General features: G+C 70.4%; 49 protein-coding genes and 1 tRNA gene (2 of these 50 cut by a window edge). 15 read left to right on the forward strand and 35 right to left on the reverse strand.

What is annotated here, in order from left to right:
• Positions 1 to 20, forward strand: the final stretch of a protein-coding gene (locus J8G10_RS12510; protein WP_251445190.1) for a collagen binding domain-containing protein. 1,342 nt of this gene lie to the left of the window's left edge; the window shows 20 of its 1,362 coding nt (coding positions 1,343–1,362); its start codon lies off the left edge, out of view; its stop codon occupies positions 18 to 20.
• A gap of 41 nt (positions 21 to 61) precedes the next feature.
• Here the strand turns inward: J8G10_RS12510 and mfd are convergent, their stop codons facing one another.
• Entirely contained in the window at positions 62 to 3,646 is a 3,585-nt protein-coding gene (gene mfd / locus J8G10_RS12515; RefSeq protein WP_251445193.1) for a transcription-repair coupling factor, read from the reverse strand.
• Positions 3,647 to 3,732: 86 nt separating this feature from the next.
• Here mfd and J8G10_RS12520 point away from each other — a divergent pair, with 86 nt between their 5' ends.
• Positions 3,733 to 4,317 carry a hypothetical protein gene (locus J8G10_RS12520; RefSeq protein ID WP_251445196.1) on the forward strand — a complete coding sequence of 195 codons (585 nt, stop codon included), beginning with the start codon at positions 3,733 to 3,735 and terminating at the stop codon, positions 4,315 to 4,317.
• A gap of 47 nt (positions 4,318 to 4,364) precedes the next feature.
• On the opposite strand, the gene pth is transcribed toward J8G10_RS12520, so the two are convergent.
• Positions 4,365 to 4,946, reverse strand: coding sequence for an aminoacyl-tRNA hydrolase (pth, locus tag J8G10_RS12525; protein WP_251445199.1), 582 nt, complete (start codon positions 4,944 to 4,946; stop codon positions 4,365 to 4,367).
• 78 nt (positions 4,947 to 5,024) lie between these two features.
• The gene (locus J8G10_RS12530; RefSeq protein ID WP_251445202.1) at positions 5,025 to 5,636 is read right to left on the reverse strand and encodes a 50S ribosomal protein L25/general stress protein Ctc; all 612 of its coding nucleotides are present in this window, start codon (positions 5,634 to 5,636) and stop codon (positions 5,025 to 5,027) included.
• Positions 5,637 to 5,826: 190 nt separating this feature from the next.
• Between J8G10_RS12530 and J8G10_RS19420 the strand changes: the two genes are divergently transcribed.
• Positions 5,827 to 5,952, forward strand: coding sequence for a hypothetical protein (locus tag J8G10_RS19420; protein WP_285814267.1), 126 nt, complete (start codon positions 5,827 to 5,829; stop codon positions 5,950 to 5,952).
• A gap of 80 nt (positions 5,953 to 6,032) precedes the next feature.
• On the opposite strand, the gene J8G10_RS12535 is transcribed toward J8G10_RS19420, so the two are convergent.
• The 7 genes from J8G10_RS12535 to uxaC all read right to left on the reverse strand — a co-directional run bounded on the left by J8G10_RS12535 (position 6,033) and on the right by uxaC (position 14,033).
• Positions 6,033 to 6,740, reverse strand: coding sequence for an ABC transporter ATP-binding protein (locus J8G10_RS12535; protein WP_366932779.1), 708 nt, complete (start codon positions 6,738 to 6,740; stop codon positions 6,033 to 6,035).
• Entirely contained in the window at positions 6,733 to 7,581 is an 849-nt protein-coding gene (locus tag J8G10_RS12540) for an ABC transporter ATP-binding protein (protein ID WP_251445208.1), read from the reverse strand. The genes J8G10_RS12535 and J8G10_RS12540 overlap by 8 nt, the downstream gene beginning before the upstream one ends.
• On the reverse strand, positions 7,578 to 8,777 hold the full coding sequence (locus J8G10_RS12545) for a branched-chain amino acid ABC transporter permease (RefSeq protein ID WP_251445211.1): 1,200 nt from the start codon (positions 8,775 to 8,777) through the stop codon (positions 7,578 to 7,580). The genes J8G10_RS12540 and J8G10_RS12545 overlap by 4 nt, the downstream gene beginning before the upstream one ends.
• The gene (locus J8G10_RS12550) at positions 8,774 to 9,790 is read right to left on the reverse strand and encodes a branched-chain amino acid ABC transporter permease (protein ID WP_251445214.1); all 1,017 of its coding nucleotides are present in this window, start codon (positions 9,788 to 9,790) and stop codon (positions 8,774 to 8,776) included. The genes J8G10_RS12545 and J8G10_RS12550 overlap by 4 nt, the downstream gene beginning before the upstream one ends.
• 97 nt (positions 9,791 to 9,887) lie before the next feature.
• A complete protein-coding gene (locus J8G10_RS12555) occupies positions 9,888 to 11,120 on the reverse strand; it encodes a branched-chain amino acid ABC transporter substrate-binding protein (protein ID WP_251445218.1) in 1,233 nt (410 codons plus the stop codon).
• Positions 11,121 to 11,335: 215 nt separating this feature from the next.
• Positions 11,336 to 12,574, reverse strand: coding sequence for a D-mannonate dehydratase ManD (gene manD / locus J8G10_RS12560; RefSeq protein ID WP_251445221.1), 1,239 nt, complete (start codon positions 12,572 to 12,574; stop codon positions 11,336 to 11,338).
• Between the two features lie 73 nt (positions 12,575 to 12,647).
• Complete coding sequence (gene uxaC, locus J8G10_RS12565; RefSeq protein ID WP_251445224.1) at positions 12,648 to 14,033, reverse strand: glucuronate isomerase; 1,386 nt, start codon at positions 14,031 to 14,033, stop codon at positions 12,648 to 12,650.
• A 204-nt stretch (positions 14,034 to 14,237) separates the two neighbouring features.
• On the opposite strand from uxaC, the gene gndA reads away from it, so the two are divergent.
• Positions 14,238 to 15,698 (forward strand): NADP-dependent phosphogluconate dehydrogenase, encoded by a 1,461-nt coding sequence (gene gndA, locus J8G10_RS12570; protein ID WP_308220699.1) that lies wholly within the window; start codon positions 14,238 to 14,240, stop codon positions 15,696 to 15,698.
• Between the two features lie 90 nt (positions 15,699 to 15,788).
• Here the strand turns inward: gndA and J8G10_RS12575 are convergent, their stop codons facing one another.
• Positions 15,789 to 16,433 carry a bifunctional 4-hydroxy-2-oxoglutarate aldolase/2-dehydro-3-deoxy-phosphogluconate aldolase gene (locus tag J8G10_RS12575; protein WP_251445227.1) on the reverse strand — a complete coding sequence of 215 codons (645 nt, stop codon included), beginning with the start codon at positions 16,431 to 16,433 and terminating at the stop codon, positions 15,789 to 15,791.
• On the reverse strand, positions 16,430 to 17,350 hold the full coding sequence (locus J8G10_RS12580; RefSeq protein WP_251445230.1) for an SMP-30/gluconolactonase/LRE family protein: 921 nt from the start codon (positions 17,348 to 17,350) through the stop codon (positions 16,430 to 16,432). The genes J8G10_RS12575 and J8G10_RS12580 overlap by 4 nt, the downstream gene beginning before the upstream one ends.
• Before the next feature lie 109 nt (positions 17,351 to 17,459).
• Between J8G10_RS12580 and J8G10_RS12585 the strand changes: the two genes are divergently transcribed.
• Together J8G10_RS12585 and J8G10_RS12590 are read left to right on the forward strand one after the other, a co-directional pair.
• Positions 17,460 to 18,377 carry a dihydrodipicolinate synthase family protein gene (locus J8G10_RS12585; RefSeq protein ID WP_251445233.1) on the forward strand — a complete coding sequence of 306 codons (918 nt, stop codon included), beginning with the start codon at positions 17,460 to 17,462 and terminating at the stop codon, positions 18,375 to 18,377.
• Complete coding sequence (locus tag J8G10_RS12590; RefSeq protein WP_251445236.1) at positions 18,374 to 19,090, forward strand: SDR family oxidoreductase; 717 nt, start codon at positions 18,374 to 18,376, stop codon at positions 19,088 to 19,090. Before J8G10_RS12585 ends, J8G10_RS12590 begins: the two co-directional genes overlap by 4 nt.
• A gap of 66 nt (positions 19,091 to 19,156) precedes the next feature.
• Here the strand turns inward: J8G10_RS12590 and J8G10_RS12595 are convergent, their stop codons facing one another.
• From J8G10_RS12595 to J8G10_RS12605, 3 genes are read right to left on the reverse strand one after another with little or no spacing between them, the layout of a single operon-like run.
• Complete coding sequence (locus J8G10_RS12595) at positions 19,157 to 20,464, reverse strand: ABC transporter substrate-binding protein (protein ID WP_251445239.1); 1,308 nt, start codon at positions 20,462 to 20,464, stop codon at positions 19,157 to 19,159.
• Positions 20,465 to 20,519: 55 nt separating this feature from the next.
• A complete protein-coding gene (locus tag J8G10_RS12600) occupies positions 20,520 to 21,380 on the reverse strand; it encodes a carbohydrate ABC transporter permease (RefSeq protein ID WP_251445242.1) in 861 nt (286 codons plus the stop codon).
• Positions 21,377 to 22,312 (reverse strand): carbohydrate ABC transporter permease, encoded by a 936-nt coding sequence (locus tag J8G10_RS12605; protein ID WP_251445245.1) that lies wholly within the window; start codon positions 22,310 to 22,312, stop codon positions 21,377 to 21,379. The genes J8G10_RS12600 and J8G10_RS12605 overlap by 4 nt, the downstream gene beginning before the upstream one ends.
• Positions 22,313 to 22,526: 214 nt before the next feature.
• On the opposite strand from J8G10_RS12605, the gene J8G10_RS12610 reads away from it, so the two are divergent.
• Both J8G10_RS12610 and J8G10_RS12615 read left to right on the forward strand, forming a co-directional pair.
• Entirely contained in the window at positions 22,527 to 23,330 is an 804-nt protein-coding gene (locus tag J8G10_RS12610; RefSeq protein WP_045270438.1) for an IclR family transcriptional regulator, read from the forward strand.
• A gap of 92 nt (positions 23,331 to 23,422) precedes the next feature.
• The gene (locus J8G10_RS12615; RefSeq protein WP_251445249.1) at positions 23,423 to 24,583 is read left to right on the forward strand and encodes a mandelate racemase/muconate lactonizing enzyme family protein; all 1,161 of its coding nucleotides are present in this window, start codon (positions 23,423 to 23,425) and stop codon (positions 24,581 to 24,583) included.
• Positions 24,584 to 24,631: 48 nt separating this feature from the next.
• Here the strand turns inward: J8G10_RS12615 and J8G10_RS12620 are convergent, their stop codons facing one another.
• Complete coding sequence (locus J8G10_RS12620; RefSeq protein ID WP_251445252.1) at positions 24,632 to 28,582, reverse strand: hypothetical protein; 3,951 nt, start codon at positions 28,580 to 28,582, stop codon at positions 24,632 to 24,634.
• Positions 28,583 to 28,740: 158 nt separating this feature from the next.
• Here J8G10_RS12620 and J8G10_RS12625 point away from each other — a divergent pair, with 158 nt between their 5' ends.
• On the forward strand, positions 28,741 to 29,733 hold the full coding sequence (locus J8G10_RS12625; protein WP_251445255.1) for an acetylxylan esterase: 993 nt from the start codon (positions 28,741 to 28,743) through the stop codon (positions 29,731 to 29,733).
• 83 nt (positions 29,734 to 29,816) lie between these two features.
• Here the strand turns inward: J8G10_RS12625 and J8G10_RS12630 are convergent, their stop codons facing one another.
• The 3 genes from J8G10_RS12630 to J8G10_RS12640 all read right to left on the reverse strand — a co-directional run bounded on the left by J8G10_RS12630 (position 29,817) and on the right by J8G10_RS12640 (position 33,086).
• Positions 29,817 to 30,512 carry an ABC transporter ATP-binding protein gene (locus J8G10_RS12630; RefSeq protein WP_251445258.1) on the reverse strand — a complete coding sequence of 232 codons (696 nt, stop codon included), beginning with the start codon at positions 30,510 to 30,512 and terminating at the stop codon, positions 29,817 to 29,819.
• Positions 30,513 to 30,544: 32 nt separating this feature from the next.
• Entirely contained in the window at positions 30,545 to 32,053 is a 1,509-nt protein-coding gene (locus J8G10_RS12635) for an ABC transporter permease (protein WP_251445261.1), read from the reverse strand.
• A 97-nt stretch (positions 32,054 to 32,150) separates the two neighbouring features.
• Entirely contained in the window at positions 32,151 to 33,086 is a 936-nt protein-coding gene (locus J8G10_RS12640) for a sugar kinase (RefSeq protein WP_251445264.1), read from the reverse strand.
• Positions 33,087 to 33,290: 204 nt separating this feature from the next.
• Here J8G10_RS12640 and J8G10_RS12645 point away from each other — a divergent pair, with 204 nt between their 5' ends.
• On the forward strand, positions 33,291 to 34,025 hold the full coding sequence (locus J8G10_RS12645) for a response regulator transcription factor (RefSeq protein WP_251445266.1): 735 nt from the start codon (positions 33,291 to 33,293) through the stop codon (positions 34,023 to 34,025).
• Between the two features lie 30 nt (positions 34,026 to 34,055).
• Positions 34,056 to 35,702 carry a cell wall metabolism sensor histidine kinase WalK gene (locus J8G10_RS12650; protein WP_251445269.1) on the forward strand — a complete coding sequence of 549 codons (1,647 nt, stop codon included), beginning with the start codon at positions 34,056 to 34,058 and terminating at the stop codon, positions 35,700 to 35,702.
• 34 nt (positions 35,703 to 35,736) lie between these two features.
• Here J8G10_RS12650 and J8G10_RS12655 read toward each other — a convergent pair whose 3' ends face one another.
• The 6 genes from J8G10_RS12655 to J8G10_RS12680 form a co-directional block, all read right to left on the reverse strand.
• Entirely contained in the window at positions 35,737 to 37,263 is a 1,527-nt protein-coding gene (locus tag J8G10_RS12655) for an FAD-dependent oxidoreductase (protein ID WP_251445273.1), read from the reverse strand.
• Positions 37,260 to 38,126 (reverse strand): FAD:protein FMN transferase, encoded by an 867-nt coding sequence (locus tag J8G10_RS12660; protein WP_251445276.1) that lies wholly within the window; start codon positions 38,124 to 38,126, stop codon positions 37,260 to 37,262. The genes J8G10_RS12655 and J8G10_RS12660 overlap by 4 nt, the downstream gene beginning before the upstream one ends.
• A gap of 67 nt (positions 38,127 to 38,193) precedes the next feature.
• On the reverse strand, positions 38,194 to 38,661 hold the full coding sequence (locus tag J8G10_RS12665; protein ID WP_251445281.1) for an FMN-binding protein: 468 nt from the start codon (positions 38,659 to 38,661) through the stop codon (positions 38,194 to 38,196).
• A 112-nt stretch (positions 38,662 to 38,773) separates the two neighbouring features.
• Positions 38,774 to 39,811, reverse strand: a complete 1,038-nt coding sequence (locus tag J8G10_RS12670) for a ribose-phosphate diphosphokinase (protein WP_251445284.1) — start codon at positions 39,809 to 39,811, stop codon at positions 38,774 to 38,776.
• 9 nt (positions 39,812 to 39,820) lie between these two features.
• Complete coding sequence (gene glmU, locus J8G10_RS12675) at positions 39,821 to 41,248, reverse strand: bifunctional UDP-N-acetylglucosamine diphosphorylase/glucosamine-1-phosphate N-acetyltransferase GlmU (protein ID WP_251445287.1); 1,428 nt, start codon at positions 41,246 to 41,248, stop codon at positions 39,821 to 39,823.
• A 1-nt stretch (position 41,249) separates the two neighbouring features.
• Positions 41,250 to 41,321 (reverse strand) — tRNA-Gln (locus J8G10_RS12680).
• A gap of 113 nt (positions 41,322 to 41,434) precedes the next feature.
• Between J8G10_RS12680 and J8G10_RS12685 the strand changes: the two genes are divergently transcribed.
• Complete coding sequence (locus tag J8G10_RS12685) at positions 41,435 to 41,938, forward strand: GNAT family N-acetyltransferase (RefSeq protein WP_251445290.1); 504 nt, start codon at positions 41,435 to 41,437, stop codon at positions 41,936 to 41,938.
• Between the two features lie 7 nt (positions 41,939 to 41,945).
• Positions 41,946 to 42,455 (forward strand): MarR family winged helix-turn-helix transcriptional regulator, encoded by a 510-nt coding sequence (locus tag J8G10_RS12690; protein ID WP_251445293.1) that lies wholly within the window; start codon positions 41,946 to 41,948, stop codon positions 42,453 to 42,455.
• Positions 42,456 to 42,470: 15 nt separating this feature from the next.
• Here the strand turns inward: J8G10_RS12690 and J8G10_RS12695 are convergent, their stop codons facing one another.
• Both J8G10_RS12695 and J8G10_RS12700 read right to left on the reverse strand, forming a co-directional pair.
• On the reverse strand, positions 42,471 to 43,418 hold the full coding sequence (locus tag J8G10_RS12695; protein WP_251445296.1) for a zinc-binding dehydrogenase: 948 nt from the start codon (positions 43,416 to 43,418) through the stop codon (positions 42,471 to 42,473).
• Positions 43,419 to 43,431: 13 nt separating this feature from the next.
• Complete coding sequence (locus tag J8G10_RS12700; RefSeq protein ID WP_251445299.1) at positions 43,432 to 44,385, reverse strand: aldo/keto reductase; 954 nt, start codon at positions 44,383 to 44,385, stop codon at positions 43,432 to 43,434.
• A 178-nt stretch (positions 44,386 to 44,563) separates the two neighbouring features.
• Between J8G10_RS12700 and J8G10_RS12705 the strand changes: the two genes are divergently transcribed.
• Positions 44,564 to 45,514, forward strand: a complete 951-nt coding sequence (locus J8G10_RS12705) for a pseudouridine synthase (RefSeq protein ID WP_251445302.1) — start codon at positions 44,564 to 44,566, stop codon at positions 45,512 to 45,514.
• Positions 45,515 to 45,748: 234 nt separating this feature from the next.
• On the opposite strand, the gene J8G10_RS12710 is transcribed toward J8G10_RS12705, so the two are convergent.
• The 8 genes from J8G10_RS12710 to J8G10_RS12745 form a co-directional block, all read right to left on the reverse strand.
• Positions 45,749 to 46,408 (reverse strand): methionine ABC transporter permease, encoded by a 660-nt coding sequence (locus tag J8G10_RS12710; RefSeq protein ID WP_251445305.1) that lies wholly within the window; start codon positions 46,406 to 46,408, stop codon positions 45,749 to 45,751.
• Complete coding sequence (locus J8G10_RS12715) at positions 46,408 to 47,475, reverse strand: methionine ABC transporter ATP-binding protein (RefSeq protein ID WP_251445308.1); 1,068 nt, start codon at positions 47,473 to 47,475, stop codon at positions 46,408 to 46,410. The genes J8G10_RS12710 and J8G10_RS12715 overlap by 1 nt, the downstream gene beginning before the upstream one ends.
• Positions 47,476 to 47,551: 76 nt before the next feature.
• Positions 47,552 to 48,463, reverse strand: coding sequence for a MetQ/NlpA family ABC transporter substrate-binding protein (locus tag J8G10_RS12720; protein ID WP_251445312.1), 912 nt, complete (start codon positions 48,461 to 48,463; stop codon positions 47,552 to 47,554).
• Positions 48,464 to 48,545: 82 nt separating this feature from the next.
• Positions 48,546 to 49,220, reverse strand: a complete 675-nt coding sequence (locus tag J8G10_RS12725) for a DedA family protein (protein ID WP_251445315.1) — start codon at positions 49,218 to 49,220, stop codon at positions 48,546 to 48,548.
• A gap of 119 nt (positions 49,221 to 49,339) precedes the next feature.
• Complete coding sequence (locus J8G10_RS12730) at positions 49,340 to 51,154, reverse strand: Na+/H+ antiporter (protein ID WP_251445318.1); 1,815 nt, start codon at positions 51,152 to 51,154, stop codon at positions 49,340 to 49,342.
• Positions 51,155 to 51,306: 152 nt separating this feature from the next.
• Entirely contained in the window at positions 51,307 to 52,599 is a 1,293-nt protein-coding gene (locus J8G10_RS12735) for an MFS transporter (RefSeq protein ID WP_251445321.1), read from the reverse strand.
• A gap of 64 nt (positions 52,600 to 52,663) precedes the next feature.
• Positions 52,664 to 53,956, reverse strand: a complete 1,293-nt coding sequence (locus J8G10_RS12740; RefSeq protein ID WP_251445323.1) for an MFS transporter — start codon at positions 53,954 to 53,956, stop codon at positions 52,664 to 52,666.
• A 271-nt stretch (positions 53,957 to 54,227) separates the two neighbouring features.
• Positions 54,228 to 55,466: a CdaR family transcriptional regulator gene (locus tag J8G10_RS12745; protein WP_251445326.1), complete on the reverse strand. Its 1,239-nt coding sequence runs from the start codon at positions 55,464 to 55,466 to the stop codon at positions 54,228 to 54,230.
• A 175-nt stretch (positions 55,467 to 55,641) separates the two neighbouring features.
• Here J8G10_RS12745 and J8G10_RS12750 point away from each other — a divergent pair, with 175 nt between their 5' ends.
• On the forward strand, positions 55,642 to 56,945 hold the 5' portion of the coding sequence (locus J8G10_RS12750) for an NAD(P)/FAD-dependent oxidoreductase (RefSeq protein ID WP_251445329.1). 229 nt of this gene lie beyond the right edge of the window; only the first 1,304 of its 1,533 coding nucleotides appear in the window; the start codon lies at positions 55,642 to 55,644; its stop codon lies off the right edge, out of view.

A 56,945-nucleotide genomic window follows, 5' to 3' on the forward strand; every position in this document is an offset into this window, starting at 1 on the left:
CCGAGCGCACGCTGAACTGAGCACGGCACGGGGGTTCGGAGGACTCCGAACCCCCGTGCTGCTAGCGCGCGGTGGCCGATGCGGCGGGCGTCTCCGACTCCGCGGGGGCCGGCTCCGGGAACAGAGCGGTGAGCAGCTGCCCCGTCCACTCGACCGGATCTGCCCGGTCCGCACCGGGCATCGGCACGACGAGGGCCTCTCCCCCGCCGACCAGCTTGGCCTGCGGATAGAGACGCTGCAGGCGCACCTTCATCGAGTCCTCGAAACGGGCGGGCGCGACCCGGAGGTTCGACCCCATCGCCACCACGTCGGTGAGGCCGGCCCGCGCGGCACGACGCCGCAGCCGGGCGATCGCGACGAGACCCTCGACCTCGGCGGGCGGCGTGCCGTAGCGGTCGGTCAGCTCCTCGATCACGTGATCGATCGCGTCCTCGGCCGCGGTCGCGGTCGCCGCGCTCGACAGCTTCTGGTACGCCTCCAGGCGCAGCCGCTCGCTGTCGATGTAGGCGTCGGGGATCCGCGCGTCCACGGGAAGCTCGAGCCGCAGCTCGGCGCCGGTCTCGGTCTCCTCACCGCGGAACGTCGCCACCGCCTCGCCGATCATGCGCAGATAGAGGTCGAAGCCGACGCCCGCGATGTGCCCGGCCTGCTCCGCACCGAGGAGGTTGCCCGCCCCGCGCAGCTCCAGGTCCTTGAGCGCGACCTGCATGCCGGATCCGAGGTCGTTGTTCACCGCGATCGTCTGCAGCCGGTCGGCGGCGGTCTCGCTCAGCGGCTTCATGTCGTCGTACAGGAAGTACGCGTAGGCGCGCTCCCGCCCGCGGCCGACACGTCCGCGCAGCTGGTGCAGCTGGCTGAGGCCGTAGCGGTCGGCCCGGTCGATGATGATCGTGTTGGCGTTCGAGATGTCGAGGCCCGTCTCGATGATCGTGGTCGAGACGAGCACGTCGAACTTGCGCTCCCAGAAGTCGTCGACCACCTGCTCCAGCTGGTGCTCGCCCATCTGACCGTGCGCGACGGCGATGCGCGCCTCGGGCACGAGCTCGGCGAGCTCGCTCGCGACCCGCTGGATCGACTGCACGCGGTTGTGCACGTAGAAGACCTGACCCTCGCGGAGGATCTCGCGACGGATCGCCGCGGAGACCTGCTTGTCGCTCTTCGGCCCCACGAAGGAGAGGATCGGGTGCCGGTCCTCGGGCGGCGTCTGCAGCGTGGACATCTCGCGGATTCCCGTCACCGCCATCTCGAGCGTGCGCGGGATCGGCGTCGCGCTCATGGCGAGGATGTCGACGTTCGTCTTCATCTTCTTGAGTGCGTCCTTGTGCTCGACGCCGAACCGCTGCTCCTCGTCGATGATCATGAGGCCGAGATCCTTGAACATCACCTGATCGGTGAGGATCCGGTGGGTTCCGATCACCATGTCGACGGATCCCTCCAGCAGGCCGTCGAGCGTGAGGCGCGCCTCCTTGTCGGTCTGGAACCGCGACAGCGGGCGCACCTTGACCGGGAAGCCCGCGAAGCGCTCCGAGAAGGTCTCGAGGTGCTGCTTGACGAGCAGCGTGGTCGGCACGAGCATCGCGACCTGCTTGCCGTCCTGGATCGCCTTGAACGCGGCCCGCACCGCGACCTCGGTCTTGCCGAATCCCACGTCGCCGCTCAGCAGCCGGTCCATCGGGATGGGCCGCTCCATGTCGGCCTTGATCTCGTCGATGGTCTGCAGCTGATCGGGTGTCTCGGCGAAGGGGAACGCCTCCTCGAGCTCGCGCTGCCATGGGGTGTCCTTCGCGAACGCGTAGCCCTTCGCGGCCATCCGCGCCGAGTACAGCTTCACGAGCTCAACGGCGATGTCGCGCACCGCCTTGCGCGCCTTGCCCTTCGCCGCGGCCCAGTCGCTCCCGCCCATCTTCGAGAGCGTCGGAGCCTCGCCGCCGACGTACTTCGAGAGCAGGTCGAGCTGGTCGGTCGGCACGTACAGCTTGTCGCCCGGATAGCCGCGCTTGGACGGCGCGTACTCCAGCACGAGATAGTCGCGCGTGGTCTTGACGGCGTTGCGGCCGCCCGAGGACACCTCGCGCTGCGTCATCTCGACGAAGCGCGCGATCCCGTGCGTCTGATGCACGACGAAGTCGCCGGCCTTGAGCTGCATCGGATCCACGACGTTCTTGCGCCGCGACGCGAGCTTCTTCACGACACGGGTGTCGCCGCCGATCGTGCGACCGTAGAACTCGTTCTCGGTGATGACCGCGATCCTGGCGCTCGCGATCTGGAATCCGGACTCGATGGATCCGGTGACGAGCGTCGCCACGCCGGGCTCGGGGCTGTCCGGGAGGGTCTGCACGACCCGCGCGGCGATGCCGCGGTCGGCGAGCACGTCGCGCGCACGGTCGACCAGGCCCGCGCCCGACGACACCAGCACCACCCGCCATCCCTCCCCGACCCGGCCGGCGGTGAACTCGATCGCGCCGTCGACGTTGCCGTGGAACGACGGGATGGGTGCGGCGCTCACGCCGTCGGCGCCCTGGTCGTGCGCTTCGTCGTCCGAGCCGGCGTCGAAGGCGCTCAGACGCCACCACACGCCGTCGCGGTCGTGCACGGCGGCGCGGAGGTCGCCGATCGAGAGGAAGTCGCCGGTCTGCAGGTCGATCGGCGCGGAGGCCCCCGCCGTCGCCGCGCTCCAGGCCGCGTCGAGGAACTCGCGGTTCGTCTCGCCGAGGCTGGCTGCGCGGGCGCCGGAGCGCTCCGGATCCACGAGCGCGACGGCCGCCTGCTCGGGCAGATAGTCCGCGAGCGGCACCACGGGCCCGGCGACCACGGGCAGGAGCGACTCCATGCCCTCGACCGGGATCCCCTCGGCCATCTTCTGCAGCATGCCCGCGATGCCCGGGAACGCGTCGACCAGGGCCGCCGCGCGCTCGCGCACCTCGGCCGTCAGCAGCAGCTCACGGCTCGCGGGCAGCGCCACCGTCGCGGGTGCGGCAGGAAGGGAACGCTGATCGGCCACCGAGAACAACCGGATCTGATCGACCTCGTCCCCGAAGAACTCCACCCGGGACGGGTGCTCCGCGGTCGGCGGGAAGACGTCGAGGATGCCGCCGCGCACCGCGAACTCGCCGCGACGGGACACCATGTCCACCCGCGAATAGGCGCGTTCGACGAGCGACGCGGCCACTCCGTCGAGGTCGTAGCCCCGTCCGCCCACCACGAGCTCTAGCGGTTCGACGTCTCCGAGTCCGGCTGCGACGGGCTGCAGCGCCGCACGCACCGAGGCGACGACGACGAGAGGGCGCTCCTGCGACCACACCCGCATCCGGCGCAGCACCTCCAGACGCCGCCCGACCGTGTCGGGGCTGGGGCTGAGCCGCTCGTGCGGGAGGGTCTCCCACGCGGGGAAGGACAGGATCTCGGCGCGCGGGAGGTACGAGCCCAGTGCCGCCGCCAGCGACTCGGCCCGGCGACCGGTCGGCGCGACCACGAGCAGCGCGGCGGGCTTCCCCGCCGCAGCACGGCGCTCGAGGAGCCCCGCGAGCATGGGGGCGTCCATGCCGGCGCTCGCCAGCAGGTCGGCGTCGGTCTGCGCCCAGCTCAGGGCGTCCCGGAAGCCGGACGCCTCCTCTTCCAGAGCGCGGATGATCCCCTGCACAGTCACCGGAAGAGTCTACGGGCCGCCGCCGACACGGCGCCCCGGCGCCGCGGCGCGGACCCCGCCGGGGGTGCCGAGCCTAGGATGAACGCGTGACCGATCCGCAGCAGTCCCGCCCTGTTCCGCCGCCCGTCGCGCCGGGATATCCGACGCCGCCGGTCGCTCCACCCGCGTATGCGCCGCAGCAGACCGGCGCGCCGGTCTACCAGGCTCCGCCCGGGGCCTTCGCGGGTCCCGCCGGCGGGTACGCCGGCGCGCCCTACGCCCCGCCGGCGCAGCCCGCGCGCGGCTCCGGCCTGGGCCGTGTGGCGCTGCTGCTCGCCCTCCTCGCCGCCGTCGTGCTCACGATCGTCGGCGCCGTGCTCGCCTGGCAGATCGGCCAGGGCATCGGCTCGTCGACCGACCTCACGACTCTCGAGAACAGCGTGTCCGCGGAGGACCTGTCGATCTTCACGCCCGTGCGCGATCTGGTCTTGTGGGTCGAGATCACGTCGTGGGCAGCGACCGCGCTCGGGATCTGGGCGCTCGTGCAGGGCATCGTCGCGATCGCGAAGCGCCGCGGACGCGGACCCGGTATCGCCGCGGTCATCATCGCCGCGCTCGGCCCGATCGTGTACGTCGTCGTCGGCTACATCGCGTTCGTCATCGCGCTCGGCATCTCCGCGACCCAGCGCTGACGGCGTCGCCGCGCACCATCCCGACGCGAGGCTTCGCGGCATGCGGCTCAGCGCGGGGCGTGGTGCTTCTGCTGCGCGGCGAGCAGTCCCTCTTCGACCAGCTGCTCCACGGCGTCCGCCGCGTCGGCGACGAGGATCGGGAGATTCGGACGCTCGGCGGCGCCGAACGGGGCGAGCACCCAGTCCGCGGGATCCTGCCGTCCCGGAGGCCGGCCGATCCCCACCCGCACGCGCGGGAAGTCGGGCGTGGTCAGCACCCGCGCGACATCGCGGATGCCGTTGTGCCCGCCGTGCCCGCCGCCGACCTTGAGCTTGATCGTGTCGAAGGGGATGTCGAGCTCGTCGTGCACGAGCACGACCCGCTCGGGGTCCACCGAGTAGAACCGGGCGAGCGCGCCCACCGGGGCACCGGACACGTTCATGAAGCTGTTGGGCTTGGCGAGCACGAGCTTGTCGCCCCCCGGCCGCACCCAGGTCTCGACGACCCTGGCGCCGGCCTTGTGCTCGCGGAAGGATTCGCCGCGGCGCGCCGCGAGCTCGTCGACGACCATCTGTCCCACGTTGTGCCGGGTCGCGGCGTACTTCGGACCCGGGTTGCCGAGCCCCACCACCAGCCACGTCTGCGCCATGGATCCATCCTCCAGGAAGAGAGCAAGAAGGGGGCGCGAAGAATCGCGCCCCCTTCTCGGAGTTCTAGGACCGGACGGTCACTCCGCCGTCTCGGACTCGATGGCGTCGGCCTCGAGAGCGTCGCCCTCGGCCTCGGCGAGCGAGTCGGAGGTGTTCTGTGCGGACACCGCCACGATGAGCAGCTCCGGGTCGGCGACCAGCGTGACACCCTTCGGCAGGGTCACGTCGGCGGCAGTGATGTGCGCGCCGTCCTCGAGGCCCTCGACGGAGACCTCGACGTGCTCGGGGATGTGGGTGGCTTCCGCCTCGACGGCGAGGTGCGTGTTCTCCAGCTGCACGATCGTGCCGGCGAAGGCCTCGCCCACGACGACCACGGGGAGCTCGACGGAGACCTTCTCGCCCTTCTTCACGACGAGGAGGTCGATGTGCTCGATGACCTGGTGCACCGGGTCCTTCTGCACGTCCTTGACCAGGGCGAGCTGGCCCTTGCCCTCGATGTCGAGGTCGAGCAGCGCGTTGGCGCGGCGGATGAGCAGGGCGACCTGGTGGCCCGGCAGTGCGACGTGCACCGGCTCGGCGCCGTGGCCGTAGATGACGGCCGGGATCTGGCCCGCGGCGCGCAGGCGGCGGGCGAAGCCCTTGCCGAAGCTGGTGCGGAGCTCGGCGACAACCTTGTTGTCTTCGGTCATGATGTTCTCCTCGTTCACGCGCGGCGCAGATGCCGTGCGGTGGTCTGGGTGCGTCGTCTCGACACGACGGAAGGAGAGCCAGAGCTCACCGCGTCGATCACGGATGTGCGCGCACGCGCGCCATCCCTCGCCGAGGACCCCACCATGCTACCCGAGATCCGCGCGCGCCACTGACGATAGGCTGTACGGCATGACCGATGGTGTGTTCCTCTCCGAAGCGCTGGCCTGGCTGATCGGCCTCATGACCGTCGGCGCCGCCGTGCTCTGCTTCGGCGCACTGTTCTCGCTCGGCCGTTCCGGCTACCGCAAGGACTGACGACCTCGACGGAAGAACCGCGCCGCCCCTCCGGACGACGCGGTTCTTCTCGTGCATGGGGACCCGTGGCCCCGGCCGGCTCAGCCCACGCCGAGATAGGCCTCCTTGACGGCCGGATCGGCGAGCAGCTCCTTGCCCGTGCCGGTGCGGGTGATGGCGCCGGTCTCGAGCACGAAGGCGCGGTGCGCGCGGGCCAGCGCCTGGTTGGCGTTCTGCTCCACGAGCAGGACGGTCGTGCCCTGCGCGTTGATCTCCGTGATGATCTTGAAGATCTGCCGGATGAACTGCGGCGCGAGACCCATCGAGGGCTCGTCGAGCAGCAGCACGCGCGGCTGCGACATCAGCGCGCGCCCGATGGCGAGCATCTGCTGCTCGCCGCCCGACATCGTGCCGCCGAGCTGCTTCTTGCGCTCGTCGAGGCGCGGGAACAGCGAGAACACGCGCTCGTAGGACTCGGCGACCCCCGACTTGTTCTTCAAGCCGAAGGTGCCCATGTCGAGGTTCTCCAGCACCGTCATGCCCGGGAAGATCCCGCGGCCCTCCGGCGACTGGGAGATCCCCTTGACCACGCGCAGGTGCGCCTTCATCTTGGTGATGTCCTGCCCATCGAAGGTGATGGATCCGCTCGACGGCTGGAGCAGCCCCGAGATCGTGCGCATCGTCGTCGTCTTCCCGGCGCCGTTGGCGCCGATCAGCGAGACGATCTCCCCCTCCTCCACGGCGAAGGAGATGTCGTGGATCGCCTTGATCCGCCCGTAGTGGACGGAGACGTCCTTCAGTTCAAGCAACGTCATCTTCGGGCACTCCCAGGTAGGCGGCGATCACGCGCGGGTCATCGCGGATGACTCCGGGCAGGTCGTCGGCGATCTTCTTGCCGAACTCGAGCACGACGATGCGGTCGGTGACCCCCATCACGAGCTTCATGTCGTGCTCGATGAGCAGCACGGTGTAGCCCTCGTCCCGGATGGACCGGATGAGCGCCATCAGGTCCTCCTTCTCGGCGGGGTTGAAGCCGGCGGCGGGCTCGTCGAGGCAGAGCAGCTTCGGATCCGTCGCGAGCGCGCGCGCGATCTCCAGACGCCGCTGCGATCCGTAGGACAGGTCCCGCGAGCGCTTCTGCGCGTGCTGGGCGATGCCGACGAAGTCGAGCAGCGCCATCGCCCGATCGACCGAGCTCTTCTCCTCCCGGACGTGCCGGGGAAGGCGCAGCAGCGCGCCCGGCACCGACGTGCGGTGGCGCGCGTCGAGCCCGACCACGACATTCTCCAGAGCCGTCATCTCGCCGAAGAGGCGGATGTTCTGGAACGTCCGGGCGAAGCCGAGCCGGGTGATCTGGTGCTGCTTGCGCCCCTTCACGGACTGCCCCTCGAGCAGCACGTCGCCGCTCGTCGGCTTGTAGACGCCCGTCATCGCGTTGAAGCAGGTCGTCTTGCCCGCGCCGTTCGGACCGATGAGGCCGAGGATCTCGCCACGCCGGATGTCGAACGAGACGTCGTCCAGGGCGGTGAGCCCACCGAACTTGATCGTCAGGTTCTTCACCTCGACGAGCTTCTCGCCGACGGCGACGTCGATCTCGCGCTCGGATTCGGCGCCCTCGACGAGCGGCGGGTCCTGGATCGGGTCGGTCATGATGCGCCCCCTTCCGTGCTCGGGGTGGGTCGTGGCGGTGGTGAGGCGGGCGTCTTCGGCGGCGCCACCCACTCGAGGGCCTTGCGCGAGTACGCCATGAGCCGCATCTTCGCCGGGATCAGTCCCTTGGAGCGGTAGATCATCAGGATCACCAGGGCGACGCCGAAGATCAGGTACTTGTAGTCCGCGATCGCGGTGAACCGGAGCGGGATGTACGCGACGATCGCGCCACCGAGGATCGCGCCGACCTTGTTGCCGGTACCGCCGAGGACGACCGCGGCGAGGAAGAGGATCGAGGTCTGCACGTCGAACTTCTGGTTGTTCACGAAGCCGACCTGCCCGGCGAAGAGCGCGCCGGAAAGGCCTCCCACGCTCGCACCGATCGCGAACGCCCACACCTTGTATCGGAAGGTGGGGACGCCCATGGTCTCCGCGGCGTCCTCATCCTCGCGGATCGCGATCCAGGCGCGACCGACGCGCGAGCGCTCCAGGTTGCCCGCGAGCAGCAGGATGATGATCAGGATCGTCACCGTCAGCCAGTACCACGGTGTGCCGTTGGAGTTGGCGAACAGGGGGATCCCGTTCGGGCCCTCGCCCGGTGGGCGCCCCACGTTCTGGAAGCCCACCTGCCCCTTCATCGCCGGGATGATCGTTGCGAGGATCCGCACGATCTCTCCGAAGCCGAGCGTCACGATGGCGAGATAGTCGCCCCGCAGCCGGAGCGTCGGGACTCCCAGCGTGATGCCGAAGATCATCGCCACGACCATCGCCAGCGGCAGCGTCCAGAGGTAGGGGATCTTCAGGTACGGCGAATCCGGGCTGGTGAACATCGCCGCCGTGTAGGAGCCGACGGCGAAGAACGCCACGTAGCCGAGGTCGAGCAGGCCGGCGTAGCCGACGACGACGTTCAGGCCGACGGCGACGAGCGCGTAGACCGCCATCGCGAACAGCGCCAGCGGCCAGTCGTTGCCCGGCGCGGTGGTGAGCGGGAAGAAGTTCAGGAACGGGAGCGCGTATGCGATCGCGACCGGAATCAGCATCCACGCCCACTGCGCGGGACGGGACAGCTCGTTCCAGCGCTCGCGCATGCCGCGGAACGGACCGCGGCGCACGGTTGCGACCGACTCGGTCTCGATCGTCTCGCGGGCCGATTCCGCCGTGGGCAGCGGACGGGGGCCATCGGATGAGGTGCTCATGCCTTGCTCCTTCCGAGGGTGGTGCCGAGGATGCCGGTCGGTCGCACGAGCAGCACGAGGACCAGGATGACGAAGGCCACGACGTCGGCCCACTGCGCGTCGCCCAGCAGGATCTGTCCGTAGTTGCCCACGATGCCCAGCAGGATGCCGCCGAGCAGCGCCCCGCGGACGTTGCCGATGCCGCCGAGGACCGCCGCCGCGAACGCCTTGACGCCGAGGATGAACCCGCCGTTGTAGATGACGCCGGAGGGCACCAGCATCACGTAGAACAGCGCGGCGGCACCGGCCAGCAGACCACCGATGATGAAGGTGATCACGATGGTGCGCTCCTTCGAGACGCCCATCAGGGTGGCGGTGTCCGGATCCTGCGCGACGGCGCGGATCCCGCGACCGGTGCGGCTGCGCCGGATGAACATGTCGGTGCCGACCATGAGCAGCACCGCCGCGATGACGATGATGATCTGCTGGTTGGTGATGATCGTGCCGAAGACGTCGAACACCGGGGTCGGGATGAACATCGTGACCGCGGGCTGCGCGTTCGCCCCGCCGACGAAGGGCAGGAAGATCAGGTACTGGATCGCGAAGGAGACGCCGATCGCGGTGATCAGGAACGCGAGCCGGGGGGCGTTGCGTTTGCGCAAGGGTCTATACGCCACGCGTTCGACGATGAACGCCGTCGCGGCGGAGAAGACCATGCCGACCACGAGGGCGAGCAGGAGATCCATGATGATCGCGACAGGTCCGATGGTCGGCGCGCTCGGGCCGAAGCCGAGCATCGTCAGCGTCATGACGACGCCGTAGGCGCCGACGATGAACACTTCGGAGTGGGCGAAGTTGATCAGGCTCAGCACGCCGTAGACGAGGGTGTAGCCCACGGCGATGAGCCCGTAGACGGCGCCGAAGGTGAGGCCGTCGAAGGTGGCGCTCCAGAAGTTCTGGAACAGGGCGTTGATGTCGAAGTTGATCCAGGAGGAGTCCGCATGAACGACGGACAGAGCGACGAGATCGAGCATTCAGGTTCGCTTCCGCAGAGTGGCGCGTCGTTGCGCCGAGAGGCCGGGAGGGGGAAGAAGGGCCCCGCGGCTGGGAAGCCACGGGGCCCTTCTGTCATTACTTGCCGATCGGGCCGATGTAGGCGATCTTCCCGTCCAGGACGCGGTAGCCGTAGACGGTCGGCGCCTCGAGCTCGCCCGTCTTGTCCCACTTGAGGTGCTTCGCGAGGCCGTCAGCGTCGTACGACGTCACCCAGGCGAGCAGGTCGGCGCGCGACTGCTTGCCCTTGTCGATGCCGCTCAGCAGCACGGTGGCCGCGTCGTAGCCCTCGATCGAGTAGGTGCCCGGCGCCGCGTTGAACGCGTCGGTGTACTGCTTCGAGAAGTCGGTGAGGAGCTCACCCGGGATGCAGGGGCAGGTGAAGAACGCGTTCTTGGACGCGTCGCCGGCCAACTTGATGAACTGGTCGTCCTTCACACCGTCGGGGCCGACGAAGGCGCCCGTGAAGCCCTTGGCAGCGAGCTGCTGCGCGAGCGGCGCCGCCTCGGCGTAGTAGCCCGAGTAGTAGACCGCATCCGGCTTCGCGTTGATGATCTTCGAGATCGTCGCCGAGAAGTCCTTCTGCCCGGTGGTCACCTTGTCGGTGCCGACCAGCGCGTCGCCCAGGCCCTTGGACGTGGTCCCCGCCAGGCCGATGCCGTAGTCGGAGTCGTCCTGCACCAGGTAGACCTTCTTGGCCTTCAGGGTGTCGGTCAGGAACTTCGCCGCGGCCGGCCCCTGCTGCGCGTCGTTGCCGAGGCCGCGGAAGAAGGTCGTCCAGCCGTTCTGGGTCAGGCCCGGGTTGGTCGCCGAGGGCGTGATGTGCACGAGACCCTGCTGCTGGAAGATGTTTCCGGTGGCCTTGGACTCGCCGGAGAACGGCAGACCGACGACGCCGAGGATGTCCGCCTCGGAGACCGCCTGCGTGGTCGGGCCGGTCGCCTTGTTCGGGTCGCCCTCCGTGTCGTACTTCTTGAACTGCACCTGGCAGCCGGGGTTGGCCTTGTTGTGCTGGTCGATGGCCAGCTGCACGCCCTGGAAGATGTTGATGCCGAGCTGCGCGTTCGGGCCGGTCTCGGCGCCGATGTAGGCGAGGGTGGTCGTGGCGGGGCAGGTCGCCTTGCCGTCACCGGCCGGCAGGACCGCGTCCTTGGGCGTCTCGACCGAGGTCACCGCGGGGATGTCCGGGATGGATCCGCTGGAGCTTCCCGTCGTGCTGCCTCCTGCACCGGGCTGATTCGCGCAACCTGCGAGCAGAAGCAGCGCCGCTGCTGCTGCGACGCCCGCACTGAGGGCCTTCTTTCGCATCATTTTGTGATTGCCTTCCGATTCGGGTCATCGACCGCTCCTTGCGAACGTCGATGTCTTCAAGGTGTGGTGAGCGTACCTCTTTGCACGCGCTCCGCGAACGACATTAGTCCGACGGGGTGCCGTTTCTCGCGTCATCGGGCCGAACGGGTATTCGGATCGTTACACGCTGTTCTCGGGATCGACATCTGCGGATGCGCGACGCGCCCGGCGTGCACTCACCAGTCGTGGACCGTGCCGTCGGCGAGCCGATTGAAGGGCAGGTACGCCTGCTCGTACGGATACCGGCCCGCCTCGTCGAGATCCAGCTCGACGCCGAGTCCCGGCTCGTCGCCCGGATGCAGCAGTCCGTCCCGCCAGCGGAACGACTGCCGGAACACCTCGTCGGTGCGCGCGGAGTGCTTCATGTACTCCTGGATCCCGAAGTTGTGGATGGCCAGCCCCAGATGCATCTGCGCCGCCATCCCCACCGGGGAGATGTCGGTCGGCCCGTGGAACCCGGAGCGGATCTGGTACAGCGCCGCGTACTCCATCGTCTTCTTCAGCGGCGTGATGCCCCCCATGTGCGTGACGGCGCCGCGCACGTAGTCGATGAGCTGCTCGCGGATGAGGTCCTTGAAGTCCCAGACGGTGTTGAAGACCTCGCCGATCGCGAGCGGCGTCGTGGTGTGCCGGCGCACGAGACGCAGCGCCTCCTGGTTCTCGGCGGGTGTGCAGTCCTCGAGCCAGAACAGGTCGTAGGGCTCGAGCTCCTTGCCGAGCTTCGCGGCCTGCAGGGGCGTCATCCGGTGATGCCCGTCGTGCAGCAGCGGCAGCTCCGGGCCGAACTCGTTGCGCACCGCCTCGAAGACCCCGGGCAGATGGCGCAGGTACGCACGGGTGTCCCAGTCCTCCTGCATCGGGAGCGCCCCGCGCCGCGCCGGCTCGTGGTCGTAGCGCTCCTCTCCCCCGCCGGCCGCGGCCGCCTGCGAGGCGATGCCGTAGATCGCGTTCAGCCCCGGCACCCCCGTCTGCACGCGGATGGCACGGAACCCCTGCTCGAGGTGCGCGCGGACGGAGTCGAAGAGCTCGCTCAGGTCGGAGCCGGAGGCGTGCCCGTACGCCAGCAGGCCCTCCCGGCTCGCACCGCCGAGCAGCTGGTACAGCGGCATGCCCGCGGCGCGCGCCTTGATGTCCCACAGCGCCATGTCGACGGCGGCGATGGCCGCCATCGTGACGGGTCCGCGGCGCCAGTAGCCGCCGCGATAGAGGAATTGCCAGGTGTCCTCGATGCGGTGCGCATCCCGTCCCCGCAGCAGCGGCACCACGTGGTCGCGCAGGTAGGCGACGACCGCGAGCTCGCGGCCGTTCAGCGTCGCATCGCCGAGCCCGACGATGCCGTCGTCGGTCACGAGCCGGAGCGTGACGAAGTTGCGGCTGGGACTGGTCACGACGACCTCTGCCCGTTCGATGATCATGGGTGCGCCTGCCTGCTCTCTGCCTCGGGGAGGACGGTGTCGGGGGTCTGGGGGTGCCGTTCCGGCTCGCGCGTCACAGCTTGAACGCCCGGCGCGGCACGGCATCGACGAGGTCGCGGATGATCTGCTCCGCCCGGGATCGCCGGATCCTGCCGTCCACCACCATCCGGGCGAGCGCGGCGGCGTCGGCCCGGCGCGCCATCTCGTGACGCACCGGGATCGAGAGGAAGGCGCGGGTGTCGTCCACGAACCCGCTGGACCGGTAGAAGCCGGCGGACTCGGCGGTCGCGGCGCGGAAGCGCGCGATCGCCTCTGGTGCGTCGATGAACCACCACGGCGAGCCGATGAACACGCTCGGATAGAAGCCGGCCAGGGGCGCGATCTCCCTCGAGAACACCGTCTCGTCGATCGTGAAGAGCACCAGGTGGAAGTCGCGCCGCAGGCCGAAGTCGTCCAGCAGCGGCTTGAGGTTGCGGACGTATTCGACCGGCACCGGGATGTCGGCCCCGGCATCGGCGCCGTATCGCCTGCGCACCGCCGGGGAGTGATCCCGGTGGACGCCGGGGTGGATCGTCATGACCAGGCCGTCCTCGACGCTCATCCGCGCCATCTGCCAGAGCATGTGCCCGCGGAACTCGCGCTCGTCGACCGCATCCGACTCTCCGGACAGCACGCGCTGGAAGAGGCGCTCCGCGTCGGCAGCCTCCATCGCCACGGTGTACGGCTCGATCACGCCGTGATCGGCGGAGAACGCGCCGTGCGCGACGAAGTGGCGGCGCCGCTCCTGCAGCGCATCCAGATAGGCGTCGAACGACGCGGGCCTGCCCCCGAGCAGGCGCAGCACGCGGGACGCGAAGTCGGGCGCGGCCGGATCGAGATAGGCGTCAGGACGGAACGTCGGCGCCACCCGCCCGCGCACGTCTCCGCTCTCGCGCAGTCGTGCGTGTCGGGCGAGGTCGTCCAGCGGATCGTCCGTGGTGGCCAGCACGGCGATGCCGAACTCGTCGAACAGCGCCTGCGGGCGGAAGCGCTCCCCGGCCAGGGCCGCGGCGATCCGGTCGTAGACGCGATCGGCGGAGGCGGCGGTGAGCTCGTCCTCCACGCCGAACCGGTCGCGCAGCGTGCGCTCGAACCAGAACCCCGATGCGGTGCCGGCGAACAGATGCCAGCGTCCGGCGAGCAGCCGCCACGCCGCGCGCGGGTCGACGGCGGCGCCGACGCCGAGGTCGGCGAGGTCCGCTCCGTCGGCGTGCAGCAGCCTCGTCACGTAGTGGTCCGGCGTGATCAGCAGAGCGGTCGGGTCGGGGAAGGCCCTGTCTTCGGCGAGCATCGCGGCGTCGACGTGTCCGTGCGGCGAGATGATCGGGGCGGTGCGCACCTCCGCGAACAGCTCCCGAGCGATCCCGCGCTCGACCGGATCGGCGGCGAAGAGCGCGTCGTCGACGGTGTGCTCAGTCACGGATGGTCCTCCTTCGTCCCCCGGAACCCTATCCAGGATCCACCCGATTGGCAACCGCTTGCCATCCTGTCTTTCCTGGTTTCTGAAACAGCGGAAGGATCATGTCTGGCAACCGCTCGCTGCGCGAAGCGGACAGCACGGTCATCGGCCTCGACCGACGCGATAATCTGGAAAGCCCATCCACGCTTTCGTCTGGAGTCCCGCGTGTCAGAAACCACCGCCCACGCCAACATCGGAGTCGTCGGGCTCGCCGTCATGGGCTCGAACCTCGCCCGCAACCTCGCCAGCCGCGAGGGCAACACGGTGGCGATCTTCAACCGCAGCTACGAGAAGACGCAGGGCGTGCTGGACGCGCACCCCGAGGCGGGCTTCATCCCCGCGGCCTCCTACCAGGAGTTCGCCGACGCGCTGCAGAAGCCCCGCACGGCGATCATCATGGTCAAGGCCGGCGCCGGCACCGACGCGGTGATCGACGAGCTCGTGAAGGTGTTCGAGCCGGGCGACATCATCGTCGACGGCGGCAACGCGTACTTCCCGGACACGATCCGCCGTGAGAAGGCGGTGCGCTCCACCGGCATCAACTTCGTCGGCGCGGGCATCTCCGGCGGCGAGGAGGGCGCGCTCACCGGGCCCTCGATCATGCCGGGCGGATCCGACGAGTCCTGGGTGACGCTGGGCCCGATCCTGCGCTCCATCGCCGCGATCGCGGAGGGCGAGCCGTGCGTGACGCACGTGGGCCACGACGGCGCGGGCCACTTCGTGAAGATGGTGCACAACGGCATCGAGTACGCCGACATGCAGCTCATCGCCGAGGCCTACGACCTGATCCGTCGCGGCACCGGCAAGACCCCGGCCGAGATCGCCGAGATCTTCGCCGAGTGGAACAAGGGCGAGCTCGAGTCGTACCTCATCGAGATCACCGCGGAGGTGCTCCGCCAGGTCGACGCCACCACCGGCGCACCGCTCGTGGACGTCATCCTCGACCAGGCCGGCGCCAAGGGCACCGGCGCGTGGACCGTGCAGACCGCGCTGTCCCTCGGCGTCCCGGTCTCCGGCATCGCCGAGGCCACCTTCGCGCGTTCGCTGAGCTCGCACCCCGAGCAGCGCGCCGTCGCCGGCGCCCTGCCCGGACCCGACGAGGCCTTCACCGTCCCCGCCGACCAGGTGGACGCGTTCATCGAGGACGTGCGCCTCGCGCTGTACGCATCCAAGATCGTCGCCTACTCGCAGGGCTTCGACGAGATCCGCGCGGGTGCCGCCGAGTACGGCTGGAACATCGACCTCGGTGCGATCAGCAAGATCTGGCGCGGCGGCTGCATCATCCGCGCGCAGTTCCTGAACCGCATCGCCGACGCGTACGCCGAGACCCCGGACCTTCCGGTCCTGATGACGGCGCCGTACTTCGCCGAGGCGATCGGCCGCGCCCAGGCGGCGTGGCGCCGCGTCGTCGTCGCGGCCGCACAGGCCGGGATCCCCGCGCCCGCGTTCTCGTCGTCGCTGTCGTACTACGACGGCATCCGCGCCGACCGCCTCCCCGCCGCGCTCGTGCAGGGGCAGCGCGACTTCTTCGGCGCGCACACCTACAAGCGCATCGACAAGCCCGGCACGTTCCACACCCAGTGGTCCGGCGACCGCACCGAGATCGAGGCCGTCGACACGCACTGACGCCACCCCTTTACTTGCGAGTCGTCCCCCTCAGCACGGTCCATAGGACGTGCTGAGGGGGACGACTCGCAAGTGGAGGGGTGGGCGCCCTCAGGGGCGGGCCACGGCGTGACGGAAAGCCGCGGCGCGCACCGCGAGAGCCACGAGGTCTCCCGACGACGTCGCCGCGCCGCCGAGGAGCGGTCCTCCGACGCCGACCGCGAACGCGCCGGCCTCGAGGTACTCTCCCACCGTCTCGACCGACACTCCGCCGACCGGGATGATCCGCGCGTGCGGCAGAGGCTCTCGCACCGCGCGGATGAAGCCGGGGCCGAGCCCCGAGGCCGGGAACAGCTTGACGGCCGCGGCGCCCAGGTCCAGACCGCGCTGGATCTCCGTGGGCGAGTAGACGCCGGGAAGAACGCCGATGCCCTCCCGGATCGCGTACTCGACGGAGGCGCTGAGCGTCGGCGTCACCATGAACTGCGCGCCGGCAGAAACCGCTCTGTCGACATCCGCCGGGGTGAGGACCGTCCCGGCGCCGATCATCGCGTCGGCCGGGGCATCCTGGACGACCTGCGCGATCGCCTCTTCGGCCCCCTCCAGCGTGAGCGCGATCTCCAGAGTCAGGACGCCGGCGTCCAGCAGGGTCCGTGCCGCCGCGATCGTGGCATCGACATCGCTGCCGCGGAGGATCGCGATCAGCCTGCTCTCGCCGAGCCGCTCCTGCAGGTGCCCGTTGTCCACGATGCTCACGAGTCGCTCCCGTCCGCCGATGCCTCACGGGGAGCGCCGAGCGGGCTCGATCCTCCCCATGGCAGCGCGGGTAGGCCCCCGACCTCGACCTGCACTCCCAGGATCGCGCCGTCCGCCGCGGAAGGGCGTGCCAGCCCTATGCTCGCGGTCGTGATCACCAGCAGGTCATCGACGAGGGCGACCGCGGTCGGCCGCGTCGCCGGGAGCGGGACCGACTCGTCGAGCGTCCCGTCGGGCGCGTAGCGGCGCACCTCCCCCGCGTCCCACACGGCGACCCAGAGCATCCCCTCGCCGTCGATCGCCATGCCGTCGGGGTTCCCTCCACCCACCGCGCAGACCGTGCGCCGGTGCGACAGCACGCCGTCGGGCGCCACGTGGAATGCCTCGATGCTGCGGTGCGGGAGCGTGTCGATGTAGTACATCGTGGATCCGGTGCCGTCGAAGACCAGGCCGTTGGACACCGTGACCCCGCCAAGACGCTCGACCGCGACGCCGTGCTCGTCGATGCTCCACAGTGCACTGTGCGGCTCCCGCGGCATCGACTGGCTGCCCACCCAGAAGCGCCCGGACGGATCGCAGGCGCCGTCGTTCATATAGTCGCCGGGAACGGCGAGGTCCGAGACGACCGGCGTGATGGCGCCGCCATCCGCGACATGGACCACCCCGCGCTCGGCCGCGACGATCCACCCGGCTCCGGCATCAACGAGGGGCGCCGGCGCGCCGATCTTCGCTCCGACGAGGACGGACCCTGCCGGCACCAGCCGCCCGTCCTCGATGCGTCCGCGATGGAAGCGCCCTGTCGCCATGTCGATCCAGCCCAGACCGCCGTCCCTGCCGTCCCACCGCGGCGACTCGGCCTGTACGTATCGTTCGTCCGAGATGATCTCGACGTTTCGCGAGCGGGGTGAACGCGGCATCCTTGCCCTCTTTCACTGGTAGGCGGTAACCGTTATGTGGCAGACTATCTCACAATATGCATGCCTCTTGCGCGAAATGCGTTCCGATGATGAAGCGGGGAACCTGCCGATGACTCCCACCCTCCACGGCTTGATGCCGATCCTGGCGACGCCCTTCGACGAGACGGGCGGCCTCGACCGCCCCGGGCTTCGGCGACTGGTCGAATTCGAACTCGCATCCGGCGTGGACGGCATAGCCGTGTTCGGCATGGCGAGCGAGGGCTTCGCGCTGACGACGGACGAGAGGCGGGCGATCCTCGACGATGTCGTCGCGGTCGTCGCCGGACGCGTTCCGGTCATCGCCGGGGTCAACGGCACCTCGACGGCGACCTCGATCGAGCAGGCCCTCCTCGCGGAAGAGGGCGGCGCCGACGCGCTCATGGTGCTTCCGCCGTTCATGGTGAAGCCAGCGGCGACCACGCTCGTCGACTTCTACGGCGAGGTCGCCGGATCCACCTCCCTCTCGGTCATGGTGCAGGACGCGCCGGGCGTCACCGGCGTCACCATGACGCCGGCGCTCATCGCGGACCTCGCCCGCCTCGACCACGTCGACTCCGTCAAGATCGAGGCGCCACCGACCGCGCCCAAGGTCGGGGCCGTGGTCGACGCGCTCGACGTGACCGGCTTCGCGGTGCTCGGCGGCCAGAACGCCCAGTTCTGCCTGGAGGAGTACGCCCGTGGCGCGATCGGCACGATGCCCGCCTGCGAGTTCCCCGACCTGCTCGGCCCCGTGCTGGCCGACTTCGTCGCGGGGCGCGTCGAGGAGGCGCGCGCGGGCTTTCGTCGTATGCTCCCTCTCGTGCTGATCGGGCTGCAGGGCGGCATCGCGTGGGCGGTGCACAAGGAGGTGCTCGTGGCGCGCGGGATCATCGATCACGCGACCGTCCGCTACCCGGCGGCCCGCCTCGATGCCGGCAGCCGCGCCGCGGTGCACCTCGTCCTCGAGGAGCTCGCCCTTCCTCCGCTTCCGACCGCGGTGCGCGCGTGACCAGCCGCGTTCTGCTGATCGGCGGAGGATCCGACATCGGCATCGCCATCGCGCGCGCGTTCGCGGAGCGCGGCGATGCCGTCGTCGGGGTGGGGCTGGCGCCGACTGTCGATCCGGTCTTCGCGGGCTATCTCGTCGCCGACTGCAGCCGCACCGAGGGCGCGGAACGAGCCGTCTCCGACGCCGCGGAGGCCCTCGGCGGCATCGACGTCGTCGTCCTCGCGGCGGCCCGCATGCCGATCGGACGCGCCGAGTCGACGAGCGACGAGGACTGGCACGGGGCACTCGGGGCGACGCTCGACTCGGCGTTCTTCGTCGCCCGCGCCGCGCTGCCGCTGCTCGCTCCCGGCTCGTCGATCGTGGCGGTCACCTCGGTCAACGCCATGCTCGCGGCACCCTCCCTGCCCGCGTACGCAGCAGCCAAGGCCGGTGTCGAGGCCCTCATGCGGCAGCTCGCACTGGACTACGGCCCCCGCGGGATCCGCGTCAACTCCGTGCAGCCCGGGAGCATCTCCGCCGCAGACACCGGTGAGACCGAGGGCTATCCGCTGGGCAGGATCGGGCGTCCGGAAGAGGTCGCATCGGTCGTCGCCTTCCTCGCGTCGGAAGGAGCCTCCTTCATCACCGGAGCCACGATCCCGGTCGACGGAGGCCTCTCCATGTCCTCCCCCGCCGCGTGGCTGAAGCCGGCCCTGCGCGACCGCTGGCTCTGACGCGTTCTCCGCTCGAACACGAATGCCGCGCCGGAGATCCTCCGGCGCGGCATTCGTGGTTGAGGCTCAGGAGTTGGAGTCGAGCAGCCCCTGCACTTCCTTCTTCAGGGCGTTGAGACCGGCCTGGACCTCCACCTGACCCGCGAGGATGGTCGCGACACCGCCACCGATCGCGGCGTCGATCTGCGCCGTCACGGCGACCCGGTCCCAGGCGGCCGCGCGTGCGTGCTCCGACACCTGGGTACGGAACGTCCCCTGGAACTTGTCCGCGGCGAGCGCGGGGATCTTGTCCGCGACGGTCTTGGCGGCCGGGGCCACCGCGGAGCGCTCGTAGAGCGCCGTCGCGGCCGCCACGTTCGTCGCCGCGTAGGTGATGAACTCGCGGCTCGTGACCTCGCCCTCCCCGGCCGTCGCGAACAGGCCGCTGCCCCAGGCGCGGTTGTAGGACTTCTTGCCGTCGACGGTGGGGCGCGAGATCGCGCTGACGTTGTCGATGATGTTCTGCGCGGCGCCGTTCTTCTTCAAGAAGGTCGGCACGAGGGGCGCATCGTCGTAGACCGCCGCCCGCCCGCTCGCGAACAGGATGCGGGCGTCGCTGCGGGCGACGTTGGTCTGCGTGAGCCCCGCGTCCAAGAGGGACTTGTACCAGGCGATGGCCTTGACGCTCGCCGCGTCGCCGATGGTGCACGTCAGATCGTCCGTGACGACCTCGCTCCCGAAGCCCCACATCCAGTGCACGGCGTCCTTCAGGTCCGGGTTCTTCGTCACCGCCGCGTACGGGATCAGCGAGGCGTCCTGCGCCTTGATCTTCTCGAGTGCCGTCGCGAACTGCTCGACGGTCATGCCGGACTTGATGCCGACGCTCTTCGCGATCTCACCGTTCGTCGCGATCCCGATGCCCGATGCCGTCAGCGGCAGCACGAGCAGCTTGCCGTCCTTGGTGTAGGAGTCGAGGACTCCCTGTGGGATCCCGAGACCCTTGGCCAACTCGGTCAGATCGGCGAGCAGGTCCATGGGCGTCAGCACCTGCCATCCGCCCGACTGGCCGACACCGAGGAGCTTGCCGGAGCGGCCCGTGAGCGCCAACTGGGTGGCGGCCTGGTCGTAGGGATAGATCACCGGGGCGACGGTGACCCCCGCGTCGCTGGAGAAACCGTCGATGATCCCCTGCCACGCAGGCTTGAGCGCTTCCTCGCCGAGCGAGTTGCCGTAGAAGTTGATGGTCTTCGCCTTGGTCGCGGCACTCGCCGTGGCTCCAGGGGGCGTCGTGGCCGGGGTCGCGCAGCCGGCGAGCGCGAGGACGCCGAAAGCGGCCAGCGCGGTGCCGCCGCCGAGGAAGGCACGACGACTCAACTGCGAGTTCGGGATGTTCATGGGCACAGCTCCTTCAGGGACGGATCGGGAATCAGGATGTTTCGGGGACAAGCGGTTAGCCCTTCACCGCGCCGGCCGCGAGGCCGGAGACGAAGTAGCGCTGGAGGACGACGAAGATGATGACGAGCGGGAGCGAGGTGATCAGCGAGGCCGCCATGAGCGCGGGCCAATCCGCGGTGCCCTCATGGATGAACGCCTGCGTGAGGCCCGCCGGCAGCGTCTGCTTGTCGGGGCCGGCGAGCGTCAGAGCGAACAGCAGATCGCTCCACCCGCGCATGAAGGCGAACATCGCGGCAGTGATGAGCCCGGGGACGACCAGGGGGAAGACGATCCGGAACACGGTGGCGGTACGGGAGAGCCCGTCGACCTTCGCCGCCTCGAGGATGTCGTCCGGGAGGCCGTCCATGATCCCCTTCAGCAGGAAGACCGTGAGCGGCAGCGTGAAGGTCGTGAACGAGAGGATCAGGGCCGCATAGGTGTAGAGCAGGCCCGCGGAGCTCAGCATCAGGTACAGCGAGATGAGCAGGAGGGCGCCGGGGGTCAGCTGACCGATGAGGAACATGAACATGATCGCGTTGCGTCCGCGATAGCGGAACTTCGAGAGCGAATAGGCCATCAGGCCGCCCACCAGCACGGCCAGCAGCGCGGTGCCGCTGGACACGACGATGCTGTTGCCGAGGTTCTTCAGGAGGGCGTCGTTCTGGAAGAAGCCGACGAAGTTCTCGATCGTCGGATCCACCGGGAAGAACGGCCGGTTCTGTGCGAACACGTCCTCTTTCTTCGTGAACGCCGTCGCCGTGAGCCAGTACACCGGAAGGAGGCCGAACAGGGCGAGCACGATGAGGCCCAGGCGTCCGGGGACGGACAGACGAGGGCGGATGATCCCCTCGCCGACGTCGCGGTTGCGGCGCATCATTTCTCCAGTCGTCGGTTGAGGAGCAGATATCCGCTCGAGATGATCGCGAGCAGGACGAGCCAGAGCGCCCCCATCGCGGAGGCCTTGCCGAGCTCGTAGCTGCCGAAGGCGAGGTGATAGAGGCTCACGGCGAGGGTCGTCGTGGAATTGCCGGGCCCTCCTCCCGTCATGACGAAGATCGTGTCGAAGTTGCCGAAGTTGTAGATGAACTCGAGCACGGCGACGAGCGTCACCGGGCCGGCGATGTGCGGCAGAGAGATGTACCGGAAGCGCTGAGCCCTGGTCGCGCCGTCGATCGTCGCGGCCTCGATCTGCTCGCTGGGCAGCGTCTGCAGCACGGCGAGAGCGACCACCATGATCCAGGGGAAGGAGTGCCAGGTCTTCGCGATGATCACGGCGGCCATCGCTCCGACCGGGTTTCCGAGCATGCTGATCTCGGGGAGACCGAGGAGCGAAAGAACGTGGTTCACGACGCCGTAGCTGTCGTTGAAGATCCACGCCCAGAGGAAGGACACGACCACCCCGGGCAGCAGCCACGGCAGCATCAGTGCGCCGCGCAGCACCGTGCGCCCGCGCATCCGGGAGTTCAGCAGCATCGCCAGGGCGACGCCGAGGACCAGGGGGAAGACCGTGGAGAGCGAGGCGAACACGAGCGTGGTGCCGAGCCTCGCCACGAACTCGTCCCAGATGAGCGCGTAGTTGTCGAAGCCGACGAACGTGCGCTCCGGTCGCAGCAGTGACTGGTCGTAGAGGCTGGTGCCGATGCTCGAGACGAGCGGGAAGATCGCGATCACGAGGAACAGCAGGACCGCGGGGAGTGCGATCATGAAACCGAAGGTGCGGTCCTTCGCGCCCAGCGTGGAGCGGCGTCCCGAGCGCGGTGCGGGGACCTGCTCGCGGACTTCTGGCCGCTCGAGGGTGGCTTGTGGCATGGCATTCACTTTCCGGGTGGGGTGGGCCCCTCGGGCCCCTGCACGCCGTCGTCGCAGTCGTCGACGATGACGTGCAGTCAGTCAACCACAATGCGGATGCGAAATCCACAAAATGCATAAGACACCCACATTTGCCTTGCCTGGCGTCATCACTCTCATTAGGATGACTGGCGACGGCTTCGCAGCAGCGGTGGCCGCAGGAGGAGGAGTCGCAATGGCATCGGAATCGGTGGGTGGCACCCAGACCGTGGAGCGGGCGATGTCCCTGCTCGCCTGCTTCACCGAGGAGTCGGGCGAGCTGCGGGTCTCCGAGCTCTGCACGCTGACCGGACTCGGACAGTCCACCGTCTCCCGCATGATGTCGGCACTCGATCGGATGAAGTTCGTCGTCCAGGACGGCCGGACCGGTCTGTACCGGCTCGGGCCGGCGGCGGTCGCCCTCGGGACGATCGCGCTCAACGGCTCGCCGATCTTCCGCGCGTCGCGGCAGATCGCGCAGAACCTGGCCCGCCGGATCGAGATCGGCGTGAACGTCGCCGAGCTCAGCGGCTTCACCTTCACCTACCTCTGCAACTTCGAGGGCGCGCTCGCCCCGAAGTCGTTCGCGATGGCCGGACGCACGGGCCCCCTGCACGCCACGGGCCTCGGCAAGGCCCTGCTTTCCGGAATGACGTCCGAGAAGGTCGACGAGTACTTCGAGCACTCCCCTCAGCGCTTCACCCCGCACACGATCGTCGACCGCGACGCCATGCAGGTCGCGCTCGACGAGAGCCGCAGCCGCGGGTATGCGACCGAGATCGAGGAGCTCGCCTTCGGGCGCGCCTGCATCGCGGCGCCGATCCACAACAGGGCGGGCGAGATCGTCGCGGCGCTCTCGGCGAGCGGCCCCCTGTCCGTGCTCGACCTGCACGCCCCGCACCAGGAGCTCGCTCTGCAGCTCATCGAGGCGGCGGACGAGATCTCGGTCGCGCTCGGCTACAGCCCTTCCCGCTCCGCGAGCGCCTTCGCGGCGCTCTGACATGCTGCCGCGATCCGGTCGCGGCGCCCAGAACCTCATCGCCGCGGCAGACGCCGCCGGCCTCTCCCCCACGACTGTCTTCGGAGACCCTTGTGAAGATCACGCGCGTCCAGACGTTCCCCCTTTTCCTGTCGAGGGAGGATGCGGACGACTCCTATGCAGGCGACACCGGCGTAGCCCATCGCGGCTACGTCATCCGACCGCCGTGGCGGAGCCTGTACTCCCCCGGCTACGAGTCGCTCCTCGTCAAGATCGAGACGGACGAAGGGCTCGTCGGGTGGGGTGAGGCGCTCGCGCCCGTCGCCCCCGAAGTCGTCGCCGCAGTGGTCGATCACCTTCTCACCCCGCTCATCCTCGGCGAGGATCCGCGATCCGTGCGGACGCTCTGGCACCGGATGACCGAGTCGATGCGCGAGCGGGGGCACCTCACCGGACACCAGGCGGACGCCATGGCCGCCGTCGACATCGCGCTCTGGGATCTCTGGGGGCACGCGACGGGCCTCTCCGTCTCGGAGCTCGCCGGCGGCCGCTTCGCCGAGATCCTGCCGACCTACGTATCCGGGATCCGCGGGAACGACGACGCCGAACGTGTCGACAAGGCGACGGCCTTCGTCGAGGCCGGCGTGCGGCGGATCAAACTGCATCTCGGCGCCGACATCCGCACCGACCTCGCCACCTATGACGCCATCCGGGCCGTGCACCCGGATCTCGACCTCGCGCTCGACGCGCACTGGACCTACCTGCTCGGCGAGGCGAAAGCTCTGGGCCGCGAGCTCGACGACCGCAGGGCCTGGTTCTTCGAGGCGCCTCTGGCGCCCGAGGACGTCGAGGGGCACCGCGATCTCGCGGCATCCCTGGCCACGCCGATCGCGGTCGGTGAGGCGATGCGCAGCCGTTTCGAGTTCACCGACTGGCTCGCCCGCAGAGCCGTCGGCCTGACCCAGCCCGACATCGGCCGGACGGGAATCACCGAGGGGCTCGCGATCGCCGCGGTCGCCGACGCGTTCCACGCGCAGGTCGCGCCTCACCATTCCGCAGCGTTCGGCATCGCGATGGCCGCGGGAGTGCACGTCGCGGCGAGCGCCACCTCGCTGCTCGCCTTCGAGTACCAGCCGTTCACGCTGCCCGTCGCCAACCTCATCCTCACCACTCCGCTCGAGGTGCGACCCGATGGCGGATTCATCGTCCCGACCGGCCCTGGACTCGGGGTCACGGTGGACGAGGCGGCTGTCGCCCGCTTCGTCCGGCGCTGAGCGCCCGAGGGGGTGGACCGGAGCCTCGCTCCGGTCCACCCCCTTTCGTCAATCCCCGACCCGCACGAACTGCGCGGCGCTGACCCGGTGGATGCTCGTGCTGCGGACTTCCAGTCGCACGACGCCGGGAGCACCGGCGTCGTAGCGGAACGTGCCGAGCGCCCGCCACGCAGCAGCCCCCTGGGTCTGGTCCACGATCACCTCGCTGCTGCCGCCCTGGTGCTCGACGACGTAGGCCGCGGACGTGGTCGTCGTCGGGTTCGTCGGATACCAGACCGACACGCGGTAGAGCCCCGGCTGGGGGAGGTCCGCCTTCCAGGTCACCGTGCTGCCGACGGAATCGGAGTCGCTGTACCGCGTGCGCGTCCCGTTCCAGCCGGAGAGGCCGCTCGGGTACCACCGCCCGGTCTCGAGGTACCCGGGCCAGGGCGATTGCGTATGCACGATCACGCCTTCGTCGGCCATCCGCACGAGGACCCCGCGGCGCAAGGTCTGATCCAGCCTCGCCTCGAATCGCGTGCTCGATCCCGGAGCGACCCCGGCCCCCGCCGTCACGGTCCAGGTGTGCGTCAGATCGGAGCGCGGCGGCACGACGACGGCCGCGTCCCGCTGATCGATGGTCCAGCCGGTGGCGCCGTAGAGGGCGAGCGTCCCCTGGAGCGGCGTCACGCCGGTGTTGATCACCAGGGCCGTCAGCTTCACCGTCGCACCGGGGCCGCTGGCGACCTCGGTGTCCGACGCCAGGGAGACGAGCCGACGCCGATCGATCACCTCGATCGACGCGGACCTCAGCGCAACGGGCGACGCCCCCGGCACCGACAGGGATCCGGCGACCTGGACCTCCCCGAGCGCGGCGGACGTCGCGATCACGACCGAGGCCTCCACCCGGACCGTGGCGTGCGCGGGAGCCGCGATCGCCGGCACCATGCCGTCGAGCTGCCACCCGCTCGGCAGGGTGAGCCCGACGCTGCCGGCGATCGGCTGCGCCGTTCCGTTGCGCACCTCGATGATCAGCGGGACTCGGTCGCCTGCCGTGCCCGTGGCCTGGGCGACCACGTCTCCCGAGACCTCCGATCCCGCGCCGGCGATCCGCGTCGGCAGGCGCAGCGTGACCTCGTCCGTGGTCGTGCCGCCGGCGGAGACCGTGAAGGCGAACGCCTTCACCGGGTCGTCCACCGGGATCGTCCACTCATAGGGATACCCCTTGGCCGGCGCCTGCTGCGCGACCTGCCCGCCGATCCGGTACGAGAGCGTCGCCTGCTGCTCCGTGTCGATCTGCACATACGCGTCGTATCCCTGCCCGCCCGGCCGTACCAGCAGCATCCCGCGGACGAGTCCGTAATCGCTCGCCGGATCGGAGTCGACCTCGCGGAAGCTGTCCGGGCCGTGGTCGACGATGTCGTCGAACGGCAGCTCCGGCCGCTGCACCGCCACGTTGCGGACGACCAGCGCGAGCAGCCCGTGCCCCGGGACGGTGACCGTGACGCGCGCGTCGATCGCCGCCTGGGTGGAGCGGCTGCCGTCCGCGGCGATGACCTCGATCGTCGGCGCGGCGCTGCGCGGCAGTCCGGTCAGCTCCCCGGCGAGGTCGACGACGACCTGCTGCGCATCGGGCGCCGAGTTCGTGAGGCTGAGGTAGAGCGCGCCATTGCCCACGCCGGCGATCCAGTTGATCAGCGGGTTGTCCAGCTCGATCAGGCCCGCCGGGAAGTACGGCCATACCCCGGTCTCGCCGAAGAACGAGCCGGGCGCGTGACCGTAGGCGAAGAACTTGAAGTAGGCGAAGTCCGCCTCGAAGACGTGCGGGAACTCGATGCTGCCGGAACTGCGGTAGAAGCTCTCGCTGATCAGGTAGTCCATGGCGAGACCCAGCTGCGCCGGCGCGTGATGGAAGTAGTACCCGGTGATCCCGACGGGACCGCTCGTGGCGAAGTCCGGCTTCATGTGTGCGACCTGGAACTGCCGGCCGTAATAGCCGGGATAGGTCGTGAACCTGCCGATCACCATGTTGTGCGCGACGTCGGCCAGCAGCGGGTCTCCGGCGTGGTGGGCGAGGCGCAGCAGTGCGCCGGCCCAACACGGGTTGAAGACGTACCCGCCGCCGGGATCCGTCACGGCGCTCACCCCGAGCTTGAACGACGAGAGCGCCTCGAAGGTGAGACCAGAGGGCGAGACGTACCAGGCCGGAACCGTCTCGGTCGCCACACCCGTGACAGGATAGGGCGGCAGCGATGAGCGCGACTCCCAGTCGTACTGCTGAGTGATCACGTGGCCCACCGGAACCGTGACGGTCTGGTCCGGCACCGGCCGCACCGCGGTCTGCGTGATGAACCGCTGCACTTCCCGGTGTGCTCCCTCGAGGAAGACCGCCTCCCCCGTCACCTCGAACAGTTCGAGCAGGTCGACCCAGTACTTGGAGAAGCTGTAGGCGAAGCCGCCCGGCGGCTGGCCGTTGCCGCGATACGGCGTGAGGATCTGCTCCTGCACGTAGCGGCGGCCGATCAGCGTCGCCTCGGCCAGATATGCCGGATCCCCGGTGGCCCGGTAGGTGGCGAGGGGGACGGCGAAGGGCGCACGGCTCTGCCCGACGACCCCGGACTTCGTGGCCTGCACGGCGAGTCGCTGGATCCCCGCGTTCCGCCCATGGGTGAGCTGGTAGAGCGCCGTCAGGTTCACCGCGTCCGTGGGGATGCGGCCGAGCCGGTACTGCGTCTTGTCGTTGTAGACCGGGCTGCCGATGACCGGCGAGTGCCCGATCCCCTTGCGCGACACCTGGTACTCGATCAGCGGGCGGGCGCGCCGGTCGTACAGGGTGCCGCCGGTCCTGCCCGTCAGGTAATGCGCGGAGAGCACCACCCCGCTCGCAGCGGTGCGCACGGCGTCCTCGTTCTCCACGTCGACGAACCCCTTCGCGCGGTTCCACCAGCCGGAGAAAGACGGGATGTAGTCCACCGAGTCGTCCCCGGCGGGCTCGACGGCGATGAGGTCCGCCATCGCATGCACGGCGTCGGTCAGCGCTCGCCCGTAGACGTTGCGCCGGTAGGCCGTGACTCCGTACTCGCCGCGGCACAGCGCGGTGTACGCGTCATAGAGGGCACCCGCCTGTGCGGCCACGCCGAATGCGAACCCGCGCTCCTCCCCTGCCGCCATCGCCGTGCGGAGCCCGGGCTGGGGCGAGTACATGCAGGGCACGAGGTCGAGGCTGTCGTTGCGCAGGCTCATCCCGTAGGGCTGCCGGTCCGACATGAGCTGCCGCTCGTGCACGAACTCCGCGACCTCGGACGGCAGGTAGACGCCGGAGGTGACCGGGATCCCGCCGACGGCGTACTGCGTGAGCGCCATCGGGGCGAACAGCTCCCACGCCCCGAGCGGCGCCGAGCCGTCGAGAACCGAGAGCGCGTGCTGGTAGGAACCGCACAGCACCTCATCGAGATCGTCGAGCGACCGGGCGTCCTGACTCTGATAGCCGACGATGTAGTCCCCGGCGTTCTTCGCGGTCAGCACGTGATGGGCTTCCGGATTGTCGCCTTCCAGCCGCCAGCGCACGACGAGCTCGACGTCGTCCGTGCTGGTGCGCAGCTCGATCGCCTGCGGGCCGAGCACCTGGAAAGAGGTGAATCCCAGCCAGCTCGGAGCCAGCGGGCCGTAGAGCTCCGGCGCGCTGCCGGACGGCAGCGACCCTTTCAGCACCACCCACTGCTCGTCGAAGCGGTGCGCGGCGTCCGTCGCCGGGAGCCAGCCGCCGTCGTGCGCGATCTCGAGATCGCGGACGACGGTCGCCCCTCCGTCCCAGGTGGCCTGGAAGAAGGTCATCCGGTGGTTCGACCCGACCAGCTGCGCGACCTGGGTCACCGCCAGATTCGGCTTGTCCAGCCGTCGCAGTGCATCCGCGTAGGCGCCGGTCGCCGTGGGTAGTTCCGTTGCCGCGGCCGACGAGCCGCCGGCCTGCGCGCCGAGGACCGGCGGAAGGACACCCGCGATCACCAGCATGCGCAGCACGGATCGCCGGCTCCACTGCAGGGGTCCCTCGTCATCTCTCGCACTCTTCCTTGCAATCATGATGCATATATTGCAATCCATATGCGATGATGTCAATGGACTCTTCCGCCGCAGCGCGGACGCCGTCCGCACGGCAGGATCGAGGAGGTACGGAACCGGTGAGAGACCCTTCGTCGCGCGACGGGATACCCGAAGAACTGACCGAGTACTCCCTCGGAGAGCTGCTCCTGCCCCCGCCGGACCAGCCGGAGCCGGACGACTTCGACGAGTTCTGGCAGGCGACCTTCGAGGAGTTCGGCACCGGCGCCGTCGCGTGGCGGACCGTGCGGGAGGGGGACGCGACACCGACCCATCGAGTGACCGAGATCCGCTTCGGCTCCTCCGCGGACGAGCCCGCCACCGCGTTCGTCATGGTGCCGCATGCAGCGGCTGCGATTCGGCGCGGCCTCGTGATCGGGCACGGCTACGGGGGCCGCACGGGCCCCGACGTCGAGCGCGTGCCCGCGGACACCGCCGCGATCTTCCCCTGCGCGCCGGGAACCCACCCCGATGCCCCCAGCCGCTTCCCGGCGCTTCCCGCCGAGCACGTGCTGGCGGGCATCGCGCATCGCGACACCTATTCGCTCCGCTTCGCCACAGCGGACGTCTGGCGCGCGGCGACGGTGCTGCTGGACCTGGTTCCTTCCGTAGCAGGCGCCCTCGACTTCAGCGGCGGCAGCTTCGGCGGCGGCATCGGGGCGATGGCGCTTCCGCGGGACGCACGCTTCCGGCGCGCGGCACTGGACGTCCCCAGCTTCGGCGCGCACGCGATCCGGCTCACCCGGCGTTGCACCGGGAGCGGCGAGGCCGTCCGGACGCATCTGCGCACGCATCCCGAGGCACGTTCCACGCTCGACTACCACGACGCGGCGACCGCGGCCCGCCGCCTCCGCATACCGGTGCACATCGGGGCCGCCGTTCTCGATCCGGCGGTCGATCCGCGCGGACAGTTCGCGGTCTACCACGCGCTCTCCGGGCCGCGACGGCTGACGGTGCGGGCTAACGGGCACATCGACGCTCCGGAGGGCCGGGTCGCCGACGCCCTGGCGGCGCAGGCGGCGATCGACTTCCTGGCGCTCCCCGCCGACCGGCTGCCGGCTCCGCCGGCCTGAGCGCCCCTTCCCCTCTCAGCGAGTCGTCCCCTTCAGCACGTCCCATGGACCGTGCTGAGGGGGACGACTCACAATGGGGGAGGTCAGACCTCGGCCAGGCGGCCGTTCTTGAGGCGCAGCCGACGGTGGGCGCGCTTCGCCACCGCCGAGTCGTGCGTGACCACGATGAGCGTCAGCCCTTCTGCGCAGAGCGACTCGAGCAGCACCAGGGTCTCGTCGCGCATCTCCTCGTCGAGGTTGCCGGTGGGCTCGTCGGCGAGCAGCACGCGCGGTCTCTTCACGATGGCGCGGGCGATCGCCACACGCTGCTGCTGGCCGCCGCTGAGCTCACCCGGGAGGTGATCGCCGCGGTCCGCCAGGCCGACGTGAGCGAGCGACTCGTCCACACGGGTGCGCCGCTCCTCCGCCGGGATCCTCCGCGGCACGAGCGCCATCGCCACGTTCTCCCGCGCGGTGAGCGTGGGGATCAGGTTGAAGCCCTGGAACACGAACCCGATCTCCTCGGCGCGCAGGCGCCCGAGCTCCCGGTTCGACGCCGTGGACAGCTCGGTGCCACCCAGCGTGAGCGACCCGCCGGAGGGTCGGTCCAGGGCACCGAGCAGCTGCAGCAGCGTGGACTTCCCGCCGCCCGTGGGCCCCTGGATGGTCACGAACTCGCCTGCTCTGATCTCCGCGGTCGCGCCGGTCAGCGCCGTGACCGTGCGACCTTTCGTCCGGTAGGTCCGCGTGACGTCGGTCAGCCGGTACAGGGCCTGCGGCTCGGTCTCGATGATGCTCATGATCTGTCGTCTCTCCTGTTCGGGTTCCGGGGTCAGGCGGCGGACCGCAGTGCTTCGGCCGGGCTCAGACGAGCCGCCCGCCATCCGCCGATCGCACCGGCGACGAGGCCGCCGAGGATCGCGAGGCCCACGGCCGCGATGAGGATCGTCACGCTGAGCGGGGCATGCAGCACGACCGCCTGCGCGGACTCGCCGAGGCCCCGGAAGGCTTCGCCGCGTCCCCCGCCCTGGAACGCTCCGCCGGCGGCTCCCGCACCGGCCTCTCCGCCTGCCGCACCCCCGCCTCCGCCGCGTGCGAAGCCGGCAGCCGACGCACCGGAGATCGTGGGCTGGACGAGGTTCACGACGAGGATCCCGACGAGGCCGAGCGCGAGTCCCGCCGCTCCCCCGATGAGGCCCTGCACGAGTGACTCGCCGGCCACCTGCCGGACGATCCGGCCGTTCGACCAGCCGATCGCCTTGAGGGTACCGAACTCCCGGGTGCGCCGGGCGACGCCGGAGAGCGTGAACAGCACGGCGAGGAGCACGGCGACCGCGAGCACGATGATCGACAGCCACGTGCCGAGGCCTTCGATCATGCCGGCGGCGCTCGCGAGAGATCCGGAGACGGTCGAGGCGAGGTCCGCCTGTGAACTCACGGTCGCAGTCGGCAGGGCCTTGGCGAGCGCCGTCTGGACGGAGGCGATGTCGGAGGCGGAAGCCGCCTTCACGTAGACCGTGGACACGACGTCTCCTGTTCCCGCGATCTTCTGCGCGGTGTCGAGAGGCAGGTACACGTTCGCCGCGGTGTCGGCGGAATCGGAGGACGAGGTCACGATCCCGATGATCTTGACCGTGGATCCGCCGACATCGATCGTGCTGCCGACACTCAGGCTCTTCGACGTGGCATACGTGCTGTCCGCGAGGGCGACGAGCTGACCCGCATCGTCTGCGGCGAGCGCGCGTCCCGAGGAGACCTTCACGGAGGACAGCGGTCCCACGGTCGTCCCCGCGGAGGGATCGACGCCCAGCACCGAGAACGAGTTGAGACCGAAGTTGCCGCCGCCGAATCGCGGCCGCTCGCCCGCGCCCTGTCCCTCCCCCGTTCCGGACTGCCCCGTGCCGCCCTGCGTGCCTTGCTGCGCGATCCGCCCGTCGAACGTGAGGTTGGTCAGGCTCAGAGCACCGGTGGCCGCAGCGACGTTCCCCGTGGCCGAGATCGTCTTGACCCCCGCCGCATCGATCGTGCCCCGCGCCGGAGAGGCGCGCAGCACCGAGGTGTTCAAGGTCGTACTGCCGTCGCCGGACGCGGCGCCGCCGCCGGCGCCGAAGTCGAAGCGCTGCCCGGTGTCGCTGCCCCGCTGGGCCGGCGCACCGGTCACCGTGAGATCGGTGCCCACTCCGTAGACCCGCGCGAGCGCCTCCGTCTGCGCATCGCGCACGCCCGCCGCCAGCGCGTTGACGACGATCACCAGCGCGATCGCTATCGCGAGGCCCACGGCGACGATCACCGTCTGCTTCTTCCGGCCGGCCAGTTCCCGGCGCAGATACGTCCCGTACATGCTTCTCCTCTGGGTCACCCTCGTGCTGGTGACGCTAGGAGGCGGTTCTGGGGCGCGATGATGGCGAAACTATGCGCGCGCTAAGCACGCCGAGGGATCAGCCTGCCACGAGCGGCAGAACGGATTCCGGGTCGTGCGATGCCGCAGACGGTGCGCTGTCGCTCGTCGATTGGAGCACCAGGTGCGCCCGCCGGTGCCCGCTCCTCAGGCGCTCCTGCACGCTCCACCCCCGCAATAGGCCCGAGAGGTAGCCGCCGGCGAAGGCGTCGCCCGCGCCCACGGGCTCGACCACCTCGGTCTGAATCGCGGGCTCGAAGGTTCGGCCCTGCGGGGAGAAGTCGGTCGCGCCGACGTCACCGTCTTTGACGACCAGGCGCGCGGGTCTGGGGAGGTGCTCGCGCACGTCCTCCGCGGTCCGACAGCCCCAGAGCGTCTCAGCCTCGTCTCGTCCCACGAACACGATGTCCGCGCGGTTCGCCAGATCGCCGAGGATCGGCGCGGCATCGGCCACCGGCCACAGGCCGCGGCGGTAGTTGACGTCGAAGCTGAGCAGCGCACCGCTCGCGACGACGCGCGCGAACACCGCGTCGATCATCGCTGCGCAGTCGTCCGAGAGCGCCGGAGTGATCCCCGAGACGTGCACCACCGCCGTCTTCTCGAGCGGGATCGACGCGATCGACGCCGACGTCATCCGGGATGCGGCGGATCCGGCACGGTAGTAGCTGACGCCGCGACCCGGATCCTTGAAGAAGACTCCGGTGGGCGCAACCTCATCGAACGACACCCAACGGGTGTCGACGCCCTGCGCCGCGATCTCGCGGTGGACCCGATGTCCGAGCACATCGTCCCCGAGAGCGCCCACCCACGCGGCCGCGCCGCCGAGCGCCGCCACGTGCCCGGCGACGTTGGACTCGGCACCGGCGGCCCTGAGCCGGATGCTCTCCGCGTCGATGAGGGACTCCGCCCGGCTCGGCGCCACCATCGCCATGGTCTCGCCGATCGCGACGAGAGCGGGAAAGTCTGCAGTTGCCATCCCGGCATTCTCTCTCACTGTTGCCACCTGACGCAACATGCGTTGCACTAGACGCAACTAACAGGATCGCGACCCCGACCGGTCCACGCGCGGGATGCTCTGATCGCCCGCGGCCCGGCCCCGCGGACCCCCTCGCGTCGCGATCGACCACAGGCGATCGGAAGCTCATAGGGCGTTCATAGAAACCTGAGGAGAATGGATCCCATGAACGATCACGCCACTGAGCTGCGCCGCCCCGACGGCTCCCCCCTGCGGATCCTCGCGGTCGACGACGAGCCGATGCTCACCGACCTGCTCGCCATGGCCCTGCGCATGGAGGGCTGGGAGGTCCGCACCGCCGGGTCAGGGCTCGAGGCGCTGCAGGTCGCCCGCGACTTCGGCCCCGACGCCCTGGTCCTCGACGTCATGATGCCCGACCTGGACGGGCTCGGCGTCCTCAAGCGCCTGCGCGAGCAGGGCAACATGGTGCCGGTGCTGTTCCTCACCGCCAAGGACGCGGTGGGCGATCGGATCGCCGGCCTCACCGCCGGAGGGGACGACTACGTCACCAAGCCGTTCAGTCTCGAGGAGGTCGTCGCCCGGCTGCGGGCCGTGATCCGCCGTTCCGGCGGGGCGACCACGAGCGAGAGCGACTCGATCCTCCAGGTCGGCGATCTCACCCTCAACGAGGACAGCCACGAGGTGGTCCGCGACGGGGACGAGATCGAGCTCACCGCGACCGAGTTCGAACTGCTGCGCTTCCTCATGCGCAACGAGCGCCGCGTGCTGTCGAAGGCGCAGATCCTCGACCGGGTGTGGAGCTACGACTTCGGCGGCCGCTCCAGTGTCGTCGAGCTCTACATCTCGTATCTGCGCAAGAAGCTCGACGCCGGTCGTGACGTGCCGCTGATCCACACCGTCCGCGGTGTCGGCTACATGATCAAGGCCCCGCAGCAGTAAGCCCGCGCACCCGATGGAGTCCTCACGCCGATGAACCCGTTCCGCCCCCGCCCGCGCGGCCCGCTCTCCCTGCAGACCCGCCTCATGGCCGCGGTCACCGGGTTCGTGTCGCTGATCCTCGTCGTCATCGCCATCGCGACGAGCGTGGTGCTCGGGAACGTGCTCAACGGGAGGCTGCAGGACGAGCTGTCGGCCACCGCGAAGAGCGTCGGCGCCATCGCCCGGCAGTCGGCCGTGATCGGACACTTCGTGCCGGCCGCGTCCGACCTCGTGGTGGGGCCCACCGGCGTGCCCAACGGCACGCTCGTCATCGTGGTCTCGGAGAGCGGAGCCGCCAGCGGCACGGTGGTCACGTCAGACCGGGTGGCGCAGGATCTCACCGCCCTGCAGATCCACCAGGCCGTCACCGCGCTCTCGGAGGGACGCTACGCGGAGGATCTCTCCCAGCTCGGCGACTATCAGTTCGTGCACCAGCCCGTGCCCCCGGCGGGCCCGACGCAGTTCGAGGTGATCACGGGTCTGCCCCGCGCCTCCACCGAGGCGCAGATCACGACGCTGTTCTCGATGATCGCGCTCACCACGATCGGCGGGCTCATCCTGCTCGCGCTCTCCACCGCGATCACGATCCGGGTGGCCCTGCGCCCGCTGCGCGAGGTCGCCGCCACGGCGAACCGCGTCGCGAACCAGCCTCTGGACCGCGGAGACGTGTCGATCACCGAGCGCGTGCCTGCGGCCGAGGCGGATCCGCGCACCGAGACCGGACTGGTCGGCGCCGCCCTGAACACGCTGCTCGACCACGTCGACGCGTCCCTCGCCGTGCGTCAGCGCAACGAGGAGCGGATGCGGCAGTTCGTCGCCGATGCGAGCCACGAGCTGCGCACGCCGCTCTCGTCGATCCGCGGCTACTCCGAGCTCTCGCTGCGCGCGCTGTCGAGGTCGGAGGCGCCGGAGGACCCCGCCACCGCCTCGGCGCACACCGCGCTGGAGCGCATCCAGGCGCAGTCCCTGCGGATGACCAGCCTCGTCGAGGATCTGCTGCTGCTCGCCCGCCTGGAGGAGGGCAGGGAGCTGTCGCTGTCGTCCGTCGACCTCTCCCGCCTCGCGATCGAGGGCGTCGAGGACGCACGCCCGACGGCCCCCGATCACGAGTGGTCGATCGACGTGCCGGAGGAGCCCGTGGAGCTCATCGGCGACACCGGCCGGCTGCAGCAGGTCGTCACGAACCTCATCGCCAACGCGCGCACGCACACCCCGGCCGGCACCCGGATCTCGATCGAGGTCGCCGACGAGGACGACGCCGCCGTGCTGCGGGTGAGCGACGACGGCCCCGGCATCGATCCCGCCGTCCGCGACGAGCTGTTCAGCCGCTTCGCGCGCGGCGACCGCTCGCGCAACCGCGCGACCGGCGGATCCGGGCTCGGCCTGTCGATCACCAAGGCGATCGTGGACGGTCACGGCGGCACGATCTCCGTGCAGAGCGAACCGGGCGCGACCACGTTCACCGTCCGGCTGCCGCACGTCCCGCATCCGCAGACCGGCGCGACGCCGACCGCGGATGCGGCACCCGGCGCCCCCGCCGGATCCGCCTCCGCTGCTCGGCCCGACGAGGACCGCCCGGCCGAGGACCGCACCGCCGGGGGCGGCCACGAGATGACCCGCACCGTCGGCGGACGCTGAGCCCGCGGGCGCTCAGGCGCGTGCGCCCGCCGGATCAGTAGCCCGCGAACGCATCGGTCGTGACCCGACGAGCACCGCGCAGGGTCGGCGCGAGGTCCGCGAGGAGCCGGGGCGGCCCCGAGACGTAGGCGTGGCGTCGCGCCAGGTCCGGAACCAGCTCCCGCAGCAGCGCGGCGTCCAGCCGCCCTCCCCCGGCCCACTCAGCCCCCGCGGGCAGGGCCTCGGGGCGGTCCGGGGTCACGACGACGATCCGCGCCCCGGATGCGGCGAGCTCGTCGAGATAGGCGCACTCCTGCGCCGAGGACGCGACGAGCACGAGCACGCAGTCCGTGCGGTCTCCGGCGCCGAGCTGCGACACGAACGGCGTCACGCCGATCCCCGCGGCGAGGAGAAGCACGGGGACGTCACGGGCGGGCAGCACGAAGTCCCCCCAGACACCGGTGGCGGTGAGCACGTCGTCGGCCTGCACCACGCCGAGCGCGCGCTTGAAGGTGGATCCCGGCTCGGCCTCCCGATAGGCGATGCGCACGAAAGGCAGCTCCGCCGGAGCGGAGACGATGCTGAACTCGCGACGCGTGCCCCGGGCGTCGGGGCGGCGATGCGGCACCTGCAGCTCGAGGTACTGGCCCGGTGCGAAGCGGAACCGCCGGCGCGTCCGGAAGGTGAGCTCGTGCACGGTGGGGGTGAGCGCTCTGCGGCGCACCAGGGACAGCCGGATCCCGGATCGGGCGACGAGCACAGCGGCGAGCAGGTTGCCGACGAGCAGCGCCCGCTCCTGCCCGAGGGTGATGACGCCGAGCGACAGCGGCCAGCCGGCGAGTACGCCGACCACCGCCGCGACGAGCAGCTGCTGCCCGCGCCGCGCCGGCAGGGTGAGCGGCTCGGTCAGCATGAACGCGCCGAGGAACAGCACGGGCGACTGCAGCAGCACGGTCGTGAGCAGGCCCGCCGGGTCTACCGCGATGCCGGCCGCGGCGGACTGCACGGAGAGCCGTGCCGTCGACACCGCGGCGTAGGCCGCGACGAAGAGCAGCACGACCGCGACGCGTTCCGTGCGCCACAGCACCAGCAGGCCGAGCAGGACCACGGGCAGGGCGAGGGCGGGCGTGCCCACCCACCAGGCGGAGAAGCCCAGCGTCGTGAGGGTGAGCACCGTCGCCCCGACCGCGGCGGGGTTGAGCAGATGCCGCCCGCGCCAGACCAGCACGTACTTGGATGCGCTCGCGACGACGCCTGCGAGGGCGATGCCGCCGATCTGGTCGGGGTTCGCCCCCGGCTGCACCACGAACAGCAGGATCAGCGCCGTGATCAGCGACGACTCGATCCGCCGCGGCACCCGCAGCAGGGCCTGGGCGACCGCGTCGGTGCAGAAGGTCGCGACCAGCAGCAGGGCGAGGCTGGCGACGACGTCCAGCGGCGTGACGCCGATCCAGCCGAGCGCCGACTCGACCACGGCGACCACGGCCAGCGCGATGAGCGCGTACAGCGTGAGCCGGTACATCGTCAGACGCCCCAGCTGCGCGAGCACGCGCTGCTGCAGGCCGACCAGCGTCGCGATCATGCGAACACCTCCATCCGATCCCCGGCCGACCACTCCACCGCGCCCGCGGTGGTCATCCGCACCCATTCCACACCGAACCGGTCGGCGAAGGCGGGACCGCCGTCGAAGAACAGCGCCATGGCGGCGGCGTCGGCGAGCATCGCCTCCTCCGCGATCGCCCAGGTCGCGGCGACCGTGCGCACGGGCTCGCCGGTCCGGGCGTCCAGCACGTGGTGCAGTCCGCCGTGCGGCCCGGGCCAGGCGCGCCGGTTCACGGCCGACCCGCACAGCGCGGCATCCGCGACCTCGGCGACGCCGATCGCCCGCGTCCCGTCGAACGGATGCTCCAGTCCCACCCGGATCGGCGGGCCGCTCAGCCGCAGGTCGCCTCCGGCGTCGACGAGACGCTCGGCATGCCCGAGCGCGCCCAGCAGGTCGTGCACGACGTCGACGAGGCGCCCCTTGCCGATCGCCCCGACGTCGATGAGGGCCGGGGCGTGCAGCGTGAGCGCGCCGTCGTCCCAGGCGAGCTGGTCGGCCCAGTCCCCCGGCGCCGGGAGCGGACCGCGGTCGTGCAGCGAGTACCGCGCATCGTATCCCCGGGCCGAGAGGCTGTCGCCGACGAGCGGCTGCACTGCCCCGCCCGTCGCCTCCGCCAGCGCCCGGTAGAGGTCGAGCATGGCGCGCGCATCCGGCGGAGCGGGGACCTCCTGGGGCTCCGCGGCCAGCGCCGTCACGAGCGAGTCGTCGCGGAACCGCGACCAGGTGTGGTCGAAATCGTCGATCGTCTCGCCGACGGCGTCGCGGTCCGCATCGGCCAGGGGCCGGGAGGTCGCGATCTCCCAGACGGTGCCGATCGCCTCGAACCGCCAGACGTGGTCCACTCAGCCGTCCTTGCGCGAGGGCCGGCCGGCCCGAACCGGATCCGGCTGCGCCGCGGAAGGACCCACGTCAGCTCTTGGCCTCGGTACGGATGGTCGCCAGCGCCTGGGTGAAGCCCTTGCTCGTGAGCGAGGACCCGGACACCCGGCTGACGGAGATCTCGTCGAGCTTCTTGCCGACCACCTGCGCCGAGATGCCGCCGATGAACTGCGACTGATAATGCTCCGTCTCCGACGCCTGCGGGTCCCCGGTGACCTTCACCGCGGTCACCGTGTCACCGGCGATCGTGATCGACACCGTGATCTTCTCCACGGTCTCCGGCGTCTGGTACGAGCCGTCGGCGGTGTAGGTGCCGTCCTTGTACGTGCCGCCCGTGCCGGAGGCTGCGGGCGCCGATGCCTCCGCGGTGCTCTGCGGTGCGGGCGTGTCCTTCGTCGTCTCCGCGGAGGAAGCCTCGGCCGCACAGCCGGCGAGCAGCAGCGTTCCGGCGATGCCGACGAGGGCGGATCCTTGGCGTACCGAGGGCGAGAGCTTCATACGATCCAGCTTCAGCAATCCACCTGTGCGTCACCTTTGAGATGTCGGGACGCCCCGTGAAGGACGAGGGGCCGGCCGGGATGCGCCCGGCCGGCCCCTCGTCGATCTGAGGTCAGGCGGCTCCGTCGAACATGCTCGTGACGGATCCGTCCTCGAACACCTGGCGGATGGCGGTGGCGAGCAGCGGCGCGATCGGAAGGATGCGCAGCCCCGGGAACCGGCGCGCCTCGGAGAGCGGGATGGTGTCGGTGACGACGACCTCGTCGATTGCGGAGTCCTGCAGACGCTCGCTGGCAGGGTCCGAGAAGATCGCGTGCGTCGCCGCGACGATCACCTTGCGGGCGCCGTTGGCCTTGAGCGCCTGAGCCGCCTTCACGATCGTGCCGCCGGTGTCGATCATGTCGTCGACGAGGAGGCAGGTGCGTCCGTCGACGGTTCCGACGATCTCGTGGACCGAGACCTGGTTGGCGACCTTCGGGTCGCGGCGCTTGTGGATGATCGCGAGCGGAGCGTCGAGGCTGTCGGACCAGGTGTCGGCGACGCGCACGCGTCCCATGTCGGGCGAGACGATGGTGAGCGTGGCGCGGTCCTCCGCCGTCAGCGTGTCCTCGAAGTGCTCGAGCAGCACAGGCTTGGCGAAGAGGTGGTCGACCGGGCCGTCGAAGAAGCCCTGGATCTGGGCGGCGTGCAGGTCGACGCTCATCACGCGGTCGGCGCCGGCGACCTTGAGCATGTCGGCGACGAGACGCGCCGAGATGGGCTCGCGACCCCGGCCCTTCTTGTCCTGCCGGGCGTAGGGGTAGTAGGGGGCGACCACGGTGATGCGCTTGGCCGACGCGCGCTTGGCGGCGTCGAGCATGATGAGCGTCTCCATGAGCCACTCGTTGATCGGATCCCCGAAGGACTGGATGATGAACAGGTCGCAGCCGCGGATCGACACCTCGAACCGGGCGTAGAGCTCGCCGGACGCGAAGGTGCGGTGCTCGACCGGCGCGATCTCCGTGCCGAGGGCCGCGGCGACCGCCGCGACCAGCTCGGGGTGCGAGCGCCCGCCGGCGACGACGAGCCGCTTCTTGGTCTTCGCGACCAGACCTGGCGCGATGTCGTTCTCGCGATCCAGCTCGACCGTCGTGTTCTTCTTGCGCCCCATCGGACCCGCCTATTCCGCCGAATCGGCACGCGCCGCGTCTGCTGCGGCCGTGCCTGCTCTGTTCTTCTCGACCCACCCCTCGATGTTGCGCTGGGGTGCGACGCTCATCGCGAGGGCACCGGCGGGGACGTCCTTGCGGACGACGGCTCCGGCGCCGGTCTTCGCGCCGGCTCCCAGCCTAACGGGCGCGACGAGCACCGTGTGCGAGCCCGTGTGCACCTCGTCCCCGATCTCGGTGCGGTGCTTGTTGACGTCGTCGTAGTTCGCCGTGATCGTGGAGGCGCCGAGGTTGACGCCGCGACCGACCGTCGCATCGCCGACGTACGAGAGGTGCGGAACCTTGGATCCCTCGCCGATCTGGGCGTTCTTCGTCTCGACGTAGGCGCCGATCTTGCCCTCGTCGCCCAGCGTCGTGCCGGCGCGGAGGTAGGAGAACGGCCCGACCGTCGCGCGCGCGCCGATCACGGCGAGGGTCGCCTCGGAGCGGCGCACCTCGGCGTCCTCCCCCACCTCGCAGCTGACGAGGGTGGTGTCGGGGCCGATGACGGCGCCGGAGGCGACGGTGCTCGCCCGCAGGATGTGGGTGTTCGGCAGCACCGTGACGTCGGGCGCGAGCGTCACGTCGTCGTCGATCCAGGTGGTCGCGGGATCCTGGATGGTCACGCCCTCGCGCTGCCAGCGCCGCACGATGCGGTCGTTCAGCGTGCGCGCGGCCTCGGCGAGCTGCACCCGGTCGTTGATGCCGAACGTGGCGGTGGTGTCGGCCGCGATCTCGACGGCGACCTTCTCGTCGTGCGCGCGCAGCAGGCCGATGACCGTGGTCAGGTACATCTCGCCCTGGGCGTTGTCGGTCGTGACCTGGGCGAGCTCGGTGCGCAGGAGCCCGGCACGGAACACGTACACGCCGGCGTTGATCTCGCGCGTCGCCTTCTCGGCGTCGTCCGCGTCCTTCTGCTCGACGATCCGGGCGACGTCGCCGGCGGCGTCGCGGATGACCCGTCCGTATCCGGTCGGGTCGTCGACGATGGCGCTCAGGATCGTCGCCGCAGCGGCAGCGGCGCGGTGCCCGTCGACGAGCGCCTGCAGCGTCTCGGCCTCCAGCAGCGGCACGTCGCCGGAGAGAACCAGCACGTCGCCGTCGAAGCCCTCCGGGAGCGCGTCGAGGGCGACCTGCACGGCACGCCCGGTGCCGGGGATGTCGTCCTGATCGACGATGACCGCTTCCGGATGCTCGGCGGCGAGCGCCGCGACCACCTGATCGCGCTCGTGGCGCACCACGACCTCGACGGTCTCTGCGCCCAGCTGCGAGGCGGTGGCGAGCACATGCCCCACGAGGGTGCGTCCGCCGATGGGGTGCAGCACCTTGGGCAGCCGGGACTTCATGCGGGTGCCCTGCCCTGCGGCGAGCACGATGATGGCGAGTGCGTTCTTCGTCATGCTCCGCCGCCAGGATTCGAACCTGAACCTCACAGCTCCAAAGGCTGTCGTGCTGCCGTTACACCACGGCGGACCGCGGGCGCCGGGATGACGGCCGCCCCCTAAGTCTGCCAGACCGCATCATGCGTGACGGGCGCGGAACACCCCGGCAACACCCGCGTAACGTCGCTGCGAGACCCTGGGGTCATGAGGATCCGCATCTCCCGGGTGGACACCCCGACTCCCGACCTCGAACGCTTCCTGGCCGATCACCTGCGCGACATGGAGGCGACCGCACCTCCGGAGAGCCGGCACGCCCTGGACCTCTCCCGTCTGTTCGCGCCGACCGTGCGCCTGTTCACGGCGACGGTGGACGGCGTCCTCGCCGGCACGGGAGCGCTGGCCGCGCTCGAGCCGGGCCACGAAGAGCTCAAGTCGATGCGCACGGCCTCGCGGATGCGGGGGCGCGGAGTCGCATCCGTGCTGCTCGCGGCCCTGCTCGATGACGCGCGCGACCGCGGGATCGGCCGGGTGTCGCTGGAGACCGGTGCCGACGACTTCTTCTGGCCCGCCCATCGGCTCTACGCCAAGGCCGGATTCGACGAATGCGCACCGTTCGGCGGGTACGTCGAGGATCCGCACAGCCTGTTCCTCACCATCGCGGTCGTCCCGAGGACCGCCGTCGGCGCGGCGGTCGCGGTCGGTCGATAATGGACGGATGAGCATCGGCGAGCAGCGCACGGGCGACGAGGTCGACCGGATCGTCGAGGCGTGGAACACGCAGCGCCCCGACCTCGACTTCTCGCCGCTCGAGGTGCTCTCGCGTGTCGACCGCCTCTCGCGCCTGCTGGACCGCGCCCGCCGCGACGTGTTCCGTCGGAGCGATCTGGAGACCTGGGAGTGGGACGTGCTGTCGGCGCTGCGCCGCGCGGGCGCCCCGTTCCAGCTCAGCCCGAAGCAGCTGCTGCAGCAGACGCTGGTCTCCAGCGGCACCATGACCAATCGCATCGATCGGCTGGTGGGCCGCCGCCTGGTGCGCCGCGAGGCGGATCCGGACGACGGCCGGAGCGTGCTCGTGACCCTCACCGACGACGGCAGGGTGCGGGTCGACGCGGCGATCACCCGCCTCGTCGATGCGGAGGCCACGCTGCTGTCGGCGCTGAGCCGCAGCGACCGCGAGCGCATCGCCGCCCTGCTGCGCAAGCTCAGCCTGAGCTTCGACGCCTGACGGCCTCGCAGGCGCTCAGGCGTCCGGGTCCACGATCACCACGACCTTGCCGGTGACCCGTCCGCTCTCCACCCGCTCCTGCGCCGCCGCGAGGGCGTCGAAACCGAACTCCGCATCCAGGTGCACGGCGAGTCGTCCCGCGTCGGCGAGAGCGGCGATCTCCGCCAGCTGCGCGCCGTTCGCGGCCACCAGGATCCGCTGCACGGGATCCGCTCCCCAGGAGCGCAGCTCGGCCTCCTGAGCTGCGGAGAACCCGGTGATCGTGATCACGGCGGTGCCCGCATCGACCGCCCCGCGCGGCGGCAGCGTGTCCGAGACCGTCACGATGACGGCGTCGACCGCCCCGATGGCGGCGAGCGCGGACTCGTCGCGATAGTCGATCACCTCGTCCGCTCCCCAGGAGGCGACGAGGTCCTGCTTCGCCGGGCTCGCCGTCGCGATCACGAAGGCGCCCCTCGCCTTCGCGAGCTGCACGGCCACATGCCCGACCCCGCCCGCCCCGCCGAGCACGAGCACGCGCGCATCGCGGTCCGCGCCGATGCCCGCGGCATCCAGCGCCTGCCACGCGGTGAGCGCCGCGAGCGGGGCAGCGCCCGCCTGCGCGGTGCTCCACGCCCGCGGCGCCGCGGCCAGATCGGCGGCGGGCACCGCCACGAGCTCGGCCAGGGTGTGCGCAGCCTCGGGGAAGCGCGCGAGAGCGAACACGGCGTCGCCCACGGCCCACCCGGTCACCCCGTCGCCGACGGCCACGACCGTCCCGGCGACGTCCCACCCGGGGCGGTCCGAGTAGCGGATCGCCCCGAAGTCGTGGCCGGCCGCGCGGATCTTCACGTCCACCGGGTTGAGGCCGACCGCTCCCACCCGCACGAGGACCTCGCCCGGTCCGGCCGCCGGGGCCTCGACGTCGCGGAACCCGATGACCTCCGCCGCCCGCCCGGGGCCGGTATATGCCGCTGCACGCATGATGCCCCCTCCGTCAGACCTGCGCCGGCGTCCACTCGGAGACGCTGCGCAGCCGCGCGATCTCGTCGTCGGCGAGCGAGAGGCGTCCTCCGGCGAGCAGATCCGGCACCTGCTCCGGCGTGCGGGCGCTCGCGATCGGCGCGACCACCGCGGGCTGCGCGCGCAGCCACGCGAGCGCGGTCGCCGCGATCGACGCTCCGTGCGCGTCGCCGATCTCCTCGAGGGCGTCGATGATGCGCAGGCCGTGCTCCGTCGCGTACTTCGCGGCGCCGGCGGCGCGCGGCGACGTGTGACCCGCCTCGTCGACGGACCGGTACTTGCCCGTGAGGAAGCCGCTCGCCAGGGCGTAGTACGGCACGAGGCCGAGTCCGAACTCGGTCGCGACGGGGACGATCGTCTCCTCGACCTCGTTGCGGTGCACGAGGTTGTAGTGCGGCTGCACAGCGACCGGAGCGGCGACCCCGGTGGCCCGCGCGATCTCCATCCACGCGCGGATCCGGTCGGCCGAGTAGTTGGACACCGCGATGTTGCGCACCAGTCCGTCCGTGACGAGCTGCCCGAACGCCCCGACGGTCTCCTCGAGGGGCACGGTCTCGTCGTCGAAGTGCGCGTAGTACAGGTCGATCGCGTCGACTCCGAGCCGGCCGAGCGACGCCTCCGCCGCGCGGCGGATGTTCGCCGCCGACAGCCCGGGGAACTGCGGATGCTGGCTCACCTTCGTGGCGACCACGACCCCCTGGGGGCGCCGCGAGGCGAGCCACGCGCCGATGATCGTCTCGCTCTCGCCCCCGCTGTTGCCCGGCACCCAGGCGCTGTAGGCGTCGGCCGTGTCGATGGAGTCTCCGCCGCCGGCCACGAAGGCGTCCAGCACGGCGAACGACGTGTCGCGGTCGGCGGTCCAGCCGAACACGTTGCCGCCGAGCGAGAGCGGGAAGACGGACAGGTCACTGGATCCGATGCGAGTCATACCCGGCGCAACCGCGGTCGCGGCGAGACTATTTCCCGATCACGCGGATCCGTACCCGTCGCAGAAGATGCCGTTCCGAGCGGGCCAGGGCGACGTCTTCTGCGACGGGAAGGACGGCACCGTCGTCGCACGGCGCCCGGCTCCGTCACTCCCGGCACCGAGAACTAGGCTGGACCGGATGGCGATGCGCTCCCCCCTGCCCGTACGCGACGGCGTCGGCGCGACCCGGCTCCGGGTGCCGTCGGACGGCCCGTGGCCGACCGTCGGCGCCTTCATGGCCGAGCGCTTCTCGCACCTCGATCCGGAATACCTGCTGGCGCGGTTCGACCGCGGCGAGATCGTCGCCCTGGACGGCTCCGCGCTCACCCGCGAGACTCCGCTGGGCGTGCACGACTTCGTCTGGTACTACCGTGAGCCGCCCGCCGAGAAGGCGATCCCGTTCCACGTGGAGATCCTGCATCAGGACGCGGATCTCGTCGTCGTCGACAAGCCGCACTTCCTGCCGACGACGCCGGGCGGCAAGTATCTGCAGAACTCCGCACTCGTGCGCCTGCGCAACGCGCTCGGGATCCCCGAGCTCACGCCGATCCACCGTCTGGACCGCGCGACCGCCGGGCTGCTGATGTTCTCGGCGCGCCCCGCGACGCGCGGCGCCTACCAGCTGCTCTTCGAACGCCGCGAGGTCGAGAAGGTCTACGAGGCGGTCTCCCTCCTGCCCGCCGGCTGGGACCCCGCGGCCCCCGCCCTCCTCGGCTCGACGTTCCCGCTCGTGCACCGCAATCACATCGCCAAGCTCCGCGGGCAGGTGCGGGTCCAGACGGATCCGGCGCGCGAGCCGAACGCCGAGACCCGGATCGAGCTGCTCGGGTTCGACGACCGTGTCCTGCACACCCTGCTGCGCCCCCACTCGGGACGCATGCATCAGCTGCGCGTGCACCTCGCCGAGCTCGGCGCGGGGATCATGAACGACGGGTTCTACCCCGACCTGCTCCCCGAGACCCCCGACGACTTCGCGCATCCCCTGCAGCTGCTGGCCCGGGAGCTGCGCTTCACGGATCCCCTGTCGGGCGCTCCGCGAGGGTTCACCACCCGGCGCACACTGCAGGAGGCGCCGTCCGCGCGACAGTGACCCGCGCCCGCCGGCCGTTGTGCAGGGAGCCCCTGTCGTTCTGCAGGGAGCCCCTGTCGTTCTGCAGGACCGTCCACGGCGTCCGCCCCCGGATCCCCGGTCGATCAGCGCGCCACGACCGGGCGGCGCCTGCAGAACGGCGCACCCTCCCTGCAGAACGGCGCACCCTCCCTGCAGAACGGCTCACCCTCCCTGCAGAACGACGCACCCTCCCTGCAGAACGGCGCGCCGCGGTCAGCGCCGCATGATCCGCCGGGCGAGCCAGGTGCCGAACGTCTGCACGAGATGGACGAACACGACGATGAGGATGATGGCCGCCCACATCACGACCGGCTCGAACTGCCGGAAGCCGTAGACCTGGGCGAAGGCGCCCAGTCCGCCGCCGCCGACGAGGCCGGCCATCGCCGTCATGTCGATGAGCGCCACCACGATGAACGTGTAGCCGAGGATCAGCGGGCCGAGCGCCTCGGGCATCGCGACCGTGAGCAGGATCCGCCACGGACCGGCGCCCATCGACCGAGCCGCCTCGATGACGCCCGGCGACACCGAGACGAGGTGCTGCTCCACGATCCGTCCGATCGCGAAGGATGCCGCGACCCCGATCGCGAACGCCCCCGCGTTGATCCCGATCCCGGTTCCGATGACGATCCGGGTGAACGGCTGCAGCACCGCGATGAAGATCACGAACGGGATCGGCCGGATGAAGTTGACCAGGAATGAGATGAGGATGCTCAGCGGGCGGTTCGCCATCAATCCGCCGGGGCGGGTCACATAGAGGCCGATGCCGATGACGGTGCCGATCGCGCCCGCCATCGCGAGCGCGAACGTGGTCATGTACAGCGTCTCGAGCGCCGCCTGCCAGAAGTCCGGCAGAAGTTCGATCAGGCGATCCATCAGCGCACCTCCCCCTCTGCCGCCGCCGCGCCGGTCGCGCGGGCCGCCTCGGTCACGGTCGCGTGCGCCCCGATCTTCGTGAGAGCGGCGTCGATCGCGGCATCCGACCCGCGGATCGCGAGGGTGAGGTGTCCGAAGGCGCGACCGCGGATGTCGTTGATGCCGCCGTAGACGAGCTCGAATCCTAGTCCCGCCTCCGCGAGATCCAGGAAGACCTGCGCCTGGGAGGAGTCGCCGTCGCGGAAGGAGAACGTGACGAGCCGGCCCTCGTGGCGGGCCTGCAGCGACGCCTGCTCCGCGGGGCTGGGGACGCCCTTGATGACGGTGCCGACGAAGCGCTGCGACGCCGGGTTCTGCGGGTTCGAGAACACCTCGAACACGTCGCCCTGCTCGACGACGCGGCCGTTCTCCATCACCGCGACCTTCGTGGCGAGCGTCTGGATGACGTCCATCTCATGGGTGATGACCACGATCGTCACCCCCTGCTCGCGGTTCACCCGGTCGAGCAGTTCGAGCACCTCGTGCGTCGTCTGCGGGTCGAGCGCGCTGGTCGCCTCATCGGCGAGCAGGATGGCCGGCCGGGTGGCCAGCGCCCGGGCGATGCCGACGCGCTGCTTCTGTCCGCCGGAGAGCTGCTCCGGGTACGCCCTGGCCTTGTCGGACAGGCCGACGAAGGCGAGGAGCTCGGTCACCCGCGCCTCGATGTCGGCCTTGGCCCAGCCCGCGAGCCTGAGCGGGTAGGCGATGTTCGCGCGCACCGTCTTCGCCGAGAAGAGGTTGAACTGCTGGAAGATCATGCCGATGCCGCCGCGCACCCTGCGCAGCTCCCGCTCGGAGAGGGTCGTGACATCGACGCCGTCGACCACGAGACGTCCGCTCGTGGTCGGCTCCAGCGCGTTGATCAGCCGCACCAGGGTGGACTTCCCCGCCCCGGAGTAGCCGATGATCCCGAACACGTCGCCCTGGGCGATGTCGAGGGACACGTCGTCGACGGCGACCACGGGCGCGCCGTCCTTCGTCGCGGGCGGATAGGACTTGGTGACGCCCTGCAGGCTCACGATCGGCATGGGTTCTCCGGAGGTAGCGGTGGCACGGGAATCGGGCGGCGCAGAACGCGCCGCCCGATCCTCTCGCGTGGTCGACTCAGCCCTTGTGGGCCGTGACGTCGGCCTCGACCTTGGTCAGGGTCTTCTGGAGCTCGGCGGGCGCGATCTTCAGCGGAACGCCGGTGTCGCCCGAGGCCTTCGCGAGGCCCTTCTGCACGGCCTCGTCCGTCTGGAAGATCTCGACCAGCTTCTGGTAGGTCGCGTTGTCCTTCTCCTTGGCCGGCGCCGCGAAGATGTTCACGTACGGGAGCGCGTTGGGATCCTTCGGGTCGTCCTGGGCGATGGCGTCCTTGAAGGTGAGCCCTGCGTCCTTGACGAAGTCGTTGTTGATGATCGCGGCGGCGACGTCCGGAAGCGACGTCGGGATCAGCGCGGCCTCGAGCGCGGTGACCTTGACCTTCGACTTCGCCGTGTCGACGTCGGCGAGATCGGAGAAGATCGAGCCGCCGCTCTTGAGCGTGATGAGGCCGGCCGACTGCAGGACGAGCAGCCCGCGCGCCTGGTTGGACGCGTCATCCGGCACCGCGACGGTCTCGCCCGCGGGGATGTCCTTCACGCTCTTGTACTTCTTCGAGTACAGGCCCAGCGGGTAGATCGCGGTCGAGCCGACCGGCTGCAGGTCCTTGCCCGACTTCACGTTGTACTGCGCGAGGTACACGATGTGCTGGAACTGGTTGAGGTCGATCTCGCCCTCGGAGAGCGCCGGGTTGGGCTGCTCGTACGAGCCGAAGTCCACCAGCTCGACGGTGATGCCCTCCTTCTTCGCGGCCTCGACGAACGCGGGCCACTGCGGGTCGCTCTTGCCGACGACGCCGACCTTGACCGTCTTGCCGGTCTCGGCGGTCGGGTCGGATCCGGCGTTCGACGCCGACGAGCAGCCGACGAGGGAGAAGACGAGCGCGGCGGCCGCGGTGGCGGCGGCGAGCGCGGTGGTGAGCTTGCGGGACATGTGCGGTGGGTTCCTCTCTTGGGGGACGCCACCACGGTAAGAGCCTGGCCGAGCGCGCCCCGAATCGATTCGTCACACGACGTCACAGCTCGGTGCGACCCCCGGCGACGACGAGGGCGGGTCGCTCCGTCTCGCGGGAGGTCGCCGGCGCCGCCGACCGGCTGCGCAGACGGCGGACGAGGCGGGATCCGAGATCGATCAGCACTCCGAGCAGGAGCGAGAGCACCACCCCGACGACCGCGGCGAGCAGGGGCGAGTGCCCGAGCCACGCTGAGGCGACCGAGGCGATCAACGCGCTGAGGCCCACCCAGCCGACGGCCGCGACGAGGGACAGCGGCAGGAAGCGGCGATACGGCAGCCGCGTCGCCCCCGCGGTCATGTTCACCGCGACTCTCCCCACCGGGATGTACCGCGCGACGAGCAGCGGGATGGCCGGGCGAAGGGCGAGCCGCTCCCCCGCCCAGGTCAGCGCGGATCGCACGCGCGGGCGACGCATCCACGCCCATCGCGCGGTGCCCACGCGGCGTCCGATGGCGTAGGCGGCGCTGTCGCCGGCCGCCGCGCCGATCCCGGCGGCGAGCAGGATCAGGAGCGCGGTCGGGGTGGCCGCGGCTCCCGTCGCGAAGGCCAGCGAGAGCGCGCCGACCACCACCGTCTCGCTCGGCACAGGCGGGAAGAACCCGTCCAGGAAGCAGAACAGCAGGATCAGCAGCGGAGCCCAGGGGGTGACCAGGAAGGAGCTCAGGACGTCGACCATGACCTCACGGTAGGTCGAGGCCGCCGTCGTACGCGTCCCTCTGCAGAGTGATCCTCCCCGCCCATGCCGATACCGGGGTACGACCGCGTCCGGCCCGGATCACGACCCGGCGGAAGCACTCAGTCGAAGTCCTCCAGCCCTTGCAGACGGAGCTGCTCGAGGTCGAGCCGCGCCGAGATCCGGCGCACGATCACGTCGTCGACGGTGCCGGAGCGCCGCAGGCCCAGCAGCACCTCGCGCTTGCGGTCGAGCAGCGCCAGCTTGAGCCGGGTGAGCTCGTCGTGCCGGACCAGCGGCGAGCGCTGCAGGACGTCGACGTCCTCGGAGGTCGCGATCATCTGCAGCGTCGCGCCCTCGATGACGGTCCGGCGCCGGCCGGATCCGCCCGCGCCGTCGGAGATCGGATCCTCGTCGGCGGCGCCGGAGGCCGTGCCCGCGGCGAGCGGATCCGCTCCGTCCTCGCGGGCGTCGGTCCCGGCGGCCAGCGGGTCGGGCTGGCCGAGCATCTCGTCGAGCGCCCGCACCTCGGCGTCGACCAGCGCCTGCTCGCGGGCGAGCGTGCGCGCGTTCGTGTACTCCAGCATCTGATAGCCCTCGAAGCGGATCCGATCGCGCACCTCGTCGCTGATCTCGTGCTGCACGGCGAGGTCGTCGAGGGCGGCGAGCGCGGCGCCCGAGATGGTGCGCTCGGCGAGCTCGTACTCCTCGACCTCGCCCTGATCCGCGGGGATGCGCGCCCAGCGCACGATCGCCGGCAGCAGCATCCCCTGCACCAGCAGGCTGAGCAGGATCACCCCTGCGGTGACGAACACGATCTCGTCGCGGCCGTCGAGCGCGCCCCCGGCCACGGCGCCAGCGGGGACGGACAGCGCGATCGCGAGGGACACCGCGCCGCGCATGCCGGCGAAGGTGCTGAGCACCCGCGACCGCGCCCGCACGCCGCGCGGCGGGCGCGGTCCGCTGCGGCCGTAGAACGGCACGCTGAGCAATTGGAACAGATACCGCACGACGAGCAGCGCGACCCACACGGCGACGGTCACGAGCACCAGGCGCCCGATCGCGCCGGCCGAGATCTGATGCACGACGTACTGCACCTCGAGACCGATCAGCACGAAGAGGGCGCCGTTGAGGAGGAACACTCCGAACGGCCAGGCCGATTCCGCCTGACGACGCGACGGCGCGGTCGTCACCGTCGGCGACACGTAGGCGATGATCACGCCGGCGACCACGACCGCGAGCACGCCGGATGCCCCGATGAGCTCGGCGAGCAGGAAGGCCACGAACGGGATGAGCAGCAGCGTGGTGTTGATGACGATCGTGGATCCGATCGCGCGCAGCAGGAGGTAGCCGAGGGCCGCCACGGCCACGCCCGCGGCGATGCCGCCCGCGTAGGAGACGACGACGGTCCAGGTCACGCTGAGCGGGGTGATGTGCCCTCCGACGGCGAGGGAGAGCCCGATCGCGTACAGCACGAGCGCGGTGCCGTCGTTGGTGAGGCTCTCCGCCTTGAGCTTCATGAACATGCGCCGCGGCAGCATCCGCCCGAGCGCGGCGACGGCGGTCGCGTCCGGCGGGGCGACCGCCGCGCCGAGGATCAGCGCGGTCTCCCAGGGCAGGCCGAACAGGATTCCGATGCCGGCCACGGCGAACGCCGACGCCACGACGAGCAGCGTGCTCATCGGCAGGATGTAGCGGAAGTCGCGGCGGATCGAGCGCAGCGAGGTGGTGAGGCTCTCCCAGAACAGCATCACGGGCAGGAACAGCAGCAGCACGGTCTCCGGCGGCAGCTGGATCTCCCGCAGCGCCGGGACGAAGCCCAGCGCGAGCCCGAGGACGACGAGCACGAGCGGCAGCGCCAGCCGCAGCCGCGGCGCGAGCAGCGCCCCCGTCAGGATCGTCAGCCCCAGCAGGACCGTGACCTCGAGACCTTCCATGCGCTGTCTCCTCTCGCCCGGTCGCGGACGGCGAGCGCCATCCGCTCAGGGCACAGCGCCGCCTGCCTCCACGGTATTCCCCGCGCGTCCCGAGCGACAGAGCGGCGCGGGCCGCAGCGCGGCGTCCGCGCTCGGCCCGGCCGTCCGGCGGCTCACCGAGCCACGGAGGCGGGGAGGTCTCGAGGCGAGACCCGGATCCCGTACGTCATGAGCGCGCCCACCGCGGACAGCGCGACGGCGGCGACCAGCATGAGCCAGAATCCGCCCACGAGCGCCACGAGCGCGGCGCCGACCAGCGGCCCCAGCAGCTGGCCCAGCTGAGCGGAGACGTTCACGAGCCCGAGGTCCCGCGCGTGATCCTCCGGATCCTTGAGCAGATCCGTGGCGAGCGCGAGGCTCACGGTCATGTAGGCGCCGTAGCCCACGCCCATGAGCGCGGACGCGATCATGGTCATGACCAGGGAGGGACTGACGAGCATCACCACGCCCCAGAGGGTGCCGAACAGCGCCGACAGGACGGTGAGCGTGCGGCGCCGGCGCACCGGATCCGCCGTGACGCGGTCGGACACCCTTCCCGTGACGATCGAGGAGACGACGACGAACACCGTGTAGATGACGATGAGCAGCAGCAGGTCGTCCTGCGCCTCGGCCGCGGGCACCTTCACACCATGGAGAAGGAAGAAGAGCAGCAGCGCGGTGCCGATGGCATTGCCGATGTTCACGACCACGCGGCTGCTCAGCAGCCACAGGAAGTCCCGATCGCGCAGCGACGACGGGCGCCGAGCGGCCGGGCTCCGGACCGACGCGACCATCCGGTGCGCGGGCTCGTCCGGAAGCCCCAGGGCGGTGACGACGCCGATCACGGCGATGAGCGCCGCGAGCACCAGGTACGACTCTAAGATCCCGAGCCCGATCAGCACGACGGTTCCGACCCCCACCACCACGCCGAGCGCCTGGGCCGAGCTCGCCGACGCCGATGCCGCGCCGCGCTGCGTGTCGGGGAGCTGATCCGCGATCATCGCGGTGAGCGCGGCCGAGGCGACCGAGATCCCGACCGACACCACGATCCACGCGGCGCCGATCGGCAGGGGTCCCGACGCGAGCCCGGTGAGGACCAGTCCGATCGCTGCGAGGACGGACCCGCCGATCGCCCAGGGCCGACGACGCCCCCGGCGGGAACGGGTGCGGTCCGACCAGCGACCGGCCAGCGGTCCCGCGACGACGCCGAAGAGTCCGCCTGCGGACAGCACCATGCCGGCCCACAGCACCCCTCCGATCCAGTCGTCGCCCCCGCTGCCGGAATCCAGCTGCAAGGGCAGCAAGAGCTCGATCGGGGTGAGCTGAATCGTCCAGATCGCCAGCCAGGCGAGCGTGAACAAGGTCATCCAGAGCGGACCGACCCGCTTCGACGTAATGCCGGCATGCGGCTCCGAAAGCATGGTCATGAGTGATCCTCCTCTGCGGGATCGCGGCGTCGAACGGACCGCGACCGTGATCGTGGGTTCGGCATCACCGGGCCGCCACGGCGAGCACCGGTGTCAGCGGGGCCTTCAGCCGGATGCCGTAGGTCATGAGAGCTCCCGCCGCGGACAGCACGATGCCTCCGGTGAACAGCAGCCAGAACCCTCCGACGAGGGCCACCAGCCCGGCGCCGAGCAGCGGTGCCACCAGTTGCCCGAGCTGAGCGGACACGTTCACGATCCCGAGATCGCGAGCGTGATCCTCGGGATCCTTGAGCAGGTCGGTCGCGAGGGCCAGGCTCACGGTCGTGTAGGCGCCATAGCCGGTCCCCATGAGCGCCGCGGCGATCATGGTCATGAACAGGGAGGGGCTGATCAGGATCACCGCGCCCCAGACCGTGCCGAACAGGGCGGACATCGCCGTCAGCCCGCGCCGTCGGCGCATCGGCTCGGCGCGGACCCGGTCGGAGACGATGCCGGCGAGGATCGCGGCGATCACGCTGAACACCGTGTACACGATGATGAGGAGAAACAGGTCGTCCTCCGCCTCCGCTGCAGGAACCTTCACCCCGTACAGCAGGAAGAACAGCAGCAGCACGGTGCCGAAGGCGTTGCCGATGTTCACGACCAGGCGGCTGCCCACCAGCCACAGGAAGTCCCGATCGCGCAGCGACGACCGGCGACCGGCGGCCGGGCCCCGGACGGGAGCGACCATCCGGTGCGCGGGCTCGTCCGGAAGCCACAGAGCGGTGACGACGCCGACCACGAGGATGAGCGCCGCGAGCACCAGGTACGACTCGAAGATCCCGAGCCCGATCAGCACGATGGCGCCGATCCCCACGACGACGCCGAGTGCCTGCGCCGAGCTGGCGGCAGCCGATGCCGCGCCCCGCTGGGTGTCGGGCAGTTGATCGGCGATCATCGCGGTGAGCGCCGTCGCGGCGACCGAGATCCCCACGGAGACCAGGATCCAGGCGCCGCCGACCGCCACGGGGCCGGATGCGGGGCCGGTCAGCACCAGACCGGCCGCCGAGAGCAGGGATCCCCCGATCGCCCAGGGCCGACGACGCCCCCAGCGGGAACGGGTGCGGTCCGACCAGCGGCCGGCCAGCGGAGCCGCGACGACGCCGATGATCCCCCCTGCGGAGAGCACGGCGCCGGACCAGACGACCCCGCCGATCCAGTCCTCACCCCGGGTTCCGGTGTCCAGTTGCAACGGGAGCAGAAGCTGGATCGGAGTGAACTGGATCGTCCAGATCGCCAGCCAGGCGAGCGTGAACAAGGTCATCCAGAGCGGCCCCACCCGCTTCGGCACGCTGTGGGGATCGGAGAGTTCGGTCATGGTCGTGCCTCCTCGTCGAGTGCTGGACCAGATGACCTCGGGGTCACTGCGGCGGTGAGGCACGACCTGCTCGCCACGCGCGCAGGGGCGCGAGTGCGTCGACAGTGACGGCATACGGACCGGGTGATTCCGCGTCCCGCAGATCTGGTGGAGACAGTCTGATCCGAGGGGGATCCGATCACCACGACAGGCCGCACCTGGTTGCGACGAACGAGGTGCACCGTGCACCCGCGCCGATACCCGGCACCGGGGGCTGCCCTCGCCGAGGGCGTCAGTCGGAGAGGGCCGCGAGACCGGGCGCGAGTTCGAGCACCAGCAGCGCCGCCGCGACGTGGGTGGGGTTGTCCTCCACGGTGACCACGGAGAGCTCGTTGGCCCGGGAGACCCGGCGCTCGACCGTGTTCCGGTGCAGGTAGAGCCGTGCCGCCGCCCGCGTGGTGTTGAAGCCGCACTGCACATAGGTCAGCAGCGCCTCCCGCAGGGTCTCATCCGCCGTGGCCAGCGACCCGAGGGTCTTCGTCACGAACCGCTGCGCACCGGCGCGATCCTTGGTGAGGCTGTCGATGAGCTCGACGTCGGCATAGGCCGTGAACCGGCGATCCGATTGCAGCCGCATGAGCATCACGTGCGCCGCGAGCGCGTCCTGATGGCTCGAGCGGAACCCCTCGAGCCCCTCCCCGGGCCGGCCGAGGGCGGCCCGGATGCCCGTAGCGCCGAGGACGGCCTTTTCCGCGTGGTGCAGGTCGGGAGCCTCGGGGCCGGACAGCCACACCCATCGCGAGGCCGCGCTCGCGCGTGCCACGAGCAGGGTGCCCGGATGGCTTGCCGTGCGCAGCGCCGCCACCGCCTCGTCCAGCGCGCCGTCCTGGTCGGGGGAGTCGGTCCAGAGGATGAGTGCGACGTGCCGGCGCGCCATCCGATAGCTCAGGCGTTCCTCCGCGAGGTCCTGGGTCATCGGCGCTCCACCGACGATCAGCTGGATCATGGCCAGGGCCTGGGCGTCTGCGTTGCCCATCGAGGCGGCCAGGCTGACCTCGCGCAGCACCGCCACCGAGTCGAGGGCGTACTGCACCAGCGAGTGCGCCGACACATCCAGCACCTCGACGAGGATTTCGGGATCGGCGCAGCTCGCGACGCACACCTCGAGCCAGCGGCGCCACGCGATGGCCAGCGCCGCCCGCCACCCGGCGACGTAGTCGGGAGCGATGCCGCGCGAGACGAGATCGGCGATGTAGGCCGCGGAGCGGGGGCCCACGTAGGGATCCACGCGCTGGCCGGGGTGCTGGATGTTCGAGGTGAGCCAGTGCACGATGTCGGCGCGATTGAGCTCGCGGTCCTCCGCCAGCAGCGAGGCGTCCGCGAGCAGGGCGGCGTTGCCGTGCGCCTGAGCCACGACAGTCGGTTCCGCCAGCGCCTCGGCGATCGTGTCCGCCTCTGCCAGGAGCCGCTCGCAGATGGACCGGAGCAGGGCGGCCGTCGCAGGGCTCGGCTCGGGCCACAAATCTTCCATAACGGCAGTCTGCCCCTCGCACGTCGGGATGTCATCGGAACGAGTGCGCGCATCGTCGTCTCGCGTGTGCACACTGCACCTGTGCCGCCGGAAGCGGGTGCGCCCTGTCGTGGTGACGGGAGCAGGTCGCCGTTCAGACTGTGGACACCAGTTGTCGAGGTGCGAGGAGTCGATGATGACTGAAACAGAATCCGGCGTGGTCGAGGAGTTCGACATCGTCGTGATCGGGGCGGGGATCTCGGGGATCGGTGCGGCGACGTATTTCAGCCGCGAGTTGCCCGGCAGGTCCCTGGTCGTCCTGGAGGGCCGCGAGAGCATCGGCGGAACCTGGGATCTGTTCCGCTACCCGGGCATCCGGTCGGATTCCGATCTGCACACCTTCGGCTACGAGTTCAAGCCCTGGCGCCACGAGAACGCGATCGCCGACGCTTCGCTGATCCTGGACTACCTCCACGAGACGGTCGACGAGAACGCGCTCTCCCGTCTCATCCGGACGGGGCACCGCGTACGCCAGGCGGAGTGGGCCTCCGCGGACTCGAGGTGGACCCTCACCGTCGGAACGACGGACCCCGCGACGGGAACGTCCCTGACGAAGACGATCAAGGCAGGGTGGGTGTTCGCCGCCACCGGGTACTACCGGTACGACGAGGGCTACTCGCCCGTCTTCGAGGGGAGTGAGGACTTCGAGGGCACCATCGTGCATCCGCAGCACTGGCCGGACGACCTCGACTACGGCGGCAAGAAGGTCGTCATCATCGGCAGCGGCGCCACCGCCGTCACGATCGTGCCCGCGATGACCAAGGGGCCCGGCGCCGCCGCACACGTCACGATGCTGCAGCGCACGCCGACCTACGTCATGCCGATCCCGCGTGTCGACCGCCTTGCCCTCGCCCTCACTAAGGTGCTCGGCGACAAACGCGGCTACGCGGCGACGCGTTACAAGAACATCTGGCAGGAGCACTTCATCGTCGAGGGGCTGCGCCGGTTCCCGCGAGCCGGCCGCGCTTTGATCCGGCACGAGAACATCAAGAGACTGGGCAAGGACTTCGACGTCGACACGCACTTCAACCCGCCCTACGACCCCTGGGATCAGCGGCTGTGCGCCGCTCCGGACGGCGACTTCTTCCAGACCCTGAAGGCGGGCGATGCCTCCATCGTCACCGACAGCATCACCCGGCTCAGCGAACGCGGCATCCTGCTGAGCTCGGGCGAGGAGCTCGAGGCCGACATCATCGTGACGGCCACCGGGCTCAACCTGCAGCTCTTCGACGGCATGCCGATCCTGGTCGACGGTGAACGGGTCGACCTGGCGGACACCGTCGCCTATCGCGGAACGCTGCTCAGCGGGATCCCGAACTGGGCCATGGCCATCGGCTACACGACGTCCTCCTGGACCCTCAAGGTGAGCCTGCTCTGCCGCTACTTCATCGATCTCGTGAAGCACATGGATGCCCATGGATACGACACGGTCGTGCCGAT

The organism is Microbacterium sp. USTB-Y (assembly GCF_023703415.1).
Classification (GTDB): Bacteria; Actinomycetota; Actinomycetes; order Actinomycetales; family Microbacteriaceae; genus Microbacterium.

Excerpts from the sequence above, each read along its gene's own strand:
- pth (WP_251445199.1), bottom strand. The coding sequence starts at position 4,946 with ATGGCGCAGACGTGGCTGGTGGTGGGGCTCGGCAACCCGGGTCCGAAG.
- J8G10_RS12530 (WP_251445202.1), bottom strand. The coding sequence starts at position 5,636 with ATGACCGAAGACAACAAGGTTGTCGCCGAGCTCCGCACCAGCTTCGGC.
- J8G10_RS19420 (WP_285814267.1), top strand. The coding sequence starts at position 5,827 with ATGACCGATGGTGTGTTCCTCTCCGAAGCGCTGGCCTGGCTGATCGGC.
- J8G10_RS12540 (WP_251445208.1), bottom strand. The coding sequence starts at position 7,581 with ATGACCGACCCGATCCAGGACCCGCCGCTCGTCGAGGGCGCCGAATCC.
- J8G10_RS12545 (WP_251445211.1), bottom strand. The coding sequence starts at position 8,777 with ATGAGCACCTCATCCGATGGCCCCCGTCCGCTGCCCACGGCGGAATCG.
- J8G10_RS12550 (WP_251445214.1), bottom strand. The coding sequence starts at position 9,790 with ATGCTCGATCTCGTCGCTCTGTCCGTCGTTCATGCGGACTCCTCCTGG.
- J8G10_RS12555 (WP_251445218.1), bottom strand. The coding sequence starts at position 11,120 with ATGATGCGAAAGAAGGCCCTCAGTGCGGGCGTCGCAGCAGCAGCGGCG.
- manD (WP_251445221.1), bottom strand. The coding sequence starts at position 12,574 with ATGATCATCGAACGGGCAGAGGTCGTCGTGACCAGTCCCAGCCGCAAC.
- J8G10_RS12580 (WP_251445230.1), bottom strand. The coding sequence starts at position 17,350 with ATGCCGCGTTCACCCCGCTCGCGAAACGTCGAGATCATCTCGGACGAA.
- J8G10_RS12585 (WP_251445233.1), top strand. The coding sequence starts at position 17,460 with ATGACTCCCACCCTCCACGGCTTGATGCCGATCCTGGCGACGCCCTTC.
- J8G10_RS12595 (WP_251445239.1), bottom strand. The coding sequence starts at position 20,464 with ATGAACATCCCGAACTCGCAGTTGAGTCGTCGTGCCTTCCTCGGCGGC.
- J8G10_RS12600 (WP_251445242.1), bottom strand. The coding sequence starts at position 21,380 with ATGATGCGCCGCAACCGCGACGTCGGCGAGGGGATCATCCGCCCTCGT.
- J8G10_RS12605 (WP_251445245.1), bottom strand. The coding sequence starts at position 22,312 with ATGCCACAAGCCACCCTCGAGCGGCCAGAAGTCCGCGAGCAGGTCCCC.
- J8G10_RS12610 (WP_045270438.1), top strand. The coding sequence starts at position 22,527 with ATGGCATCGGAATCGGTGGGTGGCACCCAGACCGTGGAGCGGGCGATG.
- J8G10_RS12630 (WP_251445258.1), bottom strand. The coding sequence starts at position 30,512 with ATGAGCATCATCGAGACCGAGCCGCAGGCCCTGTACCGGCTGACCGAC.
- J8G10_RS12635 (WP_251445261.1), bottom strand. The coding sequence starts at position 32,053 with ATGTACGGGACGTATCTGCGCCGGGAACTGGCCGGCCGGAAGAAGCAG.
- J8G10_RS12640 (WP_251445264.1), bottom strand. The coding sequence starts at position 33,086 with ATGGCAACTGCAGACTTTCCCGCTCTCGTCGCGATCGGCGAGACCATG.
- J8G10_RS12645 (WP_251445266.1), top strand. The coding sequence starts at position 33,291 with ATGAACGATCACGCCACTGAGCTGCGCCGCCCCGACGGCTCCCCCCTG.
- J8G10_RS12650 (WP_251445269.1), top strand. The coding sequence starts at position 34,056 with ATGAACCCGTTCCGCCCCCGCCCGCGCGGCCCGCTCTCCCTGCAGACC.
- J8G10_RS12655 (WP_251445273.1), bottom strand. The coding sequence starts at position 37,263 with ATGATCGCGACGCTGGTCGGCCTGCAGCAGCGCGTGCTCGCGCAGCTG.
- J8G10_RS12665 (WP_251445281.1), bottom strand. The coding sequence starts at position 38,661 with ATGAAGCTCTCGCCCTCGGTACGCCAAGGATCCGCCCTCGTCGGCATC.
- J8G10_RS12670 (WP_251445284.1), bottom strand. The coding sequence starts at position 39,811 with ATGGGGCGCAAGAAGAACACGACGGTCGAGCTGGATCGCGAGAACGAC.
- glmU (WP_251445287.1), bottom strand. The coding sequence starts at position 41,248 with ATGACGAAGAACGCACTCGCCATCATCGTGCTCGCCGCAGGGCAGGGC.
- J8G10_RS12685 (WP_251445290.1), top strand. The coding sequence starts at position 41,435 with ATGAGGATCCGCATCTCCCGGGTGGACACCCCGACTCCCGACCTCGAA.
- J8G10_RS12690 (WP_251445293.1), top strand. The coding sequence starts at position 41,946 with ATGAGCATCGGCGAGCAGCGCACGGGCGACGAGGTCGACCGGATCGTC.
- J8G10_RS12695 (WP_251445296.1), bottom strand. The coding sequence starts at position 43,418 with ATGCGTGCAGCGGCATATACCGGCCCCGGGCGGGCGGCGGAGGTCATC.
- J8G10_RS12700 (WP_251445299.1), bottom strand. The coding sequence starts at position 44,385 with ATGACTCGCATCGGATCCAGTGACCTGTCCGTCTTCCCGCTCTCGCTC.
- J8G10_RS12705 (WP_251445302.1), top strand. The coding sequence starts at position 44,564 with ATGGCGATGCGCTCCCCCCTGCCCGTACGCGACGGCGTCGGCGCGACC.
- J8G10_RS12710 (WP_251445305.1), bottom strand. The coding sequence starts at position 46,408 with ATGGATCGCCTGATCGAACTTCTGCCGGACTTCTGGCAGGCGGCGCTC.
- J8G10_RS12715 (WP_251445308.1), bottom strand. The coding sequence starts at position 47,475 with ATGCCGATCGTGAGCCTGCAGGGCGTCACCAAGTCCTATCCGCCCGCG.
- J8G10_RS12720 (WP_251445312.1), bottom strand. The coding sequence starts at position 48,463 with ATGTCCCGCAAGCTCACCACCGCGCTCGCCGCCGCCACCGCGGCCGCC.
- J8G10_RS12725 (WP_251445315.1), bottom strand. The coding sequence starts at position 49,220 with ATGGTCGACGTCCTGAGCTCCTTCCTGGTCACCCCCTGGGCTCCGCTG.
- J8G10_RS12730 (WP_251445318.1), bottom strand. The coding sequence starts at position 51,154 with ATGGAAGGTCTCGAGGTCACGGTCCTGCTGGGGCTGACGATCCTGACG.
- J8G10_RS12735 (WP_251445321.1), bottom strand. The coding sequence starts at position 52,599 with ATGACCATGCTTTCGGAGCCGCATGCCGGCATTACGTCGAAGCGGGTC.
- J8G10_RS12740 (WP_251445323.1), bottom strand. The coding sequence starts at position 53,956 with ATGACCGAACTCTCCGATCCCCACAGCGTGCCGAAGCGGGTGGGGCCG.
- J8G10_RS12745 (WP_251445326.1), bottom strand. The coding sequence starts at position 55,466 with ATGGAAGATTTGTGGCCCGAGCCGAGCCCTGCGACGGCCGCCCTGCTC.